The sequence below is a fragment of the Actinocrinis sp. genome (genome assembly GCF_035946395.1).
Taxonomy (GTDB): Bacteria; Actinomycetota; Actinomycetes; order Streptomycetales; family Catenulisporaceae; genus Actinocrinis.
Genome location: NZ_DASYZI010000144.1, coordinates 1 through 57,671 on the forward strand (window position 1 = coordinate 1; position 57,671 = coordinate 57,671).

42 protein-coding genes and 2 pseudogenes (1 of these 44 running past the window's edge) are annotated in these 57,671 nt (G+C 69.7%); 20 read left to right on the forward strand and 24 right to left on the reverse strand.

All coding sequences use genetic code 11. The features are described from left to right. Window positions 1-186 (reverse strand): annotated as a pseudogene (locus VGS97_RS09070) (hypothetical protein); the annotation flags it as partial. Between the two features lie 693 nt (window positions 187-879). Then, window positions 880-1,890: pseudogene (locus VGS97_RS29790) on the reverse strand (choice-of-anchor A family protein); the annotation flags it as partial. Between the two features lie 386 nt (window positions 1,891-2,276). Here VGS97_RS29790 and VGS97_RS09080 point away from each other — a divergent pair. From VGS97_RS09080 to VGS97_RS09095, 4 genes are all read left to right on the forward strand, one after another. Then, window positions 2,277-3,197, forward strand: a complete 921-nt coding sequence (locus tag VGS97_RS09080; RefSeq protein ID WP_326852858.1) for a TauD/TfdA family dioxygenase — start codon at window positions 2,277-2,279, stop codon at window positions 3,195-3,197. Between the two features lie 543 nt (window positions 3,198-3,740). Beyond that, window positions 3,741-5,465, forward strand: a complete 1,725-nt coding sequence (locus tag VGS97_RS09085; protein WP_326852859.1) for an ATP-binding cassette domain-containing protein — start codon at window positions 3,741-3,743, stop codon at window positions 5,463-5,465. 108 nt (window positions 5,466-5,573) lie between these two features. After that, window positions 5,574-7,049: an aminotransferase class V-fold PLP-dependent enzyme gene (locus VGS97_RS09090; RefSeq protein ID WP_326852860.1), complete on the forward strand. Its 1,476-nt coding sequence runs from the start codon at window positions 5,574-5,576 to the stop codon at window positions 7,047-7,049. Between the two features lie 307 nt (window positions 7,050-7,356). Then, window positions 7,357-7,602, forward strand: coding sequence for a hypothetical protein (locus VGS97_RS09095; RefSeq protein ID WP_326852861.1), 246 nt, complete (start codon window positions 7,357-7,359; stop codon window positions 7,600-7,602). Here the strand turns inward: VGS97_RS09095 and VGS97_RS09100 are convergent. Further along, a complete protein-coding gene (locus VGS97_RS09100; protein ID WP_326852862.1) occupies window positions 7,599-8,609 on the reverse strand; it encodes a magnesium transporter CorA family protein in 1,011 nt (336 codons plus the stop codon). The two genes, VGS97_RS09095 and VGS97_RS09100, sit on opposite strands and share 4 nt — an antisense overlap. Before the next feature lie 235 nt (window positions 8,610-8,844). Here VGS97_RS09100 and VGS97_RS09105 point away from each other — a divergent pair, with 235 nt between their 5' ends. Then, entirely contained in the window at window positions 8,845-11,625 is a 2,781-nt protein-coding gene (locus VGS97_RS09105) for a hypothetical protein (RefSeq protein ID WP_326852863.1), read from the forward strand. Between the two features lie 101 nt (window positions 11,626-11,726). On the opposite strand, the gene VGS97_RS09110 is transcribed toward VGS97_RS09105, so the two are convergent. Beyond that, a complete protein-coding gene (locus VGS97_RS09110) occupies window positions 11,727-13,199 on the reverse strand; it encodes a hypothetical protein (protein ID WP_326852864.1) in 1,473 nt (490 codons plus the stop codon). Between the two features lie 397 nt (window positions 13,200-13,596). On the opposite strand from VGS97_RS09110, the gene VGS97_RS09115 reads away from it, so the two are divergent. Next, complete coding sequence (locus tag VGS97_RS09115; protein WP_326852865.1) at window positions 13,597-14,496, forward strand: phenylalanine 4-monooxygenase; 900 nt, start codon at window positions 13,597-13,599, stop codon at window positions 14,494-14,496. Window positions 14,497-14,507: 11 nt separating this feature from the next. After that, window positions 14,508-19,931, forward strand: a complete 5,424-nt coding sequence (locus VGS97_RS09120; protein ID WP_326852866.1) for a non-ribosomal peptide synthetase — start codon at window positions 14,508-14,510, stop codon at window positions 19,929-19,931. Here VGS97_RS09120 and VGS97_RS09125 read toward each other — a convergent pair. Then, window positions 19,928-21,211 carry an MFS transporter gene (locus tag VGS97_RS09125; RefSeq protein WP_326852867.1) on the reverse strand — a complete coding sequence of 428 codons (1,284 nt, stop codon included), beginning with the start codon at window positions 21,209-21,211 and terminating at the stop codon, window positions 19,928-19,930. The two genes, VGS97_RS09120 and VGS97_RS09125, sit on opposite strands and share 4 nt — an antisense overlap. Window positions 21,212-21,311: 100 nt before the next feature. Here VGS97_RS09125 and VGS97_RS09130 point away from each other — a divergent pair, with 100 nt between their 5' ends. Beyond that, complete coding sequence (locus tag VGS97_RS09130) at window positions 21,312-22,697, forward strand: aminotransferase (protein WP_326852868.1); 1,386 nt, start codon at window positions 21,312-21,314, stop codon at window positions 22,695-22,697. A gap of 40 nt (window positions 22,698-22,737) precedes the next feature. Here VGS97_RS09130 and VGS97_RS09135 read toward each other — a convergent pair whose 3' ends face one another. The 10 genes from VGS97_RS09135 to VGS97_RS09180 are packed head-to-tail and all read right to left on the reverse strand — an operon-like array spanning window position 22,738 to window position 35,176. Further along, window positions 22,738-23,466 carry a serine/threonine protein kinase gene (locus VGS97_RS09135; protein ID WP_326852869.1) on the reverse strand — a complete coding sequence of 243 codons (729 nt, stop codon included), beginning with the start codon at window positions 23,464-23,466 and terminating at the stop codon, window positions 22,738-22,740. After that, the gene (locus tag VGS97_RS09140) at window positions 23,463-24,770 is read right to left on the reverse strand and encodes a cytochrome P450 (protein WP_326852870.1); all 1,308 of its coding nucleotides are present in this window, start codon (window positions 24,768-24,770) and stop codon (window positions 23,463-23,465) included. The genes VGS97_RS09135 and VGS97_RS09140 overlap by 4 nt, the downstream gene beginning before the upstream one ends. 7 nt (window positions 24,771-24,777) lie before the next feature. After that, window positions 24,778-25,827, reverse strand: a complete 1,050-nt coding sequence (locus VGS97_RS09145; RefSeq protein ID WP_326852871.1) for an amidohydrolase family protein — start codon at window positions 25,825-25,827, stop codon at window positions 24,778-24,780. After that, on the reverse strand, window positions 25,824-26,078 hold the full coding sequence (locus VGS97_RS09150; RefSeq protein ID WP_326852872.1) for an acyl carrier protein: 255 nt from the start codon (window positions 26,076-26,078) through the stop codon (window positions 25,824-25,826). Before VGS97_RS09150 ends, VGS97_RS09145 begins: the two co-directional genes overlap by 4 nt. Next, entirely contained in the window at window positions 26,075-27,073 is a 999-nt protein-coding gene (locus tag VGS97_RS09155) for an amidohydrolase family protein (RefSeq protein ID WP_326852873.1), read from the reverse strand. Before VGS97_RS09155 ends, VGS97_RS09150 begins: the two co-directional genes overlap by 4 nt. After that, a complete protein-coding gene (locus tag VGS97_RS09160) occupies window positions 27,070-28,545 on the reverse strand; it encodes an AMP-binding protein (protein WP_326852875.1) in 1,476 nt (491 codons plus the stop codon). The genes VGS97_RS09155 and VGS97_RS09160 overlap by 4 nt, the downstream gene beginning before the upstream one ends. A 13-nt stretch (window positions 28,546-28,558) precedes the next feature. Next, entirely contained in the window at window positions 28,559-30,280 is a 1,722-nt protein-coding gene (locus VGS97_RS09165) for an aspartate aminotransferase family protein (RefSeq protein WP_326852876.1), read from the reverse strand. Window positions 30,281-30,293: 13 nt separating this feature from the next. Beyond that, window positions 30,294-31,025, reverse strand: coding sequence for a GNAT family N-acetyltransferase (locus VGS97_RS09170; protein ID WP_326852877.1), 732 nt, complete (start codon window positions 31,023-31,025; stop codon window positions 30,294-30,296). A gap of 4 nt (window positions 31,026-31,029) precedes the next feature. After that, complete coding sequence (locus VGS97_RS09175) at window positions 31,030-31,983, reverse strand: fatty acid desaturase family protein (protein WP_326852878.1); 954 nt, start codon at window positions 31,981-31,983, stop codon at window positions 31,030-31,032. Window positions 31,984-32,017: 34 nt separating this feature from the next. Continuing rightward, window positions 32,018-35,176 carry an amino acid adenylation domain-containing protein gene (locus VGS97_RS09180; protein ID WP_326852879.1) on the reverse strand — a complete coding sequence of 1,053 codons (3,159 nt, stop codon included), beginning with the start codon at window positions 35,174-35,176 and terminating at the stop codon, window positions 32,018-32,020. 272 nt (window positions 35,177-35,448) lie between these two features. On the opposite strand from VGS97_RS09180, the gene VGS97_RS09185 reads away from it, so the two are divergent. Beyond that, window positions 35,449-36,573: a methyltransferase gene (locus tag VGS97_RS09185; protein WP_326852881.1), complete on the forward strand. Its 1,125-nt coding sequence runs from the start codon at window positions 35,449-35,451 to the stop codon at window positions 36,571-36,573. A 28-nt stretch (window positions 36,574-36,601) separates the two neighbouring features. Here VGS97_RS09185 and VGS97_RS09190 read toward each other — a convergent pair whose 3' ends face one another. Continuing rightward, a complete protein-coding gene (locus tag VGS97_RS09190) occupies window positions 36,602-37,453 on the reverse strand; it encodes a hypothetical protein (protein ID WP_326852883.1) in 852 nt (283 codons plus the stop codon). A 330-nt stretch (window positions 37,454-37,783) separates the two neighbouring features. On the opposite strand from VGS97_RS09190, the gene VGS97_RS09195 reads away from it, so the two are divergent. From VGS97_RS09195 to VGS97_RS09225, 7 genes are all read left to right on the forward strand, one after another. Further along, entirely contained in the window at window positions 37,784-40,075 is a 2,292-nt protein-coding gene (locus VGS97_RS09195) for a hypothetical protein (RefSeq protein WP_326852884.1), read from the forward strand. 235 nt (window positions 40,076-40,310) lie between these two features. Further along, window positions 40,311-41,480, forward strand: a complete 1,170-nt coding sequence (locus tag VGS97_RS09200; RefSeq protein WP_326852885.1) for a hypothetical protein — start codon at window positions 40,311-40,313, stop codon at window positions 41,478-41,480. A gap of 256 nt (window positions 41,481-41,736) precedes the next feature. Further along, window positions 41,737-42,234, forward strand: coding sequence for a hypothetical protein (locus tag VGS97_RS09205; protein ID WP_326852886.1), 498 nt, complete (start codon window positions 41,737-41,739; stop codon window positions 42,232-42,234). A gap of 202 nt (window positions 42,235-42,436) precedes the next feature. Further along, window positions 42,437-42,847 carry a MarR family winged helix-turn-helix transcriptional regulator gene (locus VGS97_RS09210; RefSeq protein WP_326852887.1) on the forward strand — a complete coding sequence of 137 codons (411 nt, stop codon included), beginning with the start codon at window positions 42,437-42,439 and terminating at the stop codon, window positions 42,845-42,847. Between the two features lie 149 nt (window positions 42,848-42,996). Further along, window positions 42,997-44,646 carry a chloride channel protein gene (locus VGS97_RS09215; RefSeq protein WP_326852888.1) on the forward strand — a complete coding sequence of 550 codons (1,650 nt, stop codon included), beginning with the start codon at window positions 42,997-42,999 and terminating at the stop codon, window positions 44,644-44,646. A gap of 21 nt (window positions 44,647-44,667) precedes the next feature. Continuing rightward, window positions 44,668-45,540, forward strand: coding sequence for a MerR family transcriptional regulator (locus VGS97_RS09220; protein ID WP_326852889.1), 873 nt, complete (start codon window positions 44,668-44,670; stop codon window positions 45,538-45,540). A 5-nt stretch (window positions 45,541-45,545) separates the two neighbouring features. Continuing rightward, window positions 45,546-46,046: a GyrI-like domain-containing protein gene (locus VGS97_RS09225; RefSeq protein ID WP_326852890.1), complete on the forward strand. Its 501-nt coding sequence runs from the start codon at window positions 45,546-45,548 to the stop codon at window positions 46,044-46,046. 340 nt (window positions 46,047-46,386) lie between these two features. Here VGS97_RS09225 and VGS97_RS09230 read toward each other — a convergent pair whose 3' ends face one another. Together VGS97_RS09230 and VGS97_RS09235 are read right to left on the reverse strand one after the other, a co-directional pair. After that, window positions 46,387-47,370, reverse strand: a complete 984-nt coding sequence (locus VGS97_RS09230) for a hydroxyacid dehydrogenase (protein WP_349262059.1) — start codon at window positions 47,368-47,370, stop codon at window positions 46,387-46,389. Window positions 47,371-47,435: 65 nt separating this feature from the next. Beyond that, a complete protein-coding gene (locus VGS97_RS09235; protein WP_326852892.1) occupies window positions 47,436-48,587 on the reverse strand; it encodes a substrate-binding domain-containing protein in 1,152 nt (383 codons plus the stop codon). A 261-nt stretch (window positions 48,588-48,848) separates the two neighbouring features. On the opposite strand from VGS97_RS09235, the gene VGS97_RS09240 reads away from it, so the two are divergent. The 3 genes from VGS97_RS09240 to VGS97_RS09250 all read left to right on the forward strand — a co-directional run bounded on the left by VGS97_RS09240 (window position 48,849) and on the right by VGS97_RS09250 (window position 52,181). After that, window positions 48,849-50,171 carry a sugar ABC transporter substrate-binding protein gene (locus VGS97_RS09240; protein ID WP_326852893.1) on the forward strand — a complete coding sequence of 441 codons (1,323 nt, stop codon included), beginning with the start codon at window positions 48,849-48,851 and terminating at the stop codon, window positions 50,169-50,171. Window positions 50,172-50,314: 143 nt separating this feature from the next. Continuing rightward, entirely contained in the window at window positions 50,315-51,292 is a 978-nt protein-coding gene (locus tag VGS97_RS09245) for a sugar ABC transporter permease (RefSeq protein WP_326852895.1), read from the forward strand. A gap of 49 nt (window positions 51,293-51,341) precedes the next feature. Then, window positions 51,342-52,181, forward strand: coding sequence for a carbohydrate ABC transporter permease (locus tag VGS97_RS09250; protein WP_349262060.1), 840 nt, complete (start codon window positions 51,342-51,344; stop codon window positions 52,179-52,181). Between the two features lie 102 nt (window positions 52,182-52,283). Here the strand turns inward: VGS97_RS09250 and VGS97_RS09255 are convergent, their stop codons facing one another. From VGS97_RS09255 to VGS97_RS09265, 3 genes are all read right to left on the reverse strand, one after another. Further along, a complete protein-coding gene (locus VGS97_RS09255) occupies window positions 52,284-52,463 on the reverse strand; it encodes a hypothetical protein (protein ID WP_326852897.1) in 180 nt (59 codons plus the stop codon). An 85-nt stretch (window positions 52,464-52,548) separates the two neighbouring features. Next, window positions 52,549-53,397, reverse strand: a complete 849-nt coding sequence (locus VGS97_RS09260; protein WP_326852898.1) for an ABC transporter permease — start codon at window positions 53,395-53,397, stop codon at window positions 52,549-52,551. Further along, window positions 53,394-54,362: an ABC transporter ATP-binding protein gene (locus tag VGS97_RS09265; RefSeq protein WP_326852899.1), complete on the reverse strand. Its 969-nt coding sequence runs from the start codon at window positions 54,360-54,362 to the stop codon at window positions 53,394-53,396. The genes VGS97_RS09260 and VGS97_RS09265 overlap by 4 nt, the downstream gene beginning before the upstream one ends. A 288-nt stretch (window positions 54,363-54,650) precedes the next feature. Between VGS97_RS09265 and VGS97_RS09270 the strand changes: the two genes are divergently transcribed. Further along, window positions 54,651-55,883 carry an ROK family transcriptional regulator gene (locus VGS97_RS09270; protein WP_326852900.1) on the forward strand — a complete coding sequence of 411 codons (1,233 nt, stop codon included), beginning with the start codon at window positions 54,651-54,653 and terminating at the stop codon, window positions 55,881-55,883. A gap of 123 nt (window positions 55,884-56,006) precedes the next feature. Here VGS97_RS09270 and VGS97_RS29475 read toward each other — a convergent pair whose 3' ends face one another. The 3 genes in view from VGS97_RS29475 to VGS97_RS09280 are tightly spaced (at most 53 nt apart) and all read right to left on the reverse strand, a layout consistent with a single transcriptional unit that may run on beyond the window. Beyond that, entirely contained in the window at window positions 56,007-56,258 is a 252-nt protein-coding gene (locus VGS97_RS29475; RefSeq protein ID WP_414641671.1) for a nitroreductase family protein, read from the reverse strand. 53 nt (window positions 56,259-56,311) lie between these two features. Next, the gene (locus VGS97_RS09275) at window positions 56,312-57,022 is read right to left on the reverse strand and encodes a GAF domain-containing protein (RefSeq protein ID WP_326852901.1); all 711 of its coding nucleotides are present in this window, start codon (window positions 57,020-57,022) and stop codon (window positions 56,312-56,314) included. A gap of 2 nt (window positions 57,023-57,024) precedes the next feature. Beyond that, window positions 57,025-57,671 carry the 3' portion of a S8 family serine peptidase gene (locus VGS97_RS09280; protein WP_349262061.1) on the reverse strand. The gene runs 103 nt beyond the window's last position, so the window shows 647 of its 750 coding nt (coding positions 104-750); its start codon lies beyond the right edge, outside the window; the stop codon is at window positions 57,025-57,027.

Here is a 57,671-nt window from a genome sequence, read left to right on the forward strand (position 1 = left end):
CTTACGACGTGCCGTCAGGCGGCGCGCGTAACGAGTTCCGAAGCCGAGCACCGTGCCACCGCCGATGAGGATCCCGGCGACGACGGCCGGTTCACCGATCTCGGCCCCGGTGTGCGCCAGACCCGCGCCACTCGTGTTCGAGGGCTGAGGATGCGGCGTACCGGGCTGCACGGGTGTCGGCGTCACGGATGCGCTGGGCACCATCGTGGGCAATGAAGGAGAAGGAGATGGCGACGGTGAACCCGAGGCGCTCGGAGACACGGATTCGGACGGGGACTGGGACGGAGACTGAGACGGGGACGGGGACGGAGACTCGGATGGCGACTGCGAGGGAGATTCGGACTCTGACGGAGACGGAGACATCGACTCAGACGGAGACTCGGACGGCGATTCGCTCGGGGACTCAGAGGGGGACGCGGACTCAGACGGCGACTCACTTGGAGACTCCGAAGGTGACGGGGACTCAGAGGGCGACTCGCTCGGGGATTCACTCGGGGACTCGCTTGGAGACTCGCTTGGAGACTCTGAGGGAGATGGAGACTCAGACGGCGACTCGCTCGGGGATTCCGAAGGCGATGGGGACTCAGAGGGCGACTCGGAAGGCGACTCCGACGGGGACTCAGAGGGAGATTCCGACGGTGACTCTGACGGAGATTCGGAAGGCGACTCCGACGGGGATTCGGACGGAGACTCCGAGGGTGACTCTGACGGGGACTCTGACGGAGATTCGGAAGGCGACTCTGAGGGGGACTCCGATGGGGATTCCGTCGGGGTCACGGTCTCGCTCGGCGAGGGCGAGGCTTTGCAGTCGGGGATGCTTCCGTCGAAGGGGTACGCGTGGATCTCGGTTCCCGAGCCCTGGTGGATGATGTTTCCCGCGGCGTAGACGCGACCGTTCATTCCAGGTTGGCTCAGCGTGAGGGTGCCGGCCGGGTTTCCGGTGATGACCGAACCCTGGAACTGCGCGGAGCCCATGATGGTGGCCGACGTGGCGTTCGGGAAGTTCCACAGCAGATTCGGGCGCAGTGTGGTGAGCTGGTCACCAGCCGCGCCGCTGCCACTGTACGTATTGATCACCGGCGTGTCGCCGAGCATGTTGACCACGACCGTCGCCCCGGCGGGGATGTTGTTGAACTCGATGCCCACCACGCTGGTGGTCGAGCCGATGTTGCCCGGCACGTCGAACACCTGCAACGCGCTCGTGCCGTCACCGGTGAACGTCACCGTCGAGGGGGACACGGACACCGTGCCGTTGGCTGCGGTGTCGGCCGCGCACTTCGAGCGGCTCTCCAACTCCGCCACCAGGGACAGATAAGGAGTCGCCGCGCCCGTATCGTGGATGAGGGTACCCGTTGGGGCGATCGTGATCGTGCCGCTTGCGGTGCCCGCGTACCTGACGTTGCCCCAGGCTGTGGTGAGCGAGTCGGAGCCGCCGACGATCATCGTATTACCGGTGGTCACCGTCAGGTTGCCCCCGACGGTCAGGTAGTCGGCACCGTCTGGCGGTGGCACACGGGAGCCGACCGCGACACCGATGTTGTAGGAACCGGGATTGGTCCTTGCGATGCTCATGTCACCGAGCACGACGACCTTGCCCTCCGCCTCTGCCGCGCTCGCGGTGGCGGTGAAGCTGCCGCCTGCCAGCACGTTGATCGTGGCGTCGCGGCCCGGGAAGTCCCCGTTGTTCGGCGGCGGGAACGTGCTCGGGCACTGCGTCCCGCTGCACGGCCCCAGCGGCGGAGAAAGCGGGGAGGTGGACACGGCCGCACTGGCGGGTTTGACCGAGAACACGACGACGGCGGCTGCCACAAGAATCGCCGGGATCGGAGCCACGCCTTTGACGGCGCGCATGAGACGGCTTCGCGACACGAGTATGTTCTCCTCCGTCATTCAGGCACTTCCAGGCGTCCATGGCGGTGCACTGCACACCTGGCAGGGAATTGTCTTGATCACACACCGTGCCGACACGAGTGCCGAAAGTGCCACACCGATCCGTGCGGGTGGTTCCCCCGATCGGCCCCCGCCGGTTCACCCAAGTGGCCTCGGGGCGGGCACTCGAATGGCGGCTAACCGGCGGATCGGGTACTCGCACGCGGCCCGTTCCGCGACGCGCGGACTTGGGCAGATCACGTACGAGCGCTGCGGCCCACCTCGCCGCGTTCCGCTACCAGCATGTGATCGGCGCGTTCGGCGCTGAGCGCGTGAGCGTGTGAGCGTGAAGACCGCGCCGCTGAAGCACTGCTGAAGCATTCAGGCGCTGAGTAAGGAAAGGCATCATGACCCCGACCGGCGAAACGGCCGCCCCGTTCACCGTACGCAAGATCACTTCTCGCATCGGCGCTCAGGTCATCGGCGTCGACCTATCCGAGCCGCTCGATCCCGACATCGTCGCCGCGATCCGTGACGCACTCAATGTGCACAAGGCCCTGGTCTTCACCGACGTCGGCCTCGACGACGAGGGCCAGCAGCGGTTCGCCCGCTACTTCGGCGAGCTGACCTCGGCTCACCCGACCGTGCCCGCCGTCGAGGGAGCGCCCAACATCATGGCCGTCGACAGCGAGGGAGGCGCCTCGAACCACTGGCACACGGACGTCACCTTCATCGTCAACCCGCCGCAGCTGAGCACCCTGCGAAGCATCGTGATACCGCCGTACGGCGGCGAGACGCTGATCACCAACGCGGCCGCAGCCTACCGCGACCTGCCCGCGCCGCTGCGCACGTTCGCCGACACGCTCTGGGCCGTGCACACCAACGAAAGTGACCGCGAGGCCGCCCCGGAATCGCTGGACGAAAAGGCGCGCGAACTGCGGGCCATGTTCACCTCGACCGTGTATCAGACCGTGCACCCGGTCGTGCGTGTGCACCCGCTGACCGGCGAGCGGGGCCTGTTCATCGGAAGCTGGGCGCAGCGCATCGTGGGCCTGAGCTTCTCCGAGTCGCGCAAGATCCTGGACCTGTTGCAGGCCTATGTCACCCGCCCGGAGAACATCCTGCGCTGGAGCTGGTCGCCGAACCAGTTGCTGCTCTTCGACAACCGCATCACCCAGCACTACGCGATCGACAACTACGACCAGCTGCCCCGGCGGCTGAACCGCGTCACCGTGGCCGGCGACGTGCCGGTCGGCGTCGACGGCACGTCGAGCTACCCGATCTCGGGCGACGCCTCGCACTACTCCCCTGTGGCCGCCGCGGCGTAGCGGTGTCGGCGGGTTGGCTGGTGATCGGCACGGCTGCTCAGCGTGATGACTGTTCAGCAGTGACGACGGACGGGATGTCCTCGCGTGCCCGCGGTCACCAGGATCTTGCGGTCATGGCGGGAATCGCCGTCTTCACCTTTCAGGGAAGGGAAGCCACTTTCCATAACCGGCACGCGTCGTAGTATCACTAGCGACCGCTTGCTTGAGCGGTTCAGTATTCATCAATACTACGTACGGTCACTGATCGTGCCGGCTCCGTCACGAAATCGTGGCTGACAATGCGCGTGTGGATCTCAGTGTCCGTCGCGATCACAGCATCGCAGACGTCGTACCGACGTCGCACTGACTCTGCGTAACCGGCTTGACGGGAACCACCTGTCGCGATCATCTCAAGGGGAGATTTCGCAGAATACCCCCAAACCGGCCAGTGGAGGTTCACAGGCCGTACGGATGCTTATTAGGGTGGGGGCCCGGGTAACTAACGGCTATATCTCGTGAGACGGATGGTGACGGATGACCGGCCAGGGACTCCGGGGCGCTCATGTGACAACGAAGCGGGGGAACAGTCCGGTCGCGCGCAGATCCGCGGGCCTCGGAATCGACGCGCGCGGCGCGGGACACACCCTGCGGGGCGGCAGACAGGTGCTGCGGCCGGTATCGGTGTCCATCCGCCCGGGTTCGCTGGTCGCCATCATCGGACCAAGCGGCTCCGGCAAGACCCTGCTGCTCGACGCGCTCGCCGGGGTCACCCTGCCGACCGATGGCGTGGTGCTGCACGACGGCGCGACCTGTCGGCCGAGCGACGACCTGGCCGCCGCGCCGATCGGTTACGTGCCACAGGACGACATCATCCACCAGTCCCTCCCGCTTGACAAAACCCTGCGATACGCGGCGCGGCTGCGGCTGCCCGCGCGCACCACGCAGGACCAGATCGACCAGGAGGTCGCCGAGGTCCTCGCCGCACTCGGGCTGACCGCCCAGGCGAACACGCAGGTCAGGCTGCTCAGCGGCGGTGAGCGCAAGCGCGCGAGCATCGCGGTCGAGCTGCTGTCCCGGCCCAACGCGCTGTTCCTGGACGAGCCGACCTCGGGGCTCGACCCCGCGATCGCCGCCGACCTGGTGGAACTGCTCAGCCGGATCGCCGCGGCCGGCACCACCGTGGTGTTCACCAGCCACAACCCGCAGGACCTGGCGGGCGCCAGCCTGGTGCTCGTGCTCGCCGCGCACGGTCAACTCGCCTTCGCCGACTCGCCGGCGAACGCGCTGGCCCACTTCCGCGCGCAGAGCTACGACGAGATCTACCGGCGGCTGGTCGCCGAGCCGGACCCGGACGTGTGGGCCGCGCGGCTGCCCGCCGAGGCGCCCACCGCGGCGCCGGTCAGCCAGGTCAAGACCCGCGGCCCGGTGCAGAGCCCCGGAAAGCGGCTTGGCGGCTTCGGCCAGTGGCTGCTGCTGACCCGGCGCAGCCTCGACCTGCTCACCCGCAGCTGGCTGACACTGGCGATCCTGCTCGGCTCACCGCTGATCATCATCCTGATGTTCCTGATGATGTTCCGGCCCGGCGCCTTCGCCAACGGCTCGCAGAGCCCGAACACCTCGATGATGATCATCTTCTGGATAGCCTTCGGCGGCTTCTTCTTCGGGCTGACCTACGGCCTCTCGCAGATCAGCGACGAGTTCCCGATCCTGCGCCGGGAGCGGATCGTCGGCGTGCGCATCGCACCGTATCTGGCCTCGAAGTTCACCATGCTGCTGCCGGTCCTGGCCGCCGTGGACGCGCTGTTGCTGCTCACCCTGAGCGCCACGAACCGGCTGCCCTCCTTCGACGCGGCCGACTGGGGCCGGATGTTCGTGACCCTGCTGCTGTGCTCCGCCGCCGCGCTCACCCTCGGCCTGCTGGCCGCCGCCGCGGTCTCCTCGCCGTCGCAGGCCACGCTGATGCTGCCGATGCTCTGCTTCCCGCAGGTGCTCTTCGTCGGCGCCTTCCTGCCCGTCCCGGTGATGGCGCTGCCCGGCAGGGTCCTGAGCTACCTGATGTCCAACCGCTGGGCCTTCGACGCGCTCGGCAACACCGCGGGCCTGCCGCAGCTGTGGCGGTCCGGCGGCTCGTCACTCGGGCCGCCGCTGCTCCAGTCGTACGGCGACACCTTCGACGGTTCCGTTCCGAGGGAGTGGATGCTACTGGCCGGCTTCATGCTCGTCTTCCTCATCGCGGCAGGACTGGTCCTCGCCCGCAAGACCCCGCGTAGGCGGCGCACCAGCCGCTGAGCGCGCGGCAGCGCGGCCGCAGTGCGACGCGGACCGCGCCCGGCCACCGGCACATCCCGCCGGACGGCCGTCGGACCCTGCACACCTCCGCCACCCCGGGGCGAAGAGATGATCAAGACGCTTTTCCAGACCAACACCCGGCTGCGCTCCGGCGAGCCGGCCCGATTCCTGTCCGACTATCCACAGTACGAGCGCACCAGGATGCTCGACGAGGTGCGCCGTACCGAGTACACGCACCTCGACCGCACCGGCCACGTCTATCTCGACTACACCGGCGCCTGCCTGGCCGCCTCCGCGCAGTACCGTGCGCACGCCGAACGGCTCACCGATCAGTGTTTCGGCAATCCGCACTCGGAGAACCCGGCCTCCCGCGCCTCCACCGAGCGGATCGAGCGCGCCCGCTCCGCGGTACTCGCCCACTTCAACGCCGATCCCACCGAGTACGCGGCGATCTTCACCGCGAACGCCACCGCGGCCTGCCGCCTGGTCGGCGAGTCGTACCGCTTCGAGCACGACAACCGGTTCGTGCTCACCTTCGACAACCACAACTCCATCAACGGCATCCGCGAGTACGCCCGCGCGAGCCGCACCGCGGTGCAATACGTCCCCGGCGACACCGAGGATCTGCGTACTGACACCGAACTGGTGCGCACCGCGCTGGCGAAGCACGTCATCGGGCGGCGTGGTTCGGCCGGGCTGTTCGCGTACCCCGCGCAGAGCAACTTCTCCGGGGTGCGCCATCCGCTGGACTGGATCGAAGTGGCGCATCAGCAGGGCTTCGACGTCCTGCTCGACGCCGCCGCCTACGCGCCGACCAAACGGCTGGACCTGTCCGCGGTGCAGCCGGACTTCGTGACGATCAGCTGGTACAAGCTCTTCGGCTATCCGACGGGCCTCGGCTGCCTGGTCGCCAGGCGCGAGGCGCTGGCCCGGCTGCGCAGGCCGTGGTTCTCCGGCGGCACCATCCAGGCGGTCAGTGTGCAGGGCGACTGGCACGCCATGGCGTCCGACGAGTCGGCCTTCGAGGACGGCACGGTCAACTTCCTCGCGATCCCGGACGTCGAGTTCGGTCTGCGCTGGCTGCACACGCTGGGGCTGGACGCGATCGGCGAGCGGGTGAACGGCCTGACCGGCTGGATGCTGGACCGGCTCGGCGAACTGTCGCACGGAAACGGCGCGCCGATGGTGCGCATCTACGGCCCGCGCGACACCGAGGAACGCGGTGGCACGGTCGCTTTCAACTTCCTCGACCCGCAGGGCCGGGTGGTCGACGAGCGGCTGGTCGAGCGGGAAGCGGCGGCGGCGCGGATCAGTCTGCGCACCGGCTGCTTCTGCAACCCGGGCGCCGGCGAACTGGCCTTCGGCATCGGGCGCAGCGCGTTACGCGGACGCATCGGCCGCCGGGTCCGCACGATCGACGAGTACCTGCACAGCCTGCGACTGCCGAGCGGAGGGGCGGTACGCGTCTCTCTCGGCCTGGTCTCGAACATCGCGGACGTCGAGACCTTCATCGCGTGGGCCGAGCGAACCTATCAGGACCGGCCGGCCGACATCGAGGGTCTGCCCCCGAGGGAGCGTTGCTGACCGGCATAGAGCGCACAGCGCATAGAGACAGCGCATAGGGGAGGGAGAGTAAGAGGGCGAAGGGGGACGCAGTGCCCGACGATGTCGGGCCGACGCCGGCCCGGGACGCGACACTGCGCAGGCTGGTCTAGGGGGTGTATGAGCTGTGGGGTCGGATCAGGGCGTGGCGCATGTGCGTGCGATCGCAAGGCGAGGGTCGTTCCCGGAGTAGTTGTCCGGGGACGATCCGACAACGCGGCGAGCGTGCGCGACAGGTGACGCGACCCCGGCTCCGCAGCTCGAACACCCCACCCCCTAGGCCGAACGCGTGGTGTTCGGCTTCTCCCTCACCTTCTTTCCGCCGTTCGTCGCAATGGAACAAGGAGCACTTCCACACCGTGCACCTACGCTGTCATTTCCGGCGGCGGCGGACGCTTTACGGCGCACCGAGCGCGATTCGCGTCTCGGGCGGCGGCAGCAGCGGCAGTTCGTCCTGCAAGAGCTCGCGGCGCGCGGCTACGGCTGCCCGAGCGACGCCGACGCACTGACTGACGCATCAGAGCTGGCTCGCTAGAGCCAGTCGCGGCGGCGGAAGGCGATGTAGAGCCCGATCGACAACGTGATGATGATGCCGTTGGAGGTCCAGAAGCCCGCCGTCGTCTGGAAGCCGGGGTACGGCAGGTTCTGCCCGTACCACCCGGTCACCGCCGTGGGCACCGCGATGATGGCCGCCCAGCTGGTGACCTTCTTCATGATCAGGTTCATCCGGTTGCCCTGGATGGCCAGTTGGGTCTCGCGGATGGTGCCGATCAGATCGCGCAGGTTGTCCGTCCACTCCGCCGCGCGGATCGCGTGGTCGTAGACGTCCTGGTAGTACGGGGCCAGCTCGCTTGAGCCGTTGCCGATCTCGTGCCGCAGATGGACCAGGCTGTTGACCACCTCGCGCATCGGGGTGATCACCCGGCGGGCGGTGAGCAGGGCGCGGCGCAACCGGTACAGCCGGAGCATCTCGTCCCCGCTCGGATTGCCGCCCATGTCGAAGACCTGGTCGCTGAGCTCCTCGACCTCGTCGTCGAAGACCTGTAGGGCCCTGAAGTAGCCGTCCACCACGTGGTCGAGCAGCGCCCAGAGCAGGAAGCCGCAGCCGTGCGACGCCAGGTCGGCCGAGCCGTCCCAGCGCGCCACCACGTCCTCGATGTCGAACTCGCCCGCTTGGTGCACCGTGATCAGGGCCTGCCGGGTCATGAACGCGGTCACCGGGACCGGTTCCAGTTGCAGGTCGTCGCCGACCCGCACGGCGTACGCGTAGAACAGTTGGTGGCCCTCGTAGCGGTCCACCTTGGGCCGCTGCCGACCGCGCAGGACGTCCTCGACGGCCAGCTCGTGCAGTCCCAGTTCCTCGGCCAGTTCGTCGAGTTCCTTGGGCGTGGGATCGGGCAGGTCGAGCCACACGGTGGCGTCCTTGTGACCGAGCCAGTCGGACACGTCCGCCATCGGGAAGTTCTCGGCCACCAGACGACCGTCACGGTAGGCGCGGCTACGCCGCTGGACCGCCGCGTCGCCCGGGTCATTAGTCACCACCTTGCGAGGATAGCCGCGGTATCAGTGGCGCGGATTCGACGGGCCCGCCACCCGAAAGACTTTCGCAACATTCGGTCGGCACTGCGCGCACCACAGCTGCCAGCCCTGGGAGTATTCGGGCCGGAATCCACCGAGCGGCCGATCGCCTTGACAGCAAACCAGCCCGCGAGCACGCTCCGAGTGCGGATTTTGTTTCGCAAAATTTTCGAAACCTTTCGAGACGAGAGGGACAAGCATGCCAGACCCTCGCCCACAGCCACGGCATGAGCTTTCCCGGCGGTCGTTCCTCGGAGGCGTCGGCGCGGTCGCGCTCGGCATCACCGCCCTGGAGGCGGCCACGGCCGACCCGGCAACAGCCGCCGAGAGCACCGGCCTGGCCGACGGCCAAGCGGCCACCGCTTCCGCGGCCGCTTCCGCCACGTCCGCGAGCACGATCGCCCCGCGCCCTTACTTCCCGTCCGATGTCACGCAGATCCCGGCGACGACCAGCCTGCCGGACCTGTTCACGTTCTTCGGCCCGAACGCCGACCCGGACGGCCTCGGCACGGTGACGCAGGCGTCACAGTGGCCCGCCCGTGCGGCTGAATTATCAGATCTGATGCAGTATTACCTCTACGGATACAAGCACCCGACGCCGGAGGACGGCTCGGTGTTCCGGCGGATACCGGTCCCGGCGAAGACCATCGTCGACTTCGGCGCCGTGTTCAGCTTCTCGACCTTCTCGGTCAATCTGCCGGCGGGCTCGTACAACCTGGACTTCTCCACGTTCGTGATCACCCCGGTCATGGACTTCGTCGCGATGCAGCCCTACACCGCTCCCATGGGCTACCAGAGCTGGGCCGTCGGGGACACCTGGAACACTCCGGCACACGCCGGCCTGCTCACCGTCGTCCCGGCGACCACGGCGATGGTCGTCGACGTCACCGACCCCGGCGCCGCCGGAAGCACGACCGCGACGATCAAACTCGACGCGTTCGAGGTACCGCAGCGCGGCGTGGACACGGACATCGCCGGGCCGTACCCGTCGGTGCTCGTGGTCGGCGGCCTGTCGGCGCAGCAGGTCGCCACCCTCAAGGCCAACGGGTACGGCTACGTCGCGATGAACACGGGCTCGGTCTACTCCGATGGAGCGAACAACCCGCACACCGGCGCCTACAACCAGCTCTACCCGTACCAGGCGGGCGTCTACGAGTTCGACAGCGGCGCGCTGATGGGCTGGGCCTGGGGGATCAGCCGCATCGTCGACGCGATCAAGAACGACGCGGCAGGCGCCGGCCTGTACAACCTCGACTGGCGGGCCACCGCCGTGACCGGCGTCTCCCGCAACGGCAAGGCGGCGGCGATGGCGGCGGCGTTCGACGAACGCATCGCGGTCGCCGCGCCGAGCGATCCGGGCGGCGGCGGCCTGACCGGCTTTCGCGACCGTACCGAGAGCGAGATGTTCACCTACAACGTCCCGGCCGGCCAGGACCAGATCTACTCCCTCAACGAGCTGTGCCAGCGGGCGATCGGCAATCCGAGCGAATCGGCCTGGTTCACCTCGAAGGCCCAGGACTTCCTGCCCGACAGGACGGACCACTCGCCGTTCGACCTGCACGCCGTCGCGGCGCTCGTCGCGCCGAGGCCGTTCATCCTGTGGACCGGCGAGGCGCAGCAGGCCTGGCTGGGCTCGCCGAGCTCGGTGCTGTCGATGCAGGCCGCCAGGGAGGCGTACGAGCTGATCGGCGCAGGGGACGACATCGCCTGGGTGGTGCGCGACGCGCAGCACGCCAACCAGGACCGGGACCTGCCCGATCTCATCGCGATCATGGACCGGGCCTTCGGCCGCAGCAGGACGCTGACGCGCCGTCACTTCGCGAGCCTCGCCGACTCGAACGGCGGGGCGATCGACGGCAGCGGCGTGATCTATCCCGAGGCGACGTTCGCCTCGATCGCCGCTATGACGCGTAACCCGTACGACGTCGAGAACTACCTCGTGCAGTGGTCGCGCCCAGGCAAGTACGTCCTGTGGAGTGAGGACACGTACGTGACCGCGGGCATGCCTCGTGTGCTGACGTTCCACACCGACGCGCATCAGGTCTACCTCACGCTTCCGGATGGCAGCCGTCTGATGGAGGCCGCGCCGCACGGCGTCGCGACGTTCGCGCTCACCGCCGACCAAGCGCAGGCCGGGCGATTCATCGCCGAGACTAAGGGCGTGGACAAGGACCACCGGCGGATCGAACTGGCCGGATTCTCGCTGAGCGACGCGCTGCGGCACGGTCTCAACCTCACCAGCGGGGTGCCGGACGGGATGGCCGTCGGCTTCTCCAGCCCGCTGGCCAACTGGGCCTCCTCGGACAGTCCGGTCCAGCTGTACGTCAACGGCGGCCTGCTCACGGCGAGCATCGCCGACGACGGACAGCACCAGGGCTACATCGAGCGGTACGGCGCCTCGCTCAAGCTGCCGGGCGCCCCGGCCGGTCCGTGGGACGGCTCGACGCTCTTCCGGTTCGCCGTGCGGAACATCAGGCTTCAGGCACTGCCGGGCTTCACCTTCGCGGTCGAGCTGCGGCTGGCGAAGACGCGGGTGCCCAACTTCTTCGGGCAGCTGGTCAACGGCTTCTCCTCGGCGTTCGGCGAGAAACCGAGCTGGAGCTCGCAAGACCTACAGAACACGCCGCTGTCAGGGAACTTCAACGGTCACTGGCCACTGTACCCGAACACCGTCGGCGACACCGGGGCGCGCCCGGCCACGAACCCGGTCACGACGGCGTTCAGCGCGACGATCGCCGTGAGCGACGCGAGTGACAGCGGCCTGACGCTCCGCTTCAGCGAGCCGCTCGACCCGGACGAGTTCGGAGTAGGCCTCGACACGGTCTCGTCGTGGACCACGCAGTGGGCTGCCGACAACACGTCGGTCCGGCTCGTGTACGGTAGCCCGCTCGCCGCGCGCGGGGACGTCAACGTGATCGTGTTCCGGGCCGCGGACACCGGCGGGAACATGATCGGCGGGCCCGTGCGCCTCACTGCGTAGTCACCTCGCGCAGCCACGTCGCATGGTGGCAAGAGCGCTGATATGCCGCTGGAGGCGAGCCGACCGTCGGCGGTCGGCTCGCCTCCAGCGTTAATGGCCTGTCATGGGAACGGGATGAACGGCACCGTGAAGTGGACGGGGCCGTCGAGAGCTGACTCGTTCCCGGCGGCGTCCACGGCCACGACGTACACGGCGTGCGTCGGACCCGACGGCAGGGTCAGGGTCACGCCGGTGGTCGTCGTGCCGGCGAGCACCGTCGAGCCCTCATAGAGCCGGTATCCCGTGACGGGATCGGCACTGGCCGGCTGGCTCCACGCGAGCGTGACGTTACCGGTGTTGGAACTGGAGCTCGGGCTCTGACTCGTCACCGCCAGCCCCGTCGGGGCGGTGGGCCGTGCGGACGGACCGGACAGCGTGGTCGCGGTGACCGGCGCGCTCTGCGCGGACGCGCCGCACGCGCCGCCATTGGCCACGGCCTGGACCGCGACCGAGTAGGACGCGGTGCTCGCCGAGGGAAGGCCGGTGACCACGGCCGAGGACCCGTCAACCGTCGCGACCTGCGTCCCGGAGCGGTAGACCACGAAGCCGGAGGACTGGACTCTGGACACCCACGACAGCGCGACGGTCGACGCCGAGCGGGGCGCGACCGTGAGCGCGACCGGTGGAGGCACCACGGTGTCGCAGGGCTGAGTCGAGGTTGCCGCTGAGCCGCTCTGCGCCGACTCCCCGCCCGTCGAGTCGAGCGCTGAGACAGTGAACTGATGCGCGGTGTCCCGCCACAGCCCGGTCACCGTCGCCGCGGTGCCGGACACCGCCGCGACCTGCGTGCCGCCGTCATAGACCGCGTAGCTCGCGGCGGACGCCGAGGCCGTCCAGGACAGCGACACCGACGAGTTGGTCGTGCCGGTCACGGCCAGCCCGCTCGGCGCGGCCGGACGCGAGGCGGAGCCGGCCAGCGTGGTGACCGACAGCGCCGGACTCGTGTGCAGCGTTCCGTTGCAGTCGCGGCGCGCCACCGCGACACTGTGCGTCGAGGCCGGTGCGAGCCCGCTGATCCGGGCGCTGTCGAGCGTCGTCTGCGCGACGGTCGCTGCGTCGAGCAGGACCACCAGCGTGCCGGGCTCGTCGTAGTAGGGCTCGGCGTTGGACCAGGACAGCGACAGTCCGGACGCGGTGACGCCGCTCGCGGCCAGGTTGCTCGGCGTGGTGAATCCGCACGCGAACGGACCGCCCTCGATCGCGGTACGGGAGATCGCCGCGCTGGCCGCGGATTCCAGCCCGGACTGGTCGACCGCGGTCACGGTGTAAGTGTGCGTACTGTCAAAGACCAGGTTGCCGATGGTCACGTGGGTGGTCGTGTTGCGCGCCACGACCGTGCCGCCCTCGTAGACCTGGAAGTAGACCGGCCTGGTGCCGGTCGCGGGCTCGGTCCAGGAAAGCGTGATCGATGTGGCGCCGTTCGTGGCGTACAACCGCTGGGGTGTCGCGGGTCCGCCCGCGGCGGCCGCCGGGCCGCCGATCCCACTGACCGCGACGGCCATTCCCAATGCGAGTATCACGGTGCGTCGTTGCACGGTGCTCACCTCCGGCGACAGGACAGCGTGCCCGCCGCCGAGAGTCAACGGACACTGATTGCCATGCCCCTCGATCACGGCGTTTGGCGCCCGATCGCTGAAGCTTTCAGCCTGCCGCAGCCCGCCGACCTCCATCCCTAGAGGATGACAGGCATAAGGGGCCGAACTATCATCACAGCATCCGATGAATGACCCGGTTTTCAACCATCAGTGACATTTCAGTGACATTGCAGAGCCCGCCGACGCACGCACGCGGTACCGGCCGCGCCGTCACGTCGCGCGGGACGGGGGCACCGCGCATCACGGCACATCAGGACTGTGAGGCATCGGGGACGCCGGTGTCGAGCGCGCCGGGCCGGTCCCGGCCCCTTCTCGACTCACCCGAGGAGAAAATACGATGCCTGAGAAAGCCACCCTGTACAACTCCCCGGTGATCCGCGACGGCGATGGGACGGTCCGCGTGCTGTTCGCCGGCGAGCACCCGGGTTTCCACGACCCCGGATACCGGGAGCACCGGGCGATGATCGCCCGCGCCGCGCTGGAGCACACGCCGGGGACGGCCCCGGCTCACGTCGAGTACACCGAGCAGGAGCACGACATCTGGCGGCTGGTGAGCGCCGAGCTCGCGGTGCAGCACGAGCAGCACGCGTGCGCGCAGTACCTTGACGCGGTCGCGAGCCTGAAGCTGCCCGCCGACCGGATACCGCAGCTCGCCGAGGTGTCCGCGGCGCTGGAGCAGCTCACCGGATTCCGCTTCGCCCCGGCCGCCGGGCTTGAGGAGGCGCGCACGTTCTACGGGGCGCTGGCACAGCGCCGCTTCCACGCGACGCAGTACATCCGGCACCGCTCCACCCCGCGGTTCTCCACCGAGCCGGACATGATCCACGAGATCGTCGGCCACGGCGCCGCCCTCGCGTCCGCACGGTGGGCCGACGTCTACGAGCTCGTCGGGCGCACCATCGAGCGGCTGGCCTCGCCCGACGCGGTCGAACTGGTCTCGCGGGTCTTCTGGTTCACGCTGGAGTGCGGGCTGGTGCGCGAGCGGGGCGAGGTGAAGATCTTCGGCGCCAGCCTGCTGTCCTCGTGCGGCGAGATGGACCAGTTCAGCCAGGTCGCGATCCGGGCGCTCGACGTGCCGGCGATGGCCGGCCAGGGCTACCGGGCCGACACGTACCAGCAGGTGCTGTTCTGCGCGGACTCGTTCGGCCACATGGAGGACTTCCTGATGGGCTTCCTGGACTCGGTGGACGACGCGAGCCCGCAGGCCATGGTCCCGGCCGGCATCCGCAGCGCCTGAACGGTCGGACCGTGAGCCCGCGCACGCAGTCACAGGAGTCTGACGAACCGCTGCCTGACGAGTTGCCGTCCGGGGCCCCGCCGATCCCGCTCTCGTATGCCCAGCGCGGGCTGTGGCACCATTTCCGGCTGCGCGGCCCCACTCCCGTCTACAACCTGCCCTTCACCGTCAGGCTCGTCGGCGAACTGGACCGCGCGGCGCTGGAGCAGGCGTTCGCCGACCTCGTCAGGCGGCACGACGCGCTGCGCAGCGTCTTCCTCGACGTGGACGGCGAGCCCTTCCAGCGGGTGCTCGACCCGGGCCGGGCCCGGCCGGCCTTCGTGTATCAGGACTGCGATCCGCGGCGCTTCGAGGAAACGCTCGGCGCCGCCGTGCGTTACCGGTTCGATCTCGCCCGCGAGCTGCCGGTCCGCGCCTGGCTGTTCGGCCTCGGCGACCGGGAGCACGTGCTTCTGATCCTGATTCACCACATCTCCGGCGACGGCTGGTCGGTGGGGCCGCTGCGCCGCGACCTTTCGTCGGCCTACGCGGCGCGGACCGCCGGCCGCGCGCCGCAGTGGGCGCCGCTGCCGGCGGCTTACGGCGATTTCGTGCGGTGGGAACGGGAATCCCTCGGCGACGCGGACGATCCCGAGAGCGCACATGCCAGAGCACTGAGTTACTGGACGCGCACGCTGGCGGGGCTGCCGGACGAGCTCGCCCTGCCCTTCGACAACGCACGGCCCGCCATCGCCGGCCAGCGCGGCGGGCAGACCTCGTTCCGGCTCGATCCGGCGCTGCACGCGCGGCTCGTCGAGTTGGCCCGCCGGAGCCGGGCCACCGTCTTCATGGTGGCGCAGGCCGTCCTGGCGACCCTGCTGTCACGGCTCGGCGCCGGAACGGACATCCCGGTGGGCACCGTGGTCGCCGGGCGTGCGAACGAGGAGTTCGACGAGCTCGTCGGAATGTTCGTCAACACGGTGGTGCTGCGCACGGACGTCTCCGGGAATCCGGCGCTGCGCACGGTGATCGACCGGGTCAGGGACGCCAACCTGTCCGCACTCGAACACCTGGGCCTGCCGTTCGAGCTGCTGGTGGATTCGCTGAATCCGGCCCGCACGCTCAACCGCCACCCGCTGTTCCAAGTGCAGCTCGCCTACGAGGTCGCGACCGGCGACGGGCTGGACCTGCCGAGGCTGGAGAGCCGCGAGCTGCGCGCGGAGCTGGCGGTGGCGAAACTCGACCTCCTGTTCCACCTGGTCGAACGGTACGCGCCCGACGGGCGGCCGCTCGGCGTCGACGCAGTGATCGAATACGCGGCGGACCTGTTCGACCGGGCGACGGTGCAGGCCGTCGCCCGCCGTCTGGTGCGCGTGTTCGAGGCTGCCGCGAACGACGCGGACATCGCGATCGCCGACATCGACATCCTCGACGAGCGGGAACGCCGGTGGCTGGACGCCGCCACGGCCCCGGCTCACGCGGAGCCAACCCGGCGACAGCGCCCTGACTTGCTCCCGTTGTCGTTCGCGCAGCGGCGCTTGTGGTTCCTGGACCGGTTGGAGGGACCGAACCACACCTATGACATCCCGCTCGCGGTGCGCATGTCCGGCGAGTTGGACCACGATGCCCTACACGCCGCACTCGTCGACGTCATCACCAGGCACGAGATCTTGCGCACGGTCTTCCCCGAGTCGGACGGCCAGCCGTGGCAGCGCGTACTGGACGCGGACGACGCACTCGCGCAGCCCGCCGTGGCGAACGTGCCGGTATCCGAGGACGAACTCGACGACGCGCTGGCCCGCGCCGCGCGACACGAGTTCGACCTGGCGGCGCGGCCGCCGCTTCGCCTGACGCTGTTCACCCTCGGCCCGCGCGAGCACCTGCTCCTGCTGGTCATGCACCACATCACAAGTGACGGCTGGTCGACGGTGCCCCTGCTACGCGACCTCGCCGCGGCCTACGAGAGCCGCTGCCAGGGGCGCGCCCCTGGCTGGGACGCGCTGCCGATGCAGTATGCCGATTACGCCATCCGGCAGGACCGGATGCTCGGCGGCCACCGGGCGACTGCGCCGGACGAGCGAATCATGCGCCAGTTGGACTATTGGACGGCAACGCTCGCCGGCCTGCCCGCTCAGCTGCATCTGCCAGCCGCCCGGCCACGCTCACGGGAGTTCGACTTCCGCGGCGAGGAAGCCGTGTTCCGCATTCCCCCGCAGGTGCACCGCGGACTGCTGCGCCTGGCCCGGGAGAGCCGGACGACCCTGTTCATGGTCCTGCAAACCGGGCTCAGCGCCCTGCTGACCAGGGTGGGCGCGGGCACGGACATCCCGATCGGGACGGCGGTCGCCGGGCGCGCCGACGAGGAGCTCGACGACCTGGTGGGCTTCTTCGTCAACACCCTGGTCCTGCGGGTGGACACCTCGGGCGGGCCCGCGTTCCGTGAGCTGCTCGACCGTGTCCGGTCCGTCGACCTCGATGCTTTCTCACACCAGGACCTGCCGTTCGAGCGGCTCGTGGAGGCGCTCAACCCCGAGCGTATCCTCGGCGTCAATCCACTGTTCCAGGTGATGCTGGTGATGCAGGATCACCCGGACGAGGCCATCCGGGTTCCCGGCCTTGAGCTGCGCGTCATCGACGACATCCCGTCGGACGTGGCCAAGTTCGACCTCTCGTTCACGTTCCGGGAGCGTCGTGGCTCCGACGGTTCGGCGGACGGTGTCGAAGGCTCCGTCGAGTACCGCACCGACCTGTTCGAGCACGGCGCCGCCGAGGCGATGGCCGCTCGCCTCACCCGCTTGCTGGCGGCCGTGGCCGCAGAGCCAGGGCTGCCGATCGGGCAGATCGAGATCCTGAGCGGCGACGAACGCCGACGTCTGCTGACGGACTGGAACGGCGCCGAGCGCCCGGCCCCGGCGGCGACCGTGTCCGAGCTGTTCGAGGCGCAGGCGGCCCGCACGCCGAACGCGATTGCCGTGGCCGGCCCGGGAACGGGCACGACGCTCACATACGGCCAGCTCAACGCCCGCGCCAATGGGCTGGCCCGGCGCCTCGTAGAACTGGGCGTCCGACCCGAAACACCGGTGGCGGTGTTGATGGAGCGTTCAGTAGAGCTCCTCGTCACGCTACTGGCCGTGATGAAGGCGGGCGGCGTCTACGTGCCGCTGCATGGCGCATATCCGCTACGGCGGATGCGGTGGGTGCTGGACGACGTCGGCACGTCGATCCTTCTCGTCGATCGGACGACGGAAACCCACGACCTGGTAGGGGATGCCGATCCGGGCATGCACATCGTCGTAGTCGGCGACGCGCCTTTTGACGCAGACGCAGACGCAGCGACAGGGAGCAGCGCCAACCTCGGGATCGCGAGCGTCGCCGAGCAGCTTATGTACATCATGTACACGTCCGGCTCAACGGGGAGGCCCAAGGGCGTGGCGATCACGCATCGCAACGTCGTGAGCATGGTCCTCGATCGATGCTGGCTAGGCGGCAACCAGGAACGCGTTCTGTTCCACGCCCCGCACGCCTTCGACGCCTCGACCTATGAGTTGTGGGTGCCACTGCTGCAAGGCGGCCGGGTCGTCGTAACGCCTCCCACCGATGTGGACGCTCCCGTGCTGCGATCGCTGATCGCGCGGGAGGGAATCACCGCCGTCCATGTGACCGCGGGGCTGTTCCGGGTGATCGCCGAAGCGGACCCCGAATGCTTCGCCGGGGTGCGTGAAGTCCTGACCGGCGGCGACGTCGTCTCGCCCGCCGCGGTGTGCAGCGTGCTCGACGCACTTCCGGGCGTCGTGGTCAGACACCTGTACGGCCCGACCGAGATAACGCTGGCCGCCACTCAGTACCCGGTCAGCTCATCAGACCAGGTGCCGCCGCACGCCCTGCCGATCGGCCGACCGATGGACAATACTCGTATTTACGTATTGGATAACGCGCTGCGTTTGGTGCCCGAGGGCGTCGTTGGCGAGTTGTACATCGCCAGCGAAGGTCTGGCGCGCGGATATGTGAACCGACCGGGTTTGACCGCCGAGCGGTTCATAGCTGATCCGTTCGGCCCGCCGGGATCCCGGATGTACCGGACCGGCGATCTGGCCCGCTGGAACGCGGCAGGCACCCTGGAGTTCGCGGGACGCGTCGACGATCAGGCCAAGGTGCGCGGGTTCCGCGTCGAGCCGGGCGAGATCGAGGCCGTGGTCATGCGGCATCCGCAGGTCAGCCAAGCCGCGGTGGTGGTTCGCGAGGACCGGGCAGGTGACAAGCGACTGATCGCATACGTCGTCCAGGCACCAGAGGACGCGGCCGTGGACGTGGACCCAGCCGATGTCCAGGCGTTCGTCGGCGCAAATCTTCCGGAGTACATGGTTCCCGCTGCGGTCGTCGTGCTGAACGCGCTACCACTCACCTCGAACGGCAAGCTCGACCGCCACGCCCTACCGGCGCCCGCGGCGCGGGTCTCCGGTTCGGTACGCGGACCACGCACTGCGCGAGAGGAGATCCTGTGCGGACTGTTCGCGCAGATCCTCGACGTTCCACAGGTCGGGATCGACGACGGTTTCTTCGAGTTGGGCGGGCACTCGCTGGCTGCGGCGCGGCTGATGGCCCGGGTGCGGTCCACGTTCGGTGTCGAACTTCCGCTGCGGGTGATGTTCGAGTCGCCGACGGTCGAGGGCATCGCGCGCCGGATCGAGCACGGCCTGTCGGAAGTCGCGTTCGGCGCACTACTGGCGCTGCGGGCAAGCGGCGACCTCACGCCGCTGTTCTGCGTGCACCCGGCGCTCGGGTTCGGCTGGAGCTACGCCGCGCTGCTGCCGCACCTGCCCGACCGGATGCCCGTGTACGCGTTGCAGACGACGAAGGTCGACGCGTCCGACACGCGATACGGCGACATGGCCCACATCGCGGCCCACTACATCGACCGGATCCGCACGGTTCAACCGACCGGCCCGTACCGCCTGCTCGGCTGGTCCTTCGGCGGACTGGTCGCCTTCGAGATGGCGGCGCAGCTGGAGCGGGCAGGCGAGCGGGTCGAACTGCTGGCCGTGCTGGATGCGCTGCCGGAACTGCGGGAATTGGGTATGCCGCGTGCGCAGGACGAGCCCGCCGATCAGGCGGCGTTGCGGATCCTGCATGCGGGCGGCGGGGCACCGGCCGACCTCACCGGTGCCGATCTGCTCGACATGGCCGAGATGCTGGAAACCAACCACAGCATCATGAGCGCCTACCGGCCAGGGCGGATCCAGAGCGAGCTGCTCCTGTTCAGCGCCGCGGACGAGGGGATGTCCGCCGAGCAGAAGGCGCGGCTTTGGGCGCCGCACGCAAGCGCGATCCGCGTGCACGACGTCGCCAGCGGCCACTACGGGATGATGGCGGACGCCCCAGCCCGGCAGATCGCGCAGGTCCTCGGCGCAGTTTTGGGCACCGGTGACCGGCCGGGCTCAGGGTTGGACGAGGGCTAGTGCCCCGCCGACTGCGCCACCACCGCGGAGGTCGTCGGGATGTCGCGCATGCCGCGCAGCGGGGAGAAGAACAGCCACAACCCGGACGAGCACCCGCCGACGACCGCGATCCACAGCGTCTGCTGCACTCCGAGCGCGGAGCCCAGCACGCCGCCGGCCACACCGCCGAGCGGCAGCGTGCCCCAGTTGATCCATCGCGAGGTGGCGCTCACGCGCGCGAGCAGTTCCGGCGGGGTGGTTGCCTGCCGGTAGCTGAGCAGGGCGACGGCGCACACGGTGGCCGAGAACGTCCAGGACATCCAGCCGACCGCGAACAGCAGTACCCGGGCGCCCGGCCCGGCGGCCGGGATCAGCAGGCCGGGCAGCGAGAACACCGTCATCGCCAGCCAGCAGACCCGCGCCGAGCCGATCGTGCGGGCCAGCCAGCCCGATGTCAGACCGCCGACGACGCCGCCGACCGCGCCGAGCGCCAGCAGCAGCCCGACGTAGCCCGGGTGCAGGTGCAGGTTGCGCACCAAGAAGAGCGGGCCGAGCGATTCGACCATGACGACGAAGAAGTTCGCGCTGCCGCTCCACAGCACGCCGCGCAGCAGGATCGGCTCGCGCAGCACGTAGTGCAGGCCGACGCGGATCTGCTCGCGGAACCCGGGCCGCTCGCCGTCCACGTGCTCGGCGACCGGCGGCTCCTTCTTGCGGATGGCCAGCAGCGAGGCGGCCGACGCCAGGAAGGACGCCGCGTCGGCGGTCATCGCCGCCGCCGCGCCGAACAGGCCGACCAGCCCGGCGCCGAGGCCGGGCCCGGCGATCTGCGCGAAGGACTGCGTGGTGCCGAGCTTGCCGTTGCCGTCCATGAGCTGCTCGCGGTCCAGCAGCGTGGGCAGGTAGGCCGGATAGGCGACCGAGAAGAACACGCTGAGCACGCTGGAGATCAGCGCCACCGCGTAGAGCTGGCCGAGGGTCAGCGCACCCGCCGCGGCGGCCACCGGAATCGAGCCGATCACCACCAGCCTGGCCAGGTCGCTCCACACCATCACCCGGCGCTTTCCGAGCCGTTCGACGATCGCCCCGGCGGGCAGCGACACCAGCAGATACGCGATGGTCTCCGCGGTCGACACCAGACCGACCTCAAGCGTGGTCGCCCGCAGCGCGACCACCGCGACCAGCGGCATGGCCAGCACCGAGATCTGCGACCCGATCTCGCTGACCGTCTGGCCGCCCCACAGCAGCAGGAAATCCCGATGCCGCCAGAGCGCGGCCCGCCCGATCGCCCCGTCCGCCATTCGCAAGATGATATCAGCTTTCTGCGACATAGGCAACCACCTGGCACCGAAGGCCGCGCACGCACGAAAGGCTCCGGACACCATGCAGGACACAGCGGGTATGGACACAGCCGGTATGGACGTGGACAGCGTCCTTCATCCCTTCACCGATCTCGCCAGGCATCACGGTTCGGGCCCGCTGGTCATCGAGCGGGGGCGCGGCATCCACGTCTACGACGAGCAGGGGCGGGAGTACATCGAGGGCATCGCCGGGCTGTGGTCGACCTCGCTCGGGTTCGGGGTGGAGGAGTTGGCGCAGACCGCCGCCGAGGAGATGCGGCGGCTCGGCTCGTACCACCTGGCCGACGGCAAGTCCCACCCGAAGGTGGTCCGGCTCGCCGCGAAGCTGCTGGAGGTCGCGCCCGCGCCCTTCTCCAAAGTCTTCTTCACCGGGTCGGGCTCCGAGGCGAACGACACGCAGATCAAGCTGCTGTGGCACTACAACAACCTGCGCGGCAGGCGAAAGAAGAAGAAGATCATCAGTCGCGCCAACTCGTACCACGGCTCCACTCTCGCCGCCGCCAGCCTGACCGGTCTCGGCTCCTTCCACCACGGCTTCGACCTGCCGCTGCCGTTCGCGAAGCAGACGACCTGCCCCTCGCGCTTCCACAACGCGGAGCCCGGCGAGAGCGACGAGGAGTTCACCACCCGGCTCGCCCGGAACCTGGAGGAGCTGATCCTCACGGAGGGCCCCGAGACGATCGCCGGGTTCATCGCGGAGCCGGTGATCGGGTCCGGCGGGATCATCCCGCCGCCGGACGGGTACTTCGAGAAGGTTCAAGAGGTACTGCGCAGGCACGACGTGCGGCTGATCGACGACGAGGTGATCACGGGCTTCGGGCGGCTCGGCGCGTACTGGGGCGCGCAGGTGTACGGGATGGAACCGCAGACGCTGTCCTGCTCCAAAGCGCTTTCATCGGGTTATATGCCGATCGCCGCAGTGTTGCTCGACGAGGAACTCTCCAGCGTGCTGGTCACCAAGCGGCGCAACCTCGGGCCGTTCGGCCACGGCTTCACCTTCGGCGGGCACCCCACCGCGGCAGCCGTCGCGCTGAAGGTGCTGGAGCTGATGGAGGAGCGTGACGTGGTCGGGCACGTGCGCGGCGTCGCCCCGTCATTCCTCAAGCGGATCGAGGAGCTCTCCGCGCACCCCCTGGTCGGCGACGCCCGCGGCGTCGGCCTGATCGGCGGGCTGCACCTGGTCGCCGACAAGCGCGGCCGTAAGCCGCTCCCGCTCAACAGCGGGGTGGCCGTCCACTGCGCCGAGGCGGCACAGCGGCACGGCCTGATCGTGCGCGCACTCGGCGACGTGATCGCTCTCGCACCGCCGCTGATCATCGAGGAGGACGAGATCGGGGAGCTGTTCGCCCGCCTCGAACGAGCCCTCGACGACACGTATCACTGGGCACGCGGCAAGGACATCGTCGGCTCGGCCGGGGAAGGGTGACCGGCTGACCGGTCAAGGTCCACCGGGCCGGGGCCCGGCGTCATCCCAGCAGCTTGAGATGTTCCTCCCGGGCGAGGCCGAAGCGGATCGCCCGGGAGACGATCGCCTCCCGCTGCCAGTCCGCCCGCGAGCCGGGGTCGTGTCCTGGCCACTGCCTGATCTGTAGCTTGCGCGCGAGGTAGCGGATGTGGAAGTTGACCGCCGCGCTGGTGATTTCGCGGCATTCGGCCAGGCCGTGCAGCCTGCGGGTGATCTCGGAGGTGTTGGGGATGACCATGCTGGCGGCATCGCGCAACCGCGGCTCGCACAGGGCGACCAGGACGAGGAAGTACTTCGCGCCCTCGTCGAGCAGGAACGCGGCGGCCATCTGCCCGGCCCCGGCCTGTGGGTCCGGGACGTGCAGGTAGGCCGGCTCCGGGGCCTTGACGACCAGCGACAGCAGGCCCTTGGCCGACGCCAGCCGGACTCGGGCGCAGGTGAAGGGAATCGGCATGTCCAGGCGGCCGGGCGGCACGCGCAGGTACTCCCCGCCTCCCTCGTCGTTCTCGACCACGTACGTGCGCACCCGGCTCAGGTTGGTGATGAGCCAGAAACCCGCGTCCGCCCGGATGCGGCCGGCCACCGGCTCGGCGCCCGGGTCCTCAAGCGGGACGTCGACCGGGTCCTGCGCGCTGCCCAGGCCGAAGGTGACCTCCTGCCCGCGGTCCACCGCCACGCTGTGGACCGGCTCGCCCGGCAGCCCCGGCGACTCGACGATCAGCGTGCTCACCCGCCGCCCCCGACCCCGACCCGGCCGCCGCGGCCGGCCCGCCGCGGCGTCAAGCGCACATCGAGCCTGGCCAGGCCGTGCAGGAAGTTCGACGGTACGCGGCCCGGCTCCCCCACCGCCTCGATGGCGTCGACCCGGTGGATCAGCACGCCGAGCAGGCAGCGCAGTTCGAGCCGCGCGAGCACCGAGCCGATGCAGTAGTGCGGGCCGCCGCCGAAGCTCAGATGCGGATTCGGGCTGCGCTCCACCAGGAACCGGTCGGGTTGCGCGAAGACCTGCTCGTCGCGGTTGCAGGAGGGGATCCACACCACGACCCGATCACCGCGGCGCACCGGCGCGGACCCGAGTTCGGCATCGGCCGTGGCCGTCCGCATGGCGTGCATCGGCGGCGAGGCCCAGCGCAGGATCTCCTCGACCGCGCCGTCGAGCAGTTCGGGCCGGGCCTTGAGCGCCTGCCACTGCTCCGGGTGCTGATGAAAGGCGAGCAGGGCGCCCGAGGCTGCGTGCGGCGTGGTCTCAAGGCCGCCGTTGACCAGGCCGTCGCAGTTGAGGACCACCTCGTCGTCCGTCAGCGGCCTGCCGTCCGGCGCGGCCTGGGCGAGCCCGGTGACGAAGTCGTCTGCGGGCTCGGCGCGGCGCTGGTCGAGTTGGTCCGCGAAGTAGCCGAGGATCTGCGTGTGCGCGAGCGTTCGGGCCGCAGACGCCGACGCGCCACGGCCGGCGTCGTCGAAGGCTGCCGCGGCGAGAGCGGCCAGTTGATCCCAGTCCTCGGCGGGCACGTTCATCATCCCGAACAGCGCCCAGGCAGGCATCCCGACCGTGAGCTCGGTGACCGCGTCGAACTCGCCGCCCGCGTCGAGCAGTTCCCTGACGCGCTCGTCCACCCGCCGGGTGAGCTCGGGCAGCAGCCCGGACAGCGTCCGGCCGTTGAACCACGGCGCGTGCGCCGCGCGCAACCGGCGATGCGCATCGCCGTCGGCGACGACCATCATCCGGCCGGCCGCGGCGGCGACGCCCGCCGGGTCGGCGCCGAGCCGCATGCCCGAGGTCGAGGTGAACGCCTGGGTGTTCTTGAGCACGGCGGCGCCTTCACGGTGCGTCGTCACCGACCAGTAGCCGCCGAAGCCGGCGGACTCGGTCCAGGCGACGGGGTGGTTGTGGCGGGCCCACCGCCAAGCCGCCATGTAGTCGCCGCCCGCGTAGAAGTGCGGGTCCGCGGGATCCGTATCCGCCCGCGTGGCAGACCAGATGGGGCAGCGCGACTGCGCGTGCGCCTGGGCCGGGGACTGCGACTGTGGCTGCATCGATCCGTCACGCTCCGGTTTCGGAGTGGTTGCTCCCCGGACGGTTGCTGCTCACCGGACGGCTGCCGGGCGGCAGCACCCGCAGCAGGTTCTCCCGCAGGATCAGCGCCTGCTCGGCGGGACGCACCCCGGCGAACGCCTCGCCGCCGTCCACGACCTGCCGCACCAGCCGGGTCAGCCCGCCGGACATCCGGTTGAGCGGCCAGTCCGTGCCGAAGAGGATCTTGTGGCTGATACCCAGCCGGAACAACCGGTTCAACGCCCGCGGCCAGCCGCCGAGCGCCGAGGTCCCCGCGAAGCCGCCGATGTCGAGGTAGACGTTGCGACGGTAGGCGGCGAGGTAGGCCGCCGTGTCGACGTGGGTGACGCCGCCGTGCCCGAGGATGAACTGCACGGACGGGAAGTCGCGGGCGGCCCGGTCGATGTGCAGCGGGTGAGCCGGATCGAAGTCGAGGCTCGACGCCGTGGGCCCGGTGTGCACGAACACCGGCAGCGAGCGCGCGGCGCAGACCTCGTAGTACGGGTAGAGCGCCTTGTCCGAGGGCGAGTAACCGCACGGCGGATAGAGCTTGATGCCTTCGAACCCGTAGTCGTCGACCATCCGGTCCAGCAGGTCGGCGCCTTTCGCGCCGCGCCGCGGGTCGACCCCGATGAACACCCAGAAGCGGCCCGGATGGCGCAGCCGTATCCCGTGATGCCGCTCGGCCATCTCCTCCAGCGACAGCGGGCACTGCATCCGCAGGCTGAGATCGGGCACGAGCAGCACGGCGCGCTGCACGCCCGCCTCGTCCATCTCGGCGACCAGCCGGTCGGCGTCGTGGTCCTGATGCTGCGCCACGTAGCCGTCCAGCAGTCTGCGCATCGGGACGTCAGCACCCTGAGCCTGGAGGCGGCGGTGCACGTTGCCGACGACGTCCTCGACGAACCGCTGCGGGATGAAGTCGGTGGACGCCACGTGGCAGTGACCGTCGTAGACCATCGTGCGCGGCGGCGGCACATCAGGCTGCGTCACGTCAGGCTGCGTCGCCTGAGGCTGCGCCATCGTGGGTTGCGTCATGGGAGGCAGTGGCGGATCAGGGCACGCACGCTGGTTCCGCCGTTCGCGTCGAAGGTCCCGAAGTCGAAGGTGGCGCCGGTCTCGTCCTCAAGGTAGGAGATGAGCGCCACCAGCCCCATCGAGTCGAGCAGCCCGGTCCCGGCCAGGTCGGTGTCCGGCCCGGCCTGCTGCGCCGCGCCCTCCTCGGTCCAGTCCCGCACCCAGTCCAGCAGGTTCTTCTCCAGCGCGGCGGGGTCGACGTCCGCGTTCACATGCCCTCCCTGGGTTCGCCGCCCGGCTTCCCGCCGAGCAGCCGCAGCGTGTTGCCGCTCATGATCCGCCGCCGGGCCGAGGCCTTGACGTCGCGGAAGACCGCGGTGTCGCCGGTGAACTCCTTGACCAGTTGGCCGAGCGAGGCGGAGAGCCGGAAGGCCGGCCAGCAGGTCCCGAACAGGATCTTGTGGTCGATGCCCTGCCGGAACAGGCCATTGAGATGCGCCTGCCAGCCGTCCGCGTTCAGCACCGCGTGGAACTGGCTGATGTCCAGATAGACGTTCGGCCGGTGCCAGCACAGATATGAGGCCTCTTCGACGTGCGTCACGCCGCCGTGGCCGAGGACGAAGTTCACCGCCGGGAAGTCCCGGGCGGCCTCGTCTATCATCAGCGGCTGCCCGTAGGTGAAGTCGAGCGGCCCCCAGCCGGGGCCGGTGTGGCTGAGCACCGGCAGGCCGCGCTGCGCGCAGACTTCGAAGTAGGGGTAGAGCCGCCGGTCGCTCGGCGAGTAGCCGCACGGCGGGTAGAGCTTCAGCCCGGCGAACCCGTACTCGGTGACGCAGCGCTCGAACAGTTCGACGCCGTCCGGGCCGCAGCGGGGGTCGACACCCCAGAAGACTTCGAACCGGCCCGGGTGCCGGCGCAGCACCCGGTCGTGCAGGGCGGCCAGTTCCGGCGCGCTCAGCGCGCACTTGGCCGCGTACGTGAAGTCCGGCGCCAGCACGACGGCCCGGTCCACTCCGGCGGCGTCCATCTCGGCGACCAGGCGATCACCGTCGGGGTCCTGATACATACCGAGTACGCGTTCGTGGATCTTGTCCCGGCTCACCTTGTACCCGTACGCGGCCATCCGGTGGTAGGTGTTCTCGGCCTGCTCGTCGAGGAAGGCGCGCGGGATCGCGAGCTCGGTCGCGAGGTTCACCTGCGCGTCCACGATCTGCGCTCGCGCCGCGGTGGAGTCGGCGGCTGAGCCAGGAGCATCCACGCCGGTCACCCGTTCGCCCCTTCGGCGGCCTGCCGGGCGAAGTAGTCGGCCGCGAGGCGCCGGCTGAGCTTCAGGTTCGCCGTCATGAACCGCGGGTCGGCGCGCAGCGGCTTGTCGCAGAACACCACCGAGGCGATGCGCCGGTACGAGTCAAGGCTCTGGTTGACCTCCTCGATCCGCAGCCGGATCGCCTTGCGCAGGTCCTCGTCGGCCGGATCGTCCGGCGTGACGATCGCGCCGAGCCGGTTGGACTGCGGCGTGGGCACGACGACGAGCTCGGCGAGCCGGTCGATCCCGGCGAACGCCGCCTCGATCTCGGCCGGATGGACCTTGCGGCCGCTGCCCAGCGCGATCACGTCCTTCTTGCGGCCGATCAGGGTGAGGTAGCCGTCGGCGTCGAGCGAGCCGTAGTCGCCGGTCGCGATCGAGCCGCCGGCCAGGAACACCTCGTCGCCCTCGCCGGCGTCCTGGAAGTAGCCAAGGCTCAGCGGCGCCGGGCGGTTGATGAGCAGTTCGCCGTCGGGCAGGAACGTCATCGCCTGCGGGTCGATCAGCCGGCCGACCGTGCCGACCCGGTACGCGTCGGGCGTGTTCCAGGCGATCATCCCGCACTCGGTCAGCCCGTACGCCTCAAGCAGCGGCACCCCGCCCGCCCAGAACCGGTCCAGCGTCTCGCGCCGGATCGGCGCCATGCCGGTGATCAGGAATCTGACGTTGCCGCCGAGGAACTCGCCGAGCGACGCGCCCGCGCCGGTCTTGCCGTACAGCTGGATCGTCGCGTCGTAGAACACCGGCGGCCCGATGACGAAGGTGGGCCGCTCCGCCTTCAGCGCGGCGAAGACCCGGTTGTAGGGCGCCAGCACGAGGTCCGCCCCGGCCCACAGACAGCAGTAGACGGACAGCCGCTGCTGGTAGTTCGACAGCGGAAGGAAGATCAGGTGACGGTCCGCGGCGCTGATGCGGTAGGCGTCGATGAACCGGCTGATGACGTATTCGGTCCCGCCAACGCTGATGTTCAGGCCCTTGAGTTTGCCGGCGGTGCCGGACGAGTAGACCAGGCTGTGCAGGTCCTCGTCGCCGATCGCCGGGGCGTCGGCCGCGCGTCCCGCCGGGCCGTCTTCGGGGGCGAACACGTGGTCGTGCCCGGATGGCACACCGTCCGCGATCAGCAGGGCAAGCCCGTGCCTGCGCACGAACGCGTCCGGATCGTCAAGAGCCGTGTCGTCGGCGAAGGCCTTGACCAGCGCGCCGATCTCGTTCGCCGCCAGGTCCCACGACACCCAGTCGACGCTGTTCTTCGCCCGGATCCCGATCAGCTGTCCGGCGCGCACGCCCGCCTCGGTCAGCTGCCGCGCCCGCGCCCGGACCAGGTCGGCGAGTTCGGCGTGCGTGAGCGCGCGGCGTTTTCCCGCGCCGTCGATCTCCACCACGAGCGCGCTCTTGTCGCGGCCGTAGCGTTCGGCCAGTTCTGCCAATCGCATGCTTTCCGTTCCTTTACCCTCGGTGGGCCGCGGACGGCTCGAAGAGTGCGGATTCAAGGTGCGCGGCGAGTTCGGCGAGCCGCTGTGCGACGAAGTAGGCGATCCGGCCGCCGACCATGTCCTCGTACGCGCCGCTGCCGGTGTCCCAGTCGACGTGGACGGTCACCGCGCAGCCGCCGTCGTCCGCGCGCCGGACCGAGACGGTGCGTTCGAGCCTGCGCCACAGCCAGCAGGGTTCTGCGGAAAGCGCGACGCCGTCCGGCAACTGCCCGACCCGGTCGGTCCACACCACGAGGTCGTGCCCCAGCGTCCCGGCGAACCCGGGATCGGGTCCCGGCGCGGCCTCGTCCTGCGGGAGCAGGGCGAACGGATCGAGCAGCCGCGGCCGGTCGCGCAGCCGTTCCAGAACCTCGTCGGCGGACGCGTCGAGTCGCAGCACGCGAACTATCGGAGCCTGCGTCAGCTCCTCTTCCGCCGCCGACGCGTTGCCGGCCTTCGAGCGGTGCGCGCTGAGCGCGACGAGTACGTTCTCCAGCGCGTCCAGCCCGAAGTCGAGGTCTTCCATCGAGATCACCAACGGCGGCTGGATTCGCAGCACCTTGGGGTTGTAGAGCGAGTAGGTCGAGGTCACCCGCGCTTCGAGCAGCAGCCCGAGGGCCGCCCCGGCCAGGGCCTCGTCGTGGAATTCGAGGCCGTGCATCATGCCGAGTCCGCGGTGTTCCCGCACCAGGCCGGGAAAGCGGACGGCCAGCGCTTCGAGCCGTTCATCGATGATCAGGGCCTTGCGCTCGACGTCGGCCAGGAACGCCGGCTCGGACGCGATCTCGACCGCTTCGAGGCCCACCCGGCAGGACAGCGGGTTGCCGCCGAGGCTGGAGCCGAACGTGGAGGGCTGCTCCCGCAGCGCCTTCCACACCTCCTCGGTCCCGATGACCGCGGAAATCGGCAGCATGCCGCCGCCGAACGCCTTCCCGATGCACACCAGGTCCGGGGTGATCCCGAACCGTTCGAACGCGAAGAAGGTGCCGCAGCGTCCGAACGCCGTCTGCATCTCGTCGAGGATCAGCAGCGCCCCGGCCTGCGTGCACAGGCGGCGCACCTCGCGCAGGTACTGCGGCGGCGGGACGATCACGCCGCCCTCCGCCTGGACCGGCTCCAGCAGGACCGCGGCGGTATCCGCGTCGAGGGCGGCCTCAAGTGCCGGCAGGTCACCGAACGGGACCTGCCGGAACCCGTCAAGGAACGGGCTGAACAGCGCGGCGTGCTCGGCTCGGCCCGAGGCGCTCAGCGCGCCGAAGGTCTTGCCGTGGAAGCAGTCAACGGCGGTGACGAAGCCGGGGCGCCCGGTGGCGGCCCGCGCCAGTTTGAGCGCGTTGTCGATCGTCTCGCCGCCGCTGTTGGCCAGATACGCGAACGGCAGCCGGTTCCCGGTCAGCCGCGCCAGCCGCTCGGTGAGCCGGATCTGCTCCCGCTCGAACATGATCTTGGTGCTGTTCAGCCGCCCCGTGTCCAGCTGCTCGCGCAGCGCGGCGACGACGCGCTCGTGCGAGTAGCCGAAGGACTGGTTTCCGTACTGGTCGAACATCGCCAGGAAGCGGTTGCCGTGTTCGTCCACGACGTGGCTGGCGCGCCCTTCGCCCTGGACGCCGCAGCCCATGACGAAGGCCATCGTCGAATAGACGGGATGGTTGTGCGCCGCCTTGCTCTCGGCGAGGATCTGCCGCTCGGTTCGCATGGACCTGTTCCTGTCAGTCGGCGTCGCGGGCGCGGGCGTGGTCGTCGTAGTCGTGGAAGAAGTACTGGAGCGGCACGTTGCGCCCCTCCCGGTCCGCGCGCGCACGGCGGCCCGCGTCGGGCAGGTCGAGTACCGCGACCACGCTGAGCGGGGCGCCGAGGAACCGGGCGTCCCGGTACGCGGGGCCGACCGGGACGAACCCGATCTGCCGGTAGAAGCCGCGCAATCCGCCGTCCTGCTCGGCGAAGAAGTCGCCGAGGACGTGCGTGGCCGCGTATTCGGCGATGCTGAACAGCAGCGCGGTGCGCATCAGGGCCATGCCGATCGCCTTGCCGCGCGCCCGCGGCACGGTCATCAGGTGGCCGAACTCGACCAGGCGGTTGCCGGGACGCAGCGCCGCGACGTCGACCATGTCCTCGCACGGCAGGCCGGCCTGCGTGTCGGGCACCACCTTGATCGTGCCGACCGGCTCGGCGCCGTCCGCGGCCAGGATGTACACCGCGTTCCCGTCGAACCTGTCGAAGGTGTCCGCGGTGTCGGAGGTGTCGCCCAGCCGCCCCTGGTCCTGGACGTACACCTCGTCACGCAACTTGATCACGTCGGACTTGTCCGCCGGCGATTCGGCGATCCGGAACGTCACTGTGTCGATCGCCGCTGCATCCATCGCCGCTGAGTTGATCGCCGCCGCGTCCATCGCCACTGCACTCGTGTCCACCGCGGACGCTGCGTCTAGTGAGGACTCCATCGTGTCACCGGCCCCGGACCAGTTCGCGGAAGTACTTGACATAGCCCGGCTGGAAGTGGATCAGCCGGTCGCGAACCTCGGCGTGCAGCTCCGGCAGGCGCTCGATCGGCAGATTCGGCATCAGGTGGTGCTCGACGTGGTAGTTGTTGCCGTTGGTGAACCAGGTCATCAGCCGGTTGGAGCGGATCGTCCTGGTGTTCGCGAACGGATCCTCGCTGAGCGTCTCGCAGCGGAAGTGCTCCGGCAGCTCGATCGCGGCGTGCACCGGACCAGCAACGAGCACCAACGGCAGCAGCCACACCCATACGACGGCGGCTGAACCCGCCGCCGCCGACCACGCCACGGACCCGAGGAGCACGGCCAGGATCACGTAGTGGTCCCGGCGGATGCGGCGGGAGGTCGACGCCGTCTCCCCGGCGAACTCCCGCCCGCGCACCGCGCGCAGCGAACTCGCACCGAACGCCGCGTAGTGGCGCAGCATCGAGAAACGCAGCAGCCAGGAGAGCGCGACGCCCGTCCGCGACCGGTCCCCCTGCACGCCGTACTGATCGCCGTAGTCGAAGAACTCGCGGTTCGCCGGTGTCCCGAGGTCGCGGTGGTGCCGAAGATGCGTCGCCCGGTACGCCGAGAACGAGATGAGCATCGGGATGCCGAGGACGATGCCCGCGACCGCGTTCGCCGCGCGGTTGCGCAGGCCGAGGCCGTGCAGGGCCTGGTGCTGCAACTCGGCCGCGTGCGCGAACATCAGCCCGAGCAGGAGGGTGCCGGGGATCCGCGCGGCGATCGGGGCCTGGAGCGCGAGCAGCGCGCCGAGCGCCGTCAGGGCCGCGCACAGCGCGAGTTTCAGGACGAAGGCCGTGCCGACGACCTCGGTGCGCAGGTGCTTGACCGTCGCGCGCACCTGCGGTCTGCCGGGCGGCCCGCCGCCGGCCGGATACCGGACTGAGGTTGGTTCCATGATTTCCCCGTCGTATCAGCGGTCTTACGTCACGTCAGCCGGCACGGTCGCGCACCAGCTGCGCCAGCCCGGCGACCGTGGGCGTGTCGAACAGGTCCCGCACGGCGAGTTCCACGCCCGTCGCGTTGCGGATCCGCCCGATCAGGCGGACCGCGGAGAGCGAGTGCCCGCCCTTGTCGAAGAAGCTGTCGTCGATGCCGACCTCGGTGTTGCCGAGGATCGCGGTGAACAACCCGAGCAGGGTCTCCTCGGTCTGGTCACGCGGCCCGCGGCCCGGCTCGGCCGACCCTGATCCGGCCGACCCTGATCCGGGCGCGTCCGCGCCGGGCGCCGGCAGCGCCGCGCGGTCGAGCTTCCCGCTCGGCGTCAGCGGCAACGCGTCCAGAACCACGACCGCTGAGGGCGTCATGTGCGCCGGCAGCGTCTCCGCGACCGTCGCCCGCAGCCGCGCGGGATCAACCGGCTCACCCGGCCCGGCGACGACATAACCGATCAGCCGTCTGTCGCCCGGTTCGAACTCCAGTACCGTTGCCGCCGCGCGCGCCACACCGGGACCACGCGCGAGCGCGGCCTCCACCTCTCCCAGTTCGATGCGGAAACCGCGCAGCTTGACCTGATTGTCGGCGCGGCCGACGAAGACGAGTTCGCCCGCGCCGTTCCAGCGCACCAGATCGCCGGTGCGGTACATGTGCGCGCCCGGGTCGGCGAAGTGATCGGGCACGAACCGCTGCGCGGTCAGCTCGGGCCGGTCGAGATAGCCCTTCGAGACCCCGGCGCCGCCGACGTGCAATTCACCGACGGCGCCCACGGGAACGAGTTGCCCGTGCGGATCCAGCACGTACGCCCTGACGTTGCGCAGCGGCGTGCCGATCGGCGGCGCCGCCGCCTGAGCGGGCGTCAGCGGCTCGCTCATCGCGGTCGAGATGGTGGCCTCGGTCGGTCCGTAGCCGTTGAACAGCCGGCACCGGGTGGACCAGAGCTCGATGACCCTCGGCGAGCTGGCCTCCCCGACGACAGACACGGTGATGCCGGCGGGTAGATCCTCCGGCGACATCACCTCCAGCGCGGACGGCGGCAGGACCAGGTCGTTGACGCCGGTCCGCGCGACCAGCCGGGCGAGCGCGGGCCCCGGGGCCAGCTGCTCGGCCGGCGCGCCGACCAGCGTGCCGCCGTTGAGCAGGGACTGCGTCATCTCCCCGACGAAGGCGTCGAAGCTGGCCGAGGCGAACTGGAGCGTGCGGCCGGACGGCCCCGAGCCGAGGCGGTCGATCATCGCGGCGGTCACGTTGACCACCCCGCGATGCCCGACGACGACTCCCTTCGGCACGCCGGTCGAACCCGAGGTGTAAATGACGTACGCGGGCCGATCCGTCGGCGGCGGCTCGGCGAAGTCCTGCTCGCCCAGGTCGTCCTCGGACAGCTGCGCCAGAGTCCTGACGAGGTCGTCGTCGTCGAGGACGAGGCAGTCGCCGCCGATCGCGGCGGCCAGGGCGGCGGTGGTCGAATGCAGCAGCGTCACCACCGGCTTGGCGTCGGCCGCCATGAACGAGATCCGGGAGACCGGGTAGGCGGCGTCCAGCGGCAGAAAGGCGGCGCCCGACTTGAGCACCGCCAGCGCGGCGGTGTGCAGGTCGAGCGAGCGCGGCAGCGCCAGCGCGACCACGCGGCCGACGCCGGCGCCCCGCGCCACCAGATGGCGGGCGAGGCGGTTGGCTCGGCCGTTGAGCTGCGCGTAGCTGAGCGTCACGCCGTCGAACTCAAGCGCGGGGGCGTACGGCGTGCGCTTCGCCCACGCCTCGAACAACCCGTTCACCGTCGTATCCGGGGTCTGCGACGCCGGCCCGGTCCCCCAGGCCAGCAGCCGGTCGCGCTCGGCCGGGCCGACCAGGCCGAGCCGGCCGAGCGCGGCGTCCGGACCGGCCGCGAGCACCCCGTCCAGGAAGTACAGCAGCCTCTTGAGATGATCCTCGGCCTCTTCGGGCCGGTACAGGTCCGGGTGGGTGTCCAGGTGGATCTCCAGAGCACCGTCGGACGAGACCTGATGGAACGTGACCGTCAGATCGTCGGTGGCGACGCGTGAGACGTTGCGCACCGTGGCGGGGTGACCGGCGAAACCGAGCTTGTAGTCGAAACCCAGGACATTGAGCACCGGGCCCCATAGCGCACGACCGCGTGCCCCCGGCCCCAGGTCCCGCACCAGCTGCTCGGACGGATAACGGCAGTGCTGGAGCATCTCGCGCGCGTCGCGCTCGACCTGCCGTAAGTACTCTGCCACGCCGGTCCCCGGCTCGGATCGCACGCGCAGCGGCAGCCCGTTGGTGAGCATGCCGGGGACGCGCTGGTCGCCCGGCGTCATCCGCGCCGCGATGGGCAGGCCGAGGACCACCTCGTCCTCGCCGGTGAAGCGCGCCACGTAGGCGCCCATCACGCCGATCGCCAGCGTCGTCCACGCGACGCCGAACCGCTCGGCCGCCAGGCGCAGACGCTCGGTCCGCTCCGGCCCCACGGCGACGCGATGGTGCTGGATACCGCGGGTGCCCGGCAGCCGCGTGCCGGTGAGCCTGACCGGTTCGGGCCGGTCGCGCACCTGCTCCAGCCAGTAGTCGCGGTCCCGGGCGTACCGCGCGGACGCGCGATAGCGCGCCTCACTGTCGAGGAGCGCCTGGAACGGAAGGAAGCCCTCGCCGTCGTCGGGCAAGCCCTCCACGAGAGCGGTGTAGACGGCGGCGGTCCGGTTGTGCAGCAGGGCGAGGCTCCAGCCGTCGACGACGGCGTGGTGGACGCGCCGGTAGAGCGTGAAGCGGCGGTCCTCCAGCTTGAACAGCGCCGTGGTGCACAGCGCGCCGCCCGTCAGCTCGAAAGGGCGGCCGGTGTCCGCCGCGATCCATGCCCCGGCCGCATCGTCCGGGTCGGACTCGCCGGAGAAGTCGAGGTAGTGCAGCGGTTCGCCGGGCGCGGCCCGCACGTACTGCCCGGGACCGTCAGGGGTGGAGGTCAGGCGCAGGCGCAGCGATTCCGCCTCGGCCTCGACCCGCGCGTGCGCGGCCCGCATGAGCTCCACGTCCACCGGGCCGTCGATGTCGACGCAGTCGCTGATGCAGTAGGTCGGATCCGCGGGATCGAGCGCCTGAGCGAACCAGATCCCCGACTGGGCTTCGAGCAGTGGCAGGATGCGAATGTCTTGGTCCAACAACTGGCGCCCCTCACCTGTGGACTTGAAGTCCCCGGATGCCCCGTCGTGCCTCCATCGACGTTCCAGGACGGCGAAATCCCGACGGCCGGCCCGCGGCTCCCCGACCACGGACGCGACCAGTACATGCGAACCCTGCTTCGACGGTCCCAATGACCTTCGACGGGATGTACCGGGACTGAATCTAACAGCCATGTCTATCAGACGCCATACTCGTATGCGATAGGGTTTGCCCGACTACGAAGCCTGATCGACAGATGCGTACAGGAGCACATGTGGTCACCCCCGCGCGATCCCCCACCCCGGCCTCGGCTTTCGCCACGCACCCCGCCCCCACCCCGAGTCCGAGTCCGAGCCCGAGCCCGGCCTCGACACCGGCGCCCGCGGCCGTGCCCGTCCCGGTGGCCGACATCTCAGCGCTTTTCGACATCTACCAGTCGGGCGTCGTGTTCCACTGCCTCTGTGCGGTGACCCGCCTGGGCGTGGCGGACGCCCTGGCCGCCGGCCCGCGCCCGGTCGGCGCCGTCGCGGCCGAGGTGGGCGCGGACGAGGACGCGCTGCGCCGGGTGCTCACCCTCCTGGCCGGTCACCGGTTCGTCACGTTCGACGCCGCCGGCGACGCCGCACTCACCGGGCCGGGGCTGCTGTTGAGCAGTCGGCATCCGGCGTCCCTGAGCGCGACCTTCGCCACGCTGGGCATCTCAGACGTCGCGCACGCCCTGACCGACGTCGTGAGGACCGGCCGCGCCGCCGCGCCGCAGGTGCTCGGCGCGGGGTTCTGGGACTACCTCGGTCAGCGTCCTGCCGAGCAGGCCGTGTTCAGCGCGGCGATGGCCGAGCAGGCCCAGTTGCTGTCATTACCCTGCGTAGACCTGCTCAGCTGGCCGGCCGAGGCGACGATCGTCGATGTCGCGGGCGGGACCGGCGCCCTGCTCGCCGCCGTGCTCCAGGCGGCTCCTGACGCACGCGGGATCCTCGTCGACCAGCCCAGCGTGCTCAACCGTGCGCGCGAACGGATGCGGGACGCAGGCGTCGCCGATCGCTGCGACGTGTCCGAAGGCGACCTCTTCGGGCCGCCGCCCAAGGGCGACCTGTATCTGCTCTCCCGGGTCCTGCACGACTGGAACGACGAGCACGTGGTCCGGATCCTGCGCGCGGTCGCCGCCGGAGCCGCCCCGGCCGCCAGGCTCCGGGTCTTCGAGGACCTGCTGCCCGAAGGCACGCTGCCGAGCCCCGTCCAGAGCTGGTCCGATGTGGTGATGATGGCGCTGTACGACGGTGCACGAGAGCGGACGCTTTCGCAGTTCCGCACCCTGTTCGACCGCGCGGGCTGGCGGCTTGAGCGAGCCGTGGCCGGGCCACCCGGTATGAACGTCATCGAAGCGCAGCTGCTGAGCTGATCCGCCGAACCCGCCTCACCCGACCGACTCACCCGATCGGCCCCACCCGCCGGACGATCAGTACCCCCGACTGGTATGCGGCGTACGCGGATAACACGAACGGCGGATAGCCGAGATAACCCGGCAGCGGCATCTGGAACAGGTGCGGCGCCGAGTCGAAGTACGGCACGTGGTAGGTCCACATGTACCCGGCCGAGCCGTTGTTCCATCCCTCCCAGAACGCGCCTGCGGTCAATCCGGCCAGCGTCAGCGCCAGCCACGTCCCCCACCGCCCCGCCTGTGCCTGCCGGATCAGGCTCCTGCCGCCGAGCGCGGCGTTGAGCGGGTCGAGCAACAGGAACCACCCGAACCAGACCGGCACGAACGCGACGCGCGGCCACAGCATCGGCGCCGCGAGGCACACCGCTCCCGCAACACTCAGCCCGCCGAGCGCTCCCGGAGCCAGCCGAGGCAGTCGCGGGCCACGCGATTCGGCCAGACGGGGGATGCTGCGGAAGAACGCGGTCGTCACCCACAAGACCGGCCCGACGGTCGCGAAGGTCGCGGCCTGCACCAGGTCGAACGTGAGCCTGCCGTGCCGGGCGCGCGTCAGATACGTCCAATCGCGCAGTGCATGGTTCTCGATCTCGAAGGAGAACCAGAACGCGCCGCCTGCCGCCAGCAGCGCAAGCCAGCGCACCGGCGGCCCGGTAAGCAGCGACCTGCCGGTCCTCGCGTACCCGAGGCCGTCGACGACCAGCACGTAGCCGGCCCACAGCAGGATGAACAGATCCTCCGAGTACGCGCCGGACACGGTCCAGTACGCAGGCCAGGACGCAGCGATCAGCAGCAGCCCGATCCACCCATACAGCGGCACCCGCCGAACGAGCGAATCACGCATCACCGCTGACGCATTCCTCACCCGAGCCTGATCATCCATCCGGACCACGACGTCCACTATTCCCGCGGCTCGCCACAAGTGCCAACGCGGTGCCGCTGCGGCCGTCACGCTCCGCCGACCCCCTGGGACCGCCTTGGACCGCCCCTGGACCGCCCTTCTGGGCGGCCCTTCTGGGCGGCCCTTTCGTGCGGCCCACTGCGCCCCAACGGCGGCCGTTCGGCCATACCCCCGCCAAACGCGTCAGCCTACTGTTTCAACCGAGGGGGCAACAGCCGAAGCCGAAGCCCGGGGGCGTTTCCGGCAGCCGATCCAGGAGTTGGTGAGACGCGCATGCCAATCAGACCTCATCGGCAACACGTTCCGCACCGGCGGGCCACCGCGCCGCGCCGAACGGTCCAGCGCCTGATCGGTGCGCTCTCGCTGCTCACGGTGGGGATACTGCCAAGCGGGCCATTGCAGGTGAGCCTGCTGCCCGCAGACCCCTCCTTCGGCCCGTCCATCACCGTCACTCCCGGGGAGACCACCCGCGACCAGTTCACGCAGTTCACGGTGAGCGGCGGCGACTTTCCCCTGGGAACGGTGACCATCAGGCTGCGAGGCACGGTGGCGGGAACGGTGCAGGCCACCTCGCCGGACCCGAAGGCCACGACAGGCGGCTTCGACGCGACGAACTTCCCGGTGCCGGCCGACGTGGCGGTGTGCGGCGACGCAAACCCCGTCACGGTCGACGGCTTCACCAACGTCCAGTTCAAGATCACCGTGTTCTGCCCGACGCTCACGATCACGCCGAGCCCCGTGTTCTCCGGCGGAACGCCGACGGACCTGGCCGTCACCGGCAGCGGTTTCGGCGGCAACGGTTTCGGCGGTGGCCGGACCGTCACCTTGGCCGTCGACGACCAGGTCCCCCCGACCTCCGCGAGCACCGACGCCAACGGCAACCTGACCGGGGTCACCCTTGCCCAAAGCGCCCTCGCCTGCGGCACACATCAACTCACCGCGACGATCCAGCCCCCCGCCCCGCCGCCACCGCCCAAGATCCGCATCCGGAGCCTGACGGCCCCGACATACCCGCTGCCCGCCGTGACGACCCCGATCAGCGTGCTCGGCTGCGCGTCCTCGGATCCGGCCCCTGAGATCTCCACCGAACCCTTCGACACGGGCATCGACCAGTTCACGCTGTTCTCCGTGCAGGGTCGCTACCTGGCCGCCGGGCCGGCGACTGTCAAGCTGGACGACGTGCCTGCGGGCACGGTCACCGTGGGAACGGACGGCTCCTTCCCCGACACGGTCTTCGCGGTACCCGCCGGGGCCGCGAAATGTGGTGAGGACACTGTCACGATCGACGATGTGAGCCCGGCCGTCGCCAGCTCCACTATCGCCGTGTTCTGTCCTTCGCTCACCGTCACGCCGAACCCGGTGTTCTCCGGGGGCGCCGCAACGGACCTGAACATCGCAGGTACCGGATACCCCGGTGAACGCGATATCGACTTCACCATCGACGGTCAGGACTTCGGGACCGTCACGAGTGGTGCGGACGGATCGGTGAGCCTCACGGTCCCCGGTATCGCCCTGGCCTGTGGCGACCACCAAGTCGTGGGCACGGCGATGCGCAGCGAGATCGGGTTCGTGGACCGGGCCGCCGAGGCGGCGGACACCATAACGGACGACCCGCAGATCCCGGCCTCGGCCGATGTCACCGTCCTGGGCTGCGCATCGTCACGCACTCCCCCGCAACTGCACGCCGTCCCGATCGAGACGACACTGCACCAGTTCACCCGGTTCACCGTGGACGGCTCGCTGCTGCCCGCCGGGCCGGCCACCATCAGGCTGCGGGGCGTGGTCGCGGGCAAGGTCCAGGTCGGCCGCGGCGGAACCTTCCCCACGACGGACCTGCGCGTGCCGGCCGCCGCCGCGTCCTGCGGTCAGGACTCTGTGACGATCGACAGCGGCGGGCCGGTGCTCGCCACGGCGTCGATCGCCGTGTACTGCCCGTCGATCACGGTCACGCCGAACCCGGTCGACTCCGGCGGCCACGCGGCGGTGCTGAACCTAACCGGCGTCGGATTCCCGCCGAACCGGATCGTCAACCTGGGCTTCGACGGAAAGACCCACACCACCGTGTCGAGCGACGCGACGGGCTCGATCCGCGGCACCATCCGCGGCATCGCCCCCGCCTGCGGCCGGCACCAGGCCATCGGCACCGCGCAGCCGCCCGCAGCCGCCGTAAAACTCCCGCAGGCCTTCCTGCCGGTGAGCGCCGCCACGCAGGTCGTCGTGGTCGGCTGCGCCAGGCTCATCGCCGATCCGGCGGTCGTCCAGCAGGGCATGCTCACCCACGTCACCGGAACCGGCTTCCTGCCGAGGACGCCCGTGACACTCACCTGGCAAAAGCCCGACGGGACGGCGGTCACCGCCTGCTCCCCCAACACGGTCTCCGTCCCGGCCCTGAAGACCGACGCCGCCGGACGCATCGACGTGTTCTGTCTCGCCTTCCTGCACCAGGTGCTCGGCACGCTGCGGCTGAGCGCATTGCAGAGCCCTGAACAGCAGACGGCACCCGTCGTCGTCGAGGACGGTCCAATGCAGCCCTCGACCGGTGACCAGTTCGTATTCCGCCGCTGACACGATCACAATATCAGGATATCCGGAACAACATCCGACCGGCCGGCGGCCATTTACCTGTATTCGCAGCTCTTAGCCACTCTACCGATAATTGAAAGTTACTCTTCACGCGGGAGGCGTACACCCGGTCAGCCGAAATCGGCGATTGGGATATTGCACCCCGGGTAATGCGCTGCCACCCTGGCGGGCAAGGCTTCGGGTGAACAAGTGATCTGCATGTCGGAGGACTGCGATGATGCCATGGCGCTTGTGGGGCACGACCACCGCGATCGCGGGCGGCCTGCTTCTGGTGTTGGCCAACACGGCTCCCTCCGACGCGCTGAGCGCGGCCCCGGCGGCGGCCGCGACACCCACCCCGACCTCGATCCCCACCCCGACTCCCTCTCCCACCGCGGTCGCGACGTCGTCCCCGACGCCGATCCCGAGTTCGACCCCCACGCCCACTCCGACCGGGACGTCGCCCGCTGAGCTGGTCTACGTCGCGAACGCGGATTCGGGCCCGGTGACCGCTTACTCCCCGGGCAGCTCAGGCGCCGTGACGCCGGTCCGTACCGTCTCCAATCCGCAGAACTCGAACACGGTGTGGATTCCGTGGGGCGTCACCTTCGACAACTACGGGAACCTGTACGTGCAGACGTTCCTGTCCGACGCGACCACGTTCGTCTTCCCGCCGGGGGCGACCGCGACGACCCCGCCGTCCCGGATCTTCCAGGCGGACGCGCCGGACAACCGCAGCGTCGCCATCGACGCGCACGGCTACGAATACGTCGCCGGCGGCCAGGCCGGATGGACGATCGCGGTCGAACCGCCGGGCGCCAGCGGCGTCCCGGGCAGCCTCTACCACGTGCCGCCGCTGCGCACCATCACGCTGAACGACGGCTTCATCCCGTGGCCCAGCATCCTGACCACGGACAACCAGAACGAGGTCATCGGCGCCGTCACGGGCACGCAGGCCAATGCCATCGAGGTCTTCACCGGCGGAGCGACCGGCGGCAGCACACCGGTCAGGACCATCTCCGGCCCGGCCACCGGCCTCGGAGCGTGCGGCTCGCCGTGCGCCGAGCTGTCGATCGCGTACTCGCCTTCGACCGGCCGGATCTACGTAGCGGTCAGCGACGGCGCGTCGACGCGCATCAACGTCTTCGCCGGTAACGCGTCCGGCGACGCCCAGCCCATCCAGACCATCGAGGGTCCGGCGACGGGCCTGGCGGGCAACGTGATCACAGGACTCGCCGTCAGCCGCTCCACCGGCACGATCTACGCGATGGTCAAGAGCTCGCAGTTCGGCGCCGGGCAGGTCAACGCCTACGCATCGCTCGCGCAGGGCAACGCCGCGCCGCTGCACTCGTTCACCGACGCCGGCTCGGCCTTCACCGACGCGGCGGGCATCGCGATCAGCCGGTGAAACGCGAACGAAATTCAAAATTCGCGTTCTTATCCCGCTTTTACACCGGCTCCTGCACGCTCTGCCTGGATGCGAGAGCATCAGGGTTCTGTCCAGCTGGCACGCGGACGAATCCGGGCCCGTTGATTTCGTGCGCGCCATCAGCACCCTTCAGTGAGCCTGTTTTCAGCCCGGCGCCTCGTCAACCCCGTGCACTGCGTCGACGCAATCGACAGAACCCTACTTTTCCGCCCCACCCACCAAGCTGGAGTCAGTCATGACCAGGCCCCTGCGCACCCTGCTGCCCATCGCGGCGGCATTCGCGTCGGTCGCGCTCACCGGTTCGGCCGCGATCGCGGCCCCTGTCGGCGATCCCGCGCCGATCGGCCCGAACACGCCCTTCATCGCCCTGGTGAACGGCAAGACCGCCGACGCCGTCATCGCCGTGGTCTGCCCGTTCCCGCCCACGCCCGGCGAACTCGGCGCCCCGCTGTCCGGGCAGTACGTCGAGGTCGAGCCCGAGGTGGTCACCCCCACCGGGACGTTCGGCTTCACCGGCTCGGCCGCCAACAGCATCGACGCGGTCTTCACGCCCGCGTCGGCGCTCAGCGAGGCCATCGTGATCAAGGACTGGTTCGTGCAGGTGCCGATCCCGACCACGCTGCGGCTGCCGTGCTCGGGCAGCGGGGTCGTCTCCTTCGACCCGATGCCTACCAGCAACACCGCGCACAGCTACACGGTCACCGTCACCTACGGCAACGTCGCGACCGGCTGACCTTGCCCCGCACCGGCTGACCTCTGACTGCGCGGCCCGGAACCTCCACGCCGGGCCGCGCAGTCAGTGTTCTGCCGGAGCTTGTTGACTGCAAGTCTTGCTTATGGCAAGTATTGCCATCATGAAGAGTGGGTCTGGACAGACACCCCGCGCCGCAGCGCGAGCGGATGTGGCCGCGTTCGAGCGGCTGACACAGACGTTGGTGGGCATCACCGCACAGAGCCTGGACGCGCTCGACGGCGCGGTGACCGTCTCGCAGTTCCGGCTGCTGCGCACATTGGACGGCCTGGGCCGAGTGTCCTGCACGACGCTGGCCACCACCTTGGGGACAGCTGCGTCATCGGTCACCCGGCTGACCGACAAGCTCGTGGCAGCGGGATTCGTCGCCAGGGGGGCCGAGCCGAACAACCGCAGCATCGTTACCGTCGAGGTGACGGAGGCCGGACACGACGTGGTCACCGCAGTGCTCGCCCGGCGGCACGAGTTGCTCGAAGCCGTCCTCGACGCCATGACACCCGGCCAGCGGGAGCAGGCCGCCTCGGCGGCCGAACGGTTCGCGGCACTCGCGGGAGACCGCGGCACGGCTGCCGTCGAAAGCCCGGTGGGACTGTGACGGCCCGGACCGGCGCGGATGCGAAGCCCACCGGGACGAGCGGCAGTGCACCGAACGGCCGTCCTGCGAACGGCGACGGGACGAGCGGGGCACCGGCGAATGACACTGTGAACGAAGCGACTGCGAACAATGGCGGCGGACCGCCGTCCATGCCACTCATGCCCCGCCATCTCGGCGACTTCAGCCTGACCACACGAGTGCTGCCCATCACCGGCCTGGCGCTTGTGGTCGGCGCGGCCGGGGCAGGCGCCGCCTGCCTTCTGCTCCGGCTGATCGGCCTGATCACGAACGTCGTGTTCTACCAACGCGTGTCCACCGCGCTGGTCGCGCCCGGAGCGGCACGGCACAGCGCGGCGCTCATCCTGCTCTCTCCGGTCGCCGGCGGTCTGATCGTCGGACTGATGGCCCGGTTCGGCTCAGAGAAGATCCGCGGGCACGGCATGCCCGAGGCGATCGAGGCGATTCTGGTCGGCGGCAGCCGCATTCAGCCACGGGTCGCGCTGCTCAAGCCGGCCTCCGCGGCGATCAGCATCGGCTCGGGCGGGCCGTTCGGCGCGGAGGGGCCGATCATCATGACCGGCGGCGCGGTCGGTTCGATCCTCGCCCAGGCGCTCAAGCTCAGCGCCGACGAACGCAAGACCCTGCTCGTGGCCGGCGCCGCGTCCGGCATGGCGGCCACGTTCAACGCGCCGCTGGCCTCCGTGCTGCTCGCGGTCGAACTGCTGCTTTTCGAGTGGCGCCCGCGCAGCTTGATACCCGTCGGCGCCGCGGTGAGCATGTCCGTGGTCTGCCGCGGCTGGCTGCTGGGCACCGCCCCGATCTTCCCCGTCACGGACCTCGTGCACCCCGGCCCGGCGGCCACCACGCTCGCACTGCTGCCGGGACTCACCGGCGGGCTGCTCGCGATCGGCGCCACCGGCCTGGTCTACCTCGCCGAGGACGCCTTCAAGAAGCTGCCGGTCCACTGGATGTGGTGGCCCGCGCTCGGCGGCGCGATCGTCGGCGTCGGCGGCCTGTTCGAACCGCGCGCGCTGGGCGTGGGCTACGACGTGATCGACCAGTTGCTCACCGGGCGTGCCGCGCTCTCCCTCGTTCTCGGCATCCTCGTCGTGAAGACGCTGATCTGGTCGCTCTCGCTGGGCTCGGGCACTTCTGGGGGCGTGCTCGCCCCTGTGTTCATGATCGGCGGCGCGCTCGGGGCGCTGGAGGGGGACCTGCTGCCACACGTCTTCCCCGGCTTCTGGGCAATGGCGGGACTGGCCGCAGTCGTCGGCGGCGTCATGCGCTCCCCGCTGACCGGCATCGTGTTCACCCTCGAACTCACCCACGCCTGGAACGACCTGACACCGCTGCTCGTGGCGTCGGTCAGCGCGTACCTGCTCTCGGCGCTGCTGCTCAAACGCTCCGTGCTCACCGAGAAGGTCGCACGCCGGGGGCTGCATCTGACCCGCGAGTACTCCACCGACCCGCTTGAAACCTTCTTCGCCCGCGAGGTCATGACCACCGACCCGGCCGTGCTCGACGCTGACGACCTACTGTCCCGGCACCCGCGCACGCTGGTCTACGCCGACCAGACCCTGCGCGAGGTCGCCAACACCTTCGCCGTGCACGACACCACCCGCGCCCTGGTCGTCGACCGCGGCGACCCGGAACGGCTGCTCGGCCTGGTGGAACTGACCCACCTGCTGCACGCGCGCCGCAAGGACCATCACGAGGAACACCACCGCCAACGTCACCTCACGCTGCGCACCCGCGAACTGCGTATTAACCCCGACACGGTTGACCCTGACACCGTGTGAGGGTGTAAACCGGGGTACATCATGTTGACCATCGGGCAGTTCGCCAGCCACGGCCGAGTCTCGGTGCGGATGCTGCGGCATTACGACACGATCGGCCTGCTGCGTCCCGCCTGCGTCGATCCGCTGTCCGGGTATCGCTCCTACCAGGTGGAACAGCTGGCCGAGCTGAACCGGATCGTCGCGCTCAAGGATCTCGGCTTCGGCCTCCAGCAGGTGCAGGAGCTCCTGCGGACGCCAGTCGACGCGGCGCAGCTGCGCGGGATGCTGCTGCTGCGCCGGGCCGAGATCCAGACGCGGATCCAGGACGAGGTCGATCGGCTGGCCCGCGTGGAGGCGCGACTAGCCATGATCGAGAACGAGGCCTTCGCGCCGGCCGTCGACGTCGTCATCAAGGCCCTGCCGCTGGTGCGGGTAGGCGTGCTGACCGGCATCGCGGCAGGTTACGAACCGCAGTCCATCACGCCGGTCATCCAAGATCTTTACTGCGAGCTGTGGCAGCAACTGGACGCCGCCGGCATCCGATCCACCGGCCCGGCCATCGCATACTACGAAGACGCCTCGGCCATGGACGGCGCGGTCGTGGTGCACGCGGCCGTGCCGGTGCACGTCGACGCGGCAGAAGCCGCGGCCGCGGCTAGGACGAGGATCGGGGATGGGGCGGCCGATCGCGGCATGAGCATCATCGATCTTCCGCACGTCGAGAGCGCCGCGTCCGTGATCCATCGGGGTTCGATGGACACGGTGCTCTCCACGATCCAGTCCATGGCGCGCTGGATCGAGGCCAGCGGATACAGCTGCGCGGGTTACGCCCGGGAGATCACACTTGAGTGGTCGCCCGATCCCGAGCAGTGGGTGACCGAACTGCAACAGCCGCTGTATGCGGCGAGAGGGTGAGCAAGGTGGCAGATACGCCTACACCGCAGATCGAGACTCGTGCCGAGCAGCCCTATGTGGCGATCGCGACACGGGTACCCATGACCGAACTCGCGACGGTCGCGGACCGGGTAGGGGAGGTGTTCGCCTGGCTCGCCGCACAGGGCGTGCCACCCGCCGGCGCCCCGTTCTTCAAATACAACGAGATCGACATGGCGCGGGAGTTGCTCGTCGAGGGCGGCGTGCCGGTCGCGTCCCCTGTGCAGGGGGACGACAAGGTCGTCGCCGGAGTGCTGCCGTCCGGCCGCTACGCGACGCTCATGCATGTCGGCCATCCGGACGAGCTGGCGCAGGCCACTGAGACACTGCTGACATGGGCCGCCGGGCAGGGACTGCGGTGGGACATGGCGCCGAGCGAGCAGGGTGACGTCTGGGGCAGCCGCCTGGAGATCTACCTGAGTGACCCATCCGAGGAGCCGGACATGGACAAATGGGTGACGCAGTTGGCCTTCCGCCTGGCGGATTGACTGGACAGAACGAAGTGCGCCCTGTCGGACGGGAACCAGGCTGTCCATCAGGGCGCACTTCTGTGCTTACATGCTTATCCGCTTACTGGTGCTGAATGGAGCAGACGGCCCAGGACGTGCCGTTCCAGGTCTCGGCGACCGGTGTGGCGGTACCTCTGCTGGTCACGGAGCTGCTGTAGCCATGATCGCGCCGTACATACGCAGCCGAGCTCTGAATCAGGCCGCTCATGCAGCAAGGCGCGGAGAAGGAGAACCAGAAGCGGCTATTTGGTAGATAAGATGCAAAATCCGCTGAAAGCCATGCGCGCGGTCATGATCGTGGTCACAGCCACAGCCACAGTCACGCGGTGCGGTCCCACGCCTCCGGCAGAATCGGATCGAGGAACGGGACACCCTGCGTCCAGCGTTGCAGCTCGTCGAGGGCGAACGCGGCCATACGGGCGAGTTCGCCGCCCATGGAGCCGGCGATGTGTGGAGTCAGCAGCACGTTCGGCAGCGTGTACAGCGGCGAGGAGGCGGGCAGCACCTCGGGCGTGGTCACGTCGAGCACGGCATTGATACGGCCGGAGACGAGCTCCTCTTGCAGCGCCTGCTGATCGATCAGCGCGCCGCGTGCCGTGTTGATCAGCGTCGCGCCGTCCGGCATGGCTGCGAGCAGGGCCCGCGAGACCATGCCCTCGGTGCTGGGCACCTGCGGCGCGTGCACGCTGACCACGTCGCAGCGCGCGAACAGTTCGGGCAGCGGGGCGAGCCGCGCGCCGAGCCGCACGGCCTCGGCCGGATCCACGTGCGGGTCGCTGAGCAGCACGTCCAGATCGAAGGGGCTCAGCAGTTCGAGGACCCTGCGGCCGACCCGTGAGGCGCCGATGATGCCGATCCGGCGGCGGTAGTTGCCGGCGGCGGCGAGCCTGGCGTGCCAGTCGTCCTCACGCCCGTGTGCCGCCCGGTACTCGTCCCGGGCGAACAACACGCGCTTGTTCGCGAAGAGGATCGCGGCCAGCGTGTACTCGGCGACCGGCACCGCGTTGGCCGAGGCCGCAGAGGTCACTTCGATGCCGCGGCGCCAGCAGGCCTCTGTGATGTGCGGCTTCACGCTCCCGGCGGTGTGGACGACGGCACGCAGCCGGGGTGCGGCCCGCAACGCGGCCTCGTCGATCGGCGGGCAGCCCCAGCCGGTGATCAGGACTTCCGCTGCGGCGAGCGCAGTGCGGGCCGTTGGCGTGGTGAAGTCGTCCAGAACCACGTCGAGCTCGACGTCGACCAGGTCGAGCAGACGCCGACGCGCCTCGGCATCTAAGAGCGCTGAGGCCACCGCCGGACGCATCGCGAGGACCGCGGCGGGGCGTACGCCCGCAGGCGTCGCCGGGACCAGTCGAGCCGGCTGCGGCGTCACGGCGTGGCCACCGGCAAGCGTGCAGCCGTCATGGAACCGGTCTCGGCATCGCGGGCTCTGAGTGCGGCGCCGCACGAGGTGCGCACCACCAGCTTCGGCAGCAGGACCGTCTGCCGGATCGGCGGATCGCCGGCCACACCGATCCGGGCCAGCAGAGCCGTGGCCGCCGCCCGGCCGACCTCGTACTTCGGCGGGGCGACGGCGGTCAGCGGCACCTGCGCGAACGCGGCGACCTCGTCGTCGTAGGCGATCACGGCCAGGTCCTCGGGGATCCGGACCTCGCGCGTACGCAGCCGCTGAACCAGCAGGATCGCCTCCTGATCCGAGTGCACCAGCGCCGCGGTGGCGCCGCAGTCGCGGCAGGCGTCCGCGAACGCGTCGATGGCCGCGAGCCGGTCCGTGCCGTCTTCGGGCGCCATGACGGGTGCCGAGGCGTCCAGGCCAAGCCGCTGTACCGCCGCCGCATGGCCTTCGACGACGGGCTTCGTGGTCGGTGTGAAGTGCGCGAAGAGTGCGACGCCACGGTGGCCGAGCCGTGCGAGATGCTCGACCGCCCGGTACGCACCCTGACGGTGATCGCTGAGCACGTATTCGGCGTGATCAAACGTCGCGGCCGAGCGACGCTCGACCAGGACGTACGGCACCCCGCAGCCCTCCACCAGATCACGCACCGGCTCGGTGATCACCGGGCCGACGGCGGGCGTCACCAACAGGCCGTCGCTGCCGGAGCGGATCAGAGCGCGCAGCTGGTCCAGGTCGCGGTCACCGCCGTAGTCGGTGACGCCGAGGACGAGCCGGGCCCCCGCGCGGGCCGCGGATTCCTGGGCACCCCGGATGACCTCGGGGTAGTAGTACGTCGTCGAGGGCACGAGCATGCCGATCATGGCGCCGCCGCGCGAGGCCGTCCCGGGCGGTCGCTGCGCGGACTCGGCGGTGAGCGGCGCCGAGGAGATCGGAGCCGTGGCCGCCGTCGTGGGCACGGCTCCGCCGCGGACCCGCATCAGCAGGCCCTGCTGCTCCAGGATCTCCAGGTCCCGGCGGACCGTGCCGTCCGAGACGCCGAGCATGGCGACCACCTCGGTCACCCGGACCGCTCCCTGGGCACTGAGCCGTTCCAGCACGTAGGCATGCCGCTGTTGTGCGAGCACGTTCCCTCCATCTGCGCCTTCATCCGCGCCATGGCGCCGATCCTGCCGCGTACCAGTCTCGCCTACTCGCCGCCGATTGCGGAAAATTGTAGATCTTTTCGTTTTCCAGTTGAAACTGTTGACTCGTTGCGGATTTCTGGGCATCGTAAGCGGCTGTCGGAGAGGAGACAACCCGCGCGTCCGGTCGCCCGGCGCGGCGGCCACACGTGTCTCGCACCCCCGCCGACCTCGCCGCCTCCGCCCCTCCCGAAAGGTCGACAGATGCGCAGTTCCCGCTATCGCAGACCTCTCCTCCCGGCGCTCGCCGCCGTGGCGGCGCTGCTCGCCTCGGGCTGCGGCTCCTCATCGGGGGGCAGCAGCTCCGGCGGGTCGCAGACCATCACGTACTGGTCGAGCGACCAGGGCAGTTCGATCGCCGATGACGTCAGCATCCTGACGCCGGAGCTGAACGCGTTCACCCAGCAGACCGGCGTCAAGGTCCATCTGGAGGTCATCGGCTGGAAGGACCTACAGAACCGGGTGCTCGCCGCGGCCACCTCGGGCCAGGGGCCCGACGTGGTCAACATCGGCAACACCTGGTCCGCCACGGTGCAGGCGACCGGCGCGTTCCTGCCGATGAGCTCGGACGTGATGACCCAGCTCGGCGGCGGCGACCGGTTCCTGCCCGGAGCGCTGGCCGCGACCGGGGCGCCCGGCAAGGACCCGGTCGGCGTGCCGATCTACTCGGCGGCGTACGCGCTCTACTACAACAAGGCGATGTTCCAGGCCGCGAACATCGCCAACGCCCCGGCGACCTGGGACGACTTCCTCGCTGACGCCAAGGCCCTGACCCACGCGGGCCAGTGGGGCGTCTCCGTCGAGGGCGGCAGCACGACGGAGAACTCGCACCACGCCTTCACCTTCAGCCAGCAGCAGGGCGGCGCCTTCTTCGACGCCTCGGGCAAGCCCACCTTCGACACCCCGCAGAACGTCGCGGGGATCAAGCAGTACGTCGACTTCCTCGGCGCGGACAAGATCGCCGACCCGAGCGACGCCGAGTACTCCAACGGCACCGAGGCGGTGAAGGACTTCGCCACCGGGAAGGCAGCGATGCTGCTGTGGCAGTCCGCGGACGCCACGCTGGCCAAGTACGGGATGAAGAAGGGCGACTACGGCATCGCGCCGGTGCCCTTCCCCGCCGCGCCGCCGGCCGGCGGCAAGCACGTCGACTCGATCGTCGGCGGGATCAACCTGGCGGTCTTCGCCAACACGAAGAACAAGGACGCGGCGCTGAAGTTCGTCAAGTTCATGACGTCGAAGCAGACCCAGATCGACCTGAACAAGAGCTTCGGCTCGCTGCCCTCGGTCAGCGACGCCTACGGCGACCCGGCGTTCCAGACCGACGCGGCGAAGGTCTACCAGAACGTGTTGGCCACCTCCGCCGCGCCGATGCCGGCCATCCCGCAGATCAGCCAGTTCCAGACGCTGGTCGGCGCGGTGGTGAAGAACCTGTTCGCGGACGCGGCGAGCGGCCAGCAGATCACCGACCAGCTCGTCGCCGGCCAGCTCGACCAGGCGCAGCAGAAGTTGCAGGCGGGAAGCTGACGCCCCGCCCGCTGACGCAGTCCCCAACCAACACAGTGTTCATCAACACAGTGCCGCTGAACACACGCCGCGCCGGGAGGCCGAACCTCTCGGCGCGGCGGCGCGCCCGATCCGTCCGGTAGGACTCGCGGAAGGACTCGTGTATGGCCGCAGTCACCGAAATCGCCGACGCCACGGCGGTCAAGCCGCCGCGAGCCAGGCGCCCGCTGTCTGCGCGGCTGCGCGCGGGCGCGCTGCCGTATCTGCTCCTGCTGCCCGCGGTGCTGTTCGAGCTGCTGGTGCACATCGTGCCGATGCTGGTGGGCATCTTCATCAGCTTCAAGCAGCTGACCGAGTTCTTCATCCGCGACTGGGGCGCCGCGCCGTACGCGGGGCTGACCAACTACCGCTTCGCGCTCGACTTCCACAGCGCCGTCGGCCAGCAGCTGCTCAGTTCGTTCTGGGTGACCTGCTCCTTCAGCGTGCTGACGGTCGCCGTGTCCTGGCTGATCGGGCTCGCGGCCGCGCTGCTGACCCAGGAGCGGTTCCGGGGGCGCGGGGTCCTGCGCACCTACTTCCTGGTGCCGTACGCGCTGCCCGCCTTCGCGGCGGCGATCACCTGGGAGTTCATGTTCCAGCGCGACACCGGCCTGGTGAACCGGCTGCTCGTCGACGATCTGCACCTGTACCACAGCGCGCCCTTCTGGCTGATCGGCCACAACAGCTTCATCGCGCTGGTCGTCACCGCCGTGTGGCGCAACTGGCCGTTCGCCTTCCTCGTCGTCACCGCCGGATTGCAGAACATCCCCGGCGAGCTCTACGAGGCCGCCGCGATCGACGGCGCCGGCGAGTGGCGGCGGATCAGGAGCATCACGATGCCCGCGCTGCGGCCGGTGAACCAGGTCTTGCTCCTGGTGCTGTTCCTGTGGAACTTCAACGACTTCAACACCCCCTTCGTGCTGTTCGGGGACGTCCCGCCGCCGCAGGCCAATCTGCTCTCCCTACAGATCTACGACACCTCGTTCCAGAACTGGAACTTCGGCTCCGGCTCGGCGATGTCCGTGCTGCTGATGCTGTTCCTGCTGGTGGTCACCGGCGGATACCTGCTGCTCACCGACCGGAGAAGGAAAGATCTTGGCTGACACCGCAGCGCCCGAGATCCCCGCCGGGCCCCGGCGCCGCGGGTCGCCGATGGCGCCGTCCCGCGGCTTCGTGTGGACCCGCCGCGTCGTGCTGACGCTGCTCACGCTGTTCACGTCGGCGCCGATCTACGTCATGCTCAGCAGCTCGCTCAAGCCGCTCCAGGAAGTACAGGCCGCGTTCACCTGGATCCCGGCGCACCTGACGGCCCGTCCGTACGCCGACATGTGGACGACGGTCCCGCTGGCCCACTACTTCATCAACAGCCTGATCGTCTCCGCCGCGTCCACCGCACTGTCCGTGGTGATCGCGCTGCTGGCGGCCTACGCGGTCAGCCGGTACCGCTTCCCCGGCCGGCAGGTCTTCCGCATCACGGTCCTGTCCACCCAGATGTTCCCCGGCATCCTGTTCCTGCTGCCGCTGTTCCTCATCTACGTCAACATCGGCACGGCCACGGGCGTCCAGCTCTCCGGCTCGCGGCTCGGGCTGATCATCACATTCCTGACCTTCACCCTGCCGTTCTCGATCTGGATGCTGGTCGGCTACCTCGACTCGATCCCGCGCGAACTCGACGAGGCCGCCAAGGTGGACGGCAACGGGCCGCTCGGCGCGCTGATCCGCGTCATCATCCCCGTCGCGGTGCCGGGCATCATCACGGTCGCGGTCTACTCGTTCATGACCGCTTGGGGCGAGGTGCTCTTCGCCTCCGTGATGACCAGCGACGCCACCCGGACCCTCGCCGTCGGGCTGCGCAACTACGCGTCAGAGAACGACGTGTACTGGAACCAGATCATGGCCGCGTCGCTGGTCGTCAGCGTGCCGGTGGTGGCCGCGTTCCTGCTGCTGCAACGCCATCTGGTGGCCGGGCTGACCGCCGGATCGGTCAAGTGAGACGGCTTGGCTCCGGCTACCCACCTGCGATAGCCGGAGCCAAGCCGTCTGACGTCGAGCCGTTCAGCTCACAGTGATTCAGCCGTGACACAGCCGAGTGGTTCAGCTGACACTGACCGGCTTGCCGCACTGCGGGCACTCGAACGGGGTCTTCTTCGCGGCCATGGTCCGCTGGATCTTGGTCACGATGAACGGGAAGCTCAGGGCGGGCAGTTCGCGACTCGCGTTGACCTGTCCGTGCTGCGCACACTGACCCTGCTTGTACTCGGTCTCAGTAGCCATTGATCGCGCATCTCCTTAGTTGGTCCTCGGTTGGCAACCGGCCGGGCCGGGGTTTGACCGGCCGGTTCGGGCACGGCGTCGTCCGTCATCCGCCCTTCGGCAGCCAGCTGAACCGGCGCAGGGCGAAGGCAAGCGCCGCGACGGCCCAGGCCGCGACGATGAGCAGGTCCGTGCCGGCGAACCCGGCGGTGGTGTTGTTCGGGTTGTACGCGGCGAGCAGCGCCTCGACCAGGTGTTTCACCGGGAAGACGTTGGCGATGTCGGAGAGCCAGGTCGGCAGCGTCGAGCTGGGGATGAGGACCCCGGAGATGAAGTACAGCGGCAGCATGACCGCCTGCACCACCGGCTGCGCCGCGTCCTCGTCGGTGATGACCGAGGCGAGCGCGTAGCCGAGGCAGCAGAAGGCGAGCGAACCCAGGATGATCGTGATCACCAGCGCCGGGGCGGTGCTCGCGGGCAGGTGCGCGTGGTAGAAGATCCAGCCGAGCACGAGCAGGATGGCCGACATCACCAGTGAGGTCACCACCGAGGTCAGCGCCCGGCCGGCGATCACCGCGGCCGCCGGGACCGGGGTCGCGCGGCGGCGCTTGAGCACCCCGGACTCGCGCTGCGCGGTCACCGAGATCACCAGGTTGACCAGCGAGTTGGCGATGATGCCGAGGGTGATGATGCCCGGGACGTAGTAGACCGAGGTGTCGATCTTGCCGCCCGCGACGTCGACCTGGTTGACCTTGCCGTTGGTCGAGCCGCCGAACACCCCGGCCAGGATGACCAGGAACGTGATCGGCAGGATCACGGTGAAGAACCGGGACTGGCGGTTGCGGAACCACGAGCGCAGGTCGTACGGGAACTGATGCAGCGTCAGGCTGACGGTGGAGCCGACGGAGGCGCCGCCCGCGGAACCGGTGGGTGCGTTGGAAGTCGTGGTCGTCATCGCAGGGCCTCCGCACGCTGCTCGCCGCCGGAAGCGGGACCGGACTGGGATGAGGAGGTCGCGCCGGCATCGGCGGCGCCGTCCTCGACCGGCGCGGTCAGCGCCAGGTACACGTCCTCAAGGCTCGGCCGGCGCACCTCAAGGTCCGGCAGGTCGAGGTGCCGCCCCTCGGCCCAGTGCACCAGCGGGCCGAGCACCTCCAGCGGCGAGACGGACTTCAGCAGCAGCCGGTCCACTCCCGCGCCCTCGGGCACCGCGGCCTCGCGAACCAGGGCGGGCAGGTCGTCGAACGACGTGCCCGCCGGCTGCGAGAAGCTGATCAGGGTGGCGGTGCGGTCGCGCCCACCGAGCGTGCCCGGCGTGCCCTCGGCGACGATCTTCCCGGCGGCGATCACCATCACCCGGTCGGCCAGCCGCTCGGCCTCGTCCATGAAGTGCGTGGTCAGGAACACCGTCACGCCGAGATCCCGCAGCCCGGCGACCATCTCCCAGGCCGCGCGCCGGGCCGAGGGGTCGAACCCGGTGGTCGGCTCGTCGAGGAACAGCAGTTCCGGGTCGCCGATCAGGGCCAGCGCCACGTCCAGGCGCCGGCGCTGCCCGCCGGACAGCTTGCTCGCCATGGCCCCGGCCTTCTCGGCCAGGCCCACCAGCTCCAACGTCTCACGGATGCCGCGGGGCTTCGGGTAGTAGCCCGCGTAGAGGCGCAGGCACTCGGTGACGGTCAGGTCCCGCTCGGGCTTGGACTCCTGGAGCACCACTCCGATGCGGGACCGCCATGTGCGGTCCGCGTGGCCCGGGTCCTGGCCCAGGACGCTCACCACGCCGTCGCTGCGCTTGCGGTAACCCTCAAGGATCTCGACGGTGGTCGTCTTGCCGGCGCCGTTGGGGCCGAGGAACGCGAACACCTCGCCGCGCTCGACGTGCAGGTCGATGCCCCGCACGGCTTCGAAGGCGCCGTATCGCATGCGAAGGCCGGAAACTGTGATCACAGGATCAGTCGGTGACACTACGCTCGACCTTCCAGGCTCGGCTCTTCCCCGGTCGCCTCTGCCGAGGCATGACTGATGCGACATCCATTCTCTGATTCGGCTCGCAGCGGTGTCAACGCCTCTTGATCGTCCCCCTATGCAACAGAACGCCCCTTTGGCGGCCTTGACAGCCGTCACTTTCGGTGACTGGGAGGCGTGTCCGGGCCGGAAAACACGGGTGCCGTGCGGTACCGTTGTTTTGAGTCTTGAAACAACGAGGAGCCGATGCACGACCGTAGGCACCGTACCGTCAGGGATCTGCGACGCGGGAACAGGGCGGCCGTCCTGTGGTCGCTGTACTTCGACCGGCCGTGCAGCCGGCAGGATCTGAGCGCCGCGACCGGGCTGAGCCCGGCGTCGGTGACCAACGTCGTGCGCGAGCTGCTCGCCGAGGGCATCGTCGCCGAGGCCGGATCGCAGGACTCGGACGGCGGCAGGCCGCGCGTACTGCTGGACGTCAGGCCGGAATACGGGTTCGTGGTCGGCGCCGACGTGGGCGAGACCCGGGTGCGGGTGGGGCTGTACGACCTGGCGCTGACCGAGCACGCGAAGGCCGAGTACCCGCTCGATCCCGCCGAGCAGAGGGTGGACGTGGTGGTGCGGGCCATCGCGGACGGCCTGCGCGCGGTCCTCGCCGACGCCGGTGTCAGCCCCACGCAAGTGCTCGGCGTCGGCGTCGGCGTGCCGGGAATCGTCGAGCAGGGCCGCGAGGCGCTGGTGCACGGCCAGACCTACGGCTGGGACGCGGTGCCGATGGAACGGCTGCTGCGCGCGCACACCGACCTGCCGCTGCGCTTCGAGAACTGCGCGAAGACGATGGGCCAGGCCGAGCTGTGGTTCGGCGCGGGGCGCGGGGCGCGCAACGCGGCCGTGGTGCTGATCGGCTCCGGCGTCGGCGCGGCGCTGATCTCCGGCGGGAGCATGTATCTCGGCACCACGTCCAGCGCGGGCGAGTGGGGGCACACCACGATCGTCGCCGGCGGCAGGCGGTGCCGGTGCGGATCGGACGGCTGCCTGGAGGCCTACGTCGGCGCCGAGGCGATCCTGGACCGCTTCGGCGCCGCTGAGGCGTCCGGCTTCGGAACGTCCGGCTCCGGGACGCCCGCCACCGGAACCGAGGAGGCGGCGCTCGCGACGCTCGTCGCCACCGCCGGATCCTCTCCCGCGGCGACCGCCCTGCTGACGCAGACCGCGTATTACCTGGGCATCGGCATCGCCAACCTGATCAACCTGTTCAATCCGGAGCGGGTCATCCTGGGCGGCTGGGCCGGGCTGCTGCTCGGCGACAGGCTGCTGGTCGCGATCCGTGAGTCGGCCGGACGGCACTCGCTGCGCCGTCCGTTCGCGGCGGCATCGATCGAGCTCGGCGAACTGGGCCCGGAGGCGGTCACGCTCGGCGCGGCGACGCTCCCCCTGGCGCACTTCCTCGACGGCGCGGCCCGCCGGCAGACGTCGTGACAGACGGCTGGCAGGCGGGCCGCGCGTCTCGCTCCCGGATCAGTGCCGGATCAGGAGCCGAGGACCTGGAACTCCAAGATCGAACATCCGTATCCGGTGGCGCCCGCCATCCCGTGCAGGTGCTCACTTCCTCCAACGCCCCGGCCACTGCGGAAGCGGCGAACAATGCAGGCCCCATGGCTGGGAGTTTCCTGCCGACGGCGCCCAGCGGAACGCCTCTGCGAGGGCTGTGATGCTCTGCTCGTCGACCGTGCGCGTGGCATCGAAGCGGTGCGGGCTGAACCTGGCGGCCAGGAGGGGATGAACTGCCGTTACAGGGCCCCCGGCGCTCTCGGCGCTGTGCACGGCACGTCGAACAAGCGTCGGCCGTGCCATGTTCCTGCACGACGCCGTGTTTCTGCACAACACGGTGATCCGGCCGACGACCGTCAGACGTCCAGGACGGCGTTCAGCACGACGAGCGCCTTCTTCAACTGTCGCTCGTTGCAGGAGCGCAGCAGTCGCAGGGCACTGACCAGGGACGAGTCGGCCGCCGCTTGGCCCTCGCCGCTCCCGCTCCCGCTCCCGCTCGCGCTCGCGCCCGACCGCTCGCCGGCGGCGACGCGTTCGCCACGAGCATCGGTGCGGGCGTCGGCCAGCCAGGCGCGGCGCAGCATTTGCAGGCCGATGGCGGCCTGGTTCGCGAACAGGCCGAGGATCTCCAGGTCGGACAGCTCGCCGCGCGGATCGCTGGTGCGGTCGAGGACCTCGATCACGCCGATCGAGTCGCCGTCGATCAGCAGCGGCGCGGCGAGGATGCTGCGCGGGACGTAGCCGGTGGACTCGGCGACGTTCCTGGCGAACATCGGGTCGTTGTCCACGTCGTCGACGGCGATCGGCTGGGCCGAGGCCATCACCCAGCCGGCCAGGCCCTGGTCGACCGGCACCCGCATGCCGACCAGATGCGCCTCGCCGGCCCCGGACACGGCCTCGAAGACCAGGTGCTCGCGCTGCGGGTCCAGCAGGAATATCGAGCTGGCCTGCGCGGCGAAGATGCCCCGGGCCGTCTCGACCACACTCTGCAACAGGCGGTCGTGGTCGGGGATCAGGCTGAGCAGGGCCGCCGCCTCCGAATCCCACAGGCGGCCGGAGTCACTCATCGTCACTCATCGCGATAACCCACATTCCTGGCGGCCAAGAAGAGGATGTTCTTGATCTGGAACGGTCTGAGGTTTCTGTGCTTGCTCAGCACGAGAGTACAGAGCCCTGCGATACGTGGGGTGGCGAAACTGTTTCCCGAGACCTTCTTGGTACCGTGGCCGCTCCAGGCCACCTGCACGTCCTGTCCCTGGGCGAAGAACTCGACCGGCGGATACGGGTTGTAGTAGATCAGCTCCGGGTCGGGGACGGTGTGGCTGCCCACGGAGATGACCGAGGAGAAGCGCCACGGGAAGCTCTCCACCGGCATGTTGTGCGCCGAGGCGACCAGGACGGTGCCGCGGAAGAAGGCCTCGTCCGCCAATTCGCGCAGCTGCGGGGTGTAGCGCGGTTTGGTCGTGGAAAGGCTCAGATTCACCACGTCGAAACCCTCTGAGATCGCCCAGCGCAGACCGGCGAGCAGCGCGTCGCCGCTGCCGGTCTTCCCGCCGAGCACCCGCACGCTCGTCAGCGAGCACTGCGGCGCCAGGGACCTGATGATCCCGGCGCACGCGGTGCCGTGGCCGAAGCGGTCGTGCGGCGGTTCCGGAAGGACGCCGTAGCCTGCGCCCGCGTCCTGCGCCGGCACGGCGGCGTACGCCCCGTCGAGCG

Coding starts and splice junctions, on each gene's coding strand:
- VGS97_RS09160 (WP_326852875.1), bottom strand. CDS start 28,545: ATGCGATTGGCAGAACTGGCCGAACGCTACGGCCGCGACAAGAGCGCG.
- VGS97_RS09275 (WP_326852901.1), bottom strand. CDS start 57,022: ATGAGTGACTCCGGCCGCCTGTGGGATTCGGAGGCGGCGGCCCTGCTC.
- VGS97_RS09260 (WP_326852898.1), bottom strand. CDS start 53,397: ATGACGACCACGACTTCCAACGCACCCACCGGTTCCGCGGGCGGCGCC.
- VGS97_RS09080 (WP_326852858.1), top strand. CDS start 2,277: ATGACCCCGACCGGCGAAACGGCCGCCCCGTTCACCGTACGCAAGATC.
- VGS97_RS09115 (WP_326852865.1), top strand. CDS start 13,597: ATGCCTGAGAAAGCCACCCTGTACAACTCCCCGGTGATCCGCGACGGC.
- VGS97_RS09175 (WP_326852878.1), bottom strand. CDS start 31,983: ATGGAACCAACCTCAGTCCGGTATCCGGCCGGCGGCGGGCCGCCCGGC.
- VGS97_RS09270 (WP_326852900.1), top strand. CDS start 54,651: ATGCACGACCGTAGGCACCGTACCGTCAGGGATCTGCGACGCGGGAAC.
- VGS97_RS09140 (WP_326852870.1), bottom strand. CDS start 24,770: ATGCAGCCACAGTCGCAGTCCCCGGCCCAGGCGCACGCGCAGTCGCGC.
- VGS97_RS09215 (WP_326852888.1), top strand. CDS start 42,997: ATGCCACTCATGCCCCGCCATCTCGGCGACTTCAGCCTGACCACACGA.
- VGS97_RS09250 (WP_349262060.1), top strand. CDS start 51,342: ATGGCGCCGTCCCGCGGCTTCGTGTGGACCCGCCGCGTCGTGCTGACG.
- VGS97_RS09165 (WP_326852876.1), bottom strand. CDS start 30,280: ATGCGAACCGAGCGGCAGATCCTCGCCGAGAGCAAGGCGGCGCACAAC.
- VGS97_RS09245 (WP_326852895.1), top strand. CDS start 50,315: ATGGCCGCAGTCACCGAAATCGCCGACGCCACGGCGGTCAAGCCGCCG.
- VGS97_RS29475 (WP_414641671.1), bottom strand. CDS start 56,258: ATGGCACGGCCGACGCTTGTTCGACGTGCCGTGCACAGCGCCGAGAGC.
- VGS97_RS09195 (WP_326852884.1), top strand. CDS start 37,784: ATGCCAATCAGACCTCATCGGCAACACGTTCCGCACCGGCGGGCCACC.
- VGS97_RS09220 (WP_326852889.1), top strand. CDS start 44,668: ATGTTGACCATCGGGCAGTTCGCCAGCCACGGCCGAGTCTCGGTGCGG.
- VGS97_RS09090 (WP_326852860.1), top strand. CDS start 5,574: ATGATCAAGACGCTTTTCCAGACCAACACCCGGCTGCGCTCCGGCGAG.
- VGS97_RS09255 (WP_326852897.1), bottom strand. CDS start 52,463: ATGGCTACTGAGACCGAGTACAAGCAGGGTCAGTGTGCGCAGCACGGA.
- VGS97_RS09125 (WP_326852867.1), bottom strand. CDS start 21,211: ATGGCGGACGGGGCGATCGGGCGGGCCGCGCTCTGGCGGCATCGGGAT.
- VGS97_RS09200 (WP_326852885.1), top strand. CDS start 40,311: ATGCCATGGCGCTTGTGGGGCACGACCACCGCGATCGCGGGCGGCCTG.
- VGS97_RS09170 (WP_326852877.1), bottom strand. CDS start 31,025: ATGGAGTCCTCACTAGACGCAGCGTCCGCGGTGGACACGAGTGCAGTG.
- VGS97_RS09265 (WP_326852899.1), bottom strand. CDS start 54,362: ATGCGATACGGCGCCTTCGAAGCCGTGCGGGGCATCGACCTGCACGTC.
- VGS97_RS09105 (WP_326852863.1), top strand. CDS start 8,845: ATGCCAGACCCTCGCCCACAGCCACGGCATGAGCTTTCCCGGCGGTCG.
- VGS97_RS09205 (WP_326852886.1), top strand. CDS start 41,737: ATGACCAGGCCCCTGCGCACCCTGCTGCCCATCGCGGCGGCATTCGCG.
- VGS97_RS09145 (WP_326852871.1), bottom strand. CDS start 25,827: ATGACGCAACCCACGATGGCGCAGCCTCAGGCGACGCAGCCTGACGTG.
- VGS97_RS09230 (WP_349262059.1), bottom strand. CDS start 47,370: ATGCGTCCGGCGGTGGCCTCAGCGCTCTTAGATGCCGAGGCGCGTCGG.
- VGS97_RS09130 (WP_326852868.1), top strand. CDS start 21,312: ATGGACACAGCCGGTATGGACGTGGACAGCGTCCTTCATCCCTTCACC.
- VGS97_RS09240 (WP_326852893.1), top strand. CDS start 48,849: ATGCGCAGTTCCCGCTATCGCAGACCTCTCCTCCCGGCGCTCGCCGCC.
- VGS97_RS09190 (WP_326852883.1), bottom strand. CDS start 37,453: ATGCGTGATTCGCTCGTTCGGCGGGTGCCGCTGTATGGGTGGATCGGG.